This is a genomic window from Agromyces humatus (genome assembly GCF_021228295.1).
In the GTDB taxonomy this organism is placed as follows: Bacteria; Actinomycetota; Actinomycetes; order Actinomycetales; family Microbacteriaceae; genus Agromyces; species Agromyces humatus.
The window spans coordinates 225,821-282,472 of record NZ_JAJQPD010000001.1 but is presented as its reverse complement, the minus strand read 5'-3'; the positions used below and the strand labels follow the sequence as shown (position 1 = coordinate 282,472).

The 56,652-nt window shown below is 71.0% G+C and carries 55 protein-coding genes and 1 tRNA gene (2 of these 56 only partly in view); 34 read left to right on the top strand and 22 right to left on the bottom strand.

The genetic code is table 11. The features are described 5' to 3' along the window. On the bottom strand, window positions 1–669 hold the 5' portion of the coding sequence (locus LSF15_RS01335; RefSeq protein WP_269756068.1) for an NADH:flavin oxidoreductase/NADH oxidase. The gene continues 498 nt to the left of window position 1, outside the view; only the first 669 of its 1,167 coding nucleotides appear in the window; it begins with the start codon at window positions 667–669; its stop codon lies beyond the left edge, outside the window. Next, a complete protein-coding gene (locus LSF15_RS01330) occupies window positions 666–1,298 on the bottom strand; it encodes an HAD family hydrolase (protein ID WP_232496722.1) in 633 nt (210 codons plus the stop codon). Before LSF15_RS01330 ends, LSF15_RS01335 begins: the two co-directional genes overlap by 4 nt. 23 nt (window positions 1,299–1,321) lie before the next feature. Between LSF15_RS01330 and LSF15_RS01325 the strand changes: the two genes are divergently transcribed. The 4 genes from LSF15_RS01325 (at window position 1,322) to LSF15_RS01310 (ending at window position 5,204) form a co-directional block, all read left to right on the top strand. Continuing rightward, window positions 1,322–2,170 carry an ADP-dependent NAD(P)H-hydrate dehydratase gene (locus tag LSF15_RS01325; RefSeq protein WP_232496721.1) on the top strand — a complete coding sequence of 283 codons (849 nt, stop codon included), beginning with the start codon at window positions 1,322–1,324 and terminating at the stop codon, window positions 2,168–2,170. A gap of 62 nt (window positions 2,171–2,232) precedes the next feature. Continuing rightward, window positions 2,233–3,495, top strand: coding sequence for a glycosyltransferase 87 family protein (locus tag LSF15_RS01320; RefSeq protein WP_232496720.1), 1,263 nt, complete (start codon window positions 2,233–2,235; stop codon window positions 3,493–3,495). 5 nt (window positions 3,496–3,500) lie between these two features. Next, window positions 3,501–3,821 carry a thiamine-binding protein gene (locus LSF15_RS01315; protein WP_232496719.1) on the top strand — a complete coding sequence of 107 codons (321 nt, stop codon included), beginning with the start codon at window positions 3,501–3,503 and terminating at the stop codon, window positions 3,819–3,821. A gap of 105 nt (window positions 3,822–3,926) precedes the next feature. Then, the gene (locus LSF15_RS01310) at window positions 3,927–5,204 is read left to right on the top strand and encodes an MFS transporter (protein WP_232496718.1); all 1,278 of its coding nucleotides are present in this window, start codon (window positions 3,927–3,929) and stop codon (window positions 5,202–5,204) included. A 12-nt stretch (window positions 5,205–5,216) separates the two neighbouring features. Here the strand turns inward: LSF15_RS01310 and LSF15_RS01305 are convergent, their stop codons facing one another. From LSF15_RS01305 to LSF15_RS01280, 6 genes are all read right to left on the bottom strand, one after another. Next, the gene (locus LSF15_RS01305; protein ID WP_232496717.1) at window positions 5,217–5,867 is read right to left on the bottom strand and encodes a response regulator transcription factor; all 651 of its coding nucleotides are present in this window, start codon (window positions 5,865–5,867) and stop codon (window positions 5,217–5,219) included. Beyond that, window positions 5,868–7,124 carry a hypothetical protein gene (locus LSF15_RS01300; RefSeq protein ID WP_232496716.1) on the bottom strand — a complete coding sequence of 419 codons (1,257 nt, stop codon included), beginning with the start codon at window positions 7,122–7,124 and terminating at the stop codon, window positions 5,868–5,870. Beyond that, entirely contained in the window at window positions 7,121–8,281 is a 1,161-nt protein-coding gene (locus LSF15_RS01295) for a sensor histidine kinase (protein ID WP_232496715.1), read from the bottom strand. The genes LSF15_RS01300 and LSF15_RS01295 overlap by 4 nt, the downstream gene beginning before the upstream one ends. 70 nt (window positions 8,282–8,351) lie before the next feature. Then, window positions 8,352–9,560 carry a homoserine O-acetyltransferase MetX gene (metX, locus tag LSF15_RS01290; protein WP_232496714.1) on the bottom strand — a complete coding sequence of 403 codons (1,209 nt, stop codon included), beginning with the start codon at window positions 9,558–9,560 and terminating at the stop codon, window positions 8,352–8,354. 116 nt (window positions 9,561–9,676) lie between these two features. Next, window positions 9,677–10,999 (bottom strand): bifunctional o-acetylhomoserine/o-acetylserine sulfhydrylase, encoded by a 1,323-nt coding sequence (locus LSF15_RS01285; protein WP_232496713.1) that lies wholly within the window; start codon window positions 10,997–10,999, stop codon window positions 9,677–9,679. 157 nt (window positions 11,000–11,156) lie between these two features. Then, a complete protein-coding gene (locus tag LSF15_RS01280) occupies window positions 11,157–12,260 on the bottom strand; it encodes an acyltransferase family protein (RefSeq protein WP_232496712.1) in 1,104 nt (367 codons plus the stop codon). A gap of 135 nt (window positions 12,261–12,395) precedes the next feature. Here LSF15_RS01280 and LSF15_RS01275 point away from each other — a divergent pair, with 135 nt between their 5' ends. From LSF15_RS01275 to LSF15_RS01250, 6 genes are read left to right on the top strand one after another with little or no spacing between them, the layout of a single operon-like run. Beyond that, on the top strand, window positions 12,396–13,184 hold the full coding sequence (locus LSF15_RS01275) for an SDR family NAD(P)-dependent oxidoreductase (protein WP_232496711.1): 789 nt from the start codon (window positions 12,396–12,398) through the stop codon (window positions 13,182–13,184). Then, window positions 13,181–13,996 carry a potassium channel family protein gene (locus tag LSF15_RS01270; RefSeq protein WP_232496710.1) on the top strand — a complete coding sequence of 272 codons (816 nt, stop codon included), beginning with the start codon at window positions 13,181–13,183 and terminating at the stop codon, window positions 13,994–13,996. Before LSF15_RS01275 ends, LSF15_RS01270 begins: the two co-directional genes overlap by 4 nt. A gap of 9 nt (window positions 13,997–14,005) precedes the next feature. Next, window positions 14,006–14,530, top strand: coding sequence for a phosphoribosyltransferase (locus LSF15_RS01265; RefSeq protein WP_232496709.1), 525 nt, complete (start codon window positions 14,006–14,008; stop codon window positions 14,528–14,530). Beyond that, entirely contained in the window at window positions 14,527–15,246 is a 720-nt protein-coding gene (locus LSF15_RS01260; protein WP_232496708.1) for a Type 1 glutamine amidotransferase-like domain-containing protein, read from the top strand. The genes LSF15_RS01265 and LSF15_RS01260 overlap by 4 nt, the downstream gene beginning before the upstream one ends. Then, a complete protein-coding gene (locus LSF15_RS01255) occupies window positions 15,247–15,945 on the top strand; it encodes a uracil-DNA glycosylase (RefSeq protein WP_232496707.1) in 699 nt (232 codons plus the stop codon). Between the two features lie 48 nt (window positions 15,946–15,993). Continuing rightward, window positions 15,994–16,572: a GNAT family N-acetyltransferase gene (locus LSF15_RS01250; protein ID WP_232496706.1), complete on the top strand. Its 579-nt coding sequence runs from the start codon at window positions 15,994–15,996 to the stop codon at window positions 16,570–16,572. 23 nt (window positions 16,573–16,595) lie between these two features. Here LSF15_RS01250 and LSF15_RS01245 read toward each other — a convergent pair whose 3' ends face one another. Further along, a complete protein-coding gene (locus LSF15_RS01245; RefSeq protein ID WP_232496705.1) occupies window positions 16,596–17,228 on the bottom strand; it encodes a hypothetical protein in 633 nt (210 codons plus the stop codon). 49 nt (window positions 17,229–17,277) lie between these two features. Here LSF15_RS01245 and LSF15_RS01240 point away from each other — a divergent pair, with 49 nt between their 5' ends. The 5 genes from LSF15_RS01240 (at window position 17,278) to LSF15_RS01220 (ending at window position 23,683) form a co-directional block, all read left to right on the top strand. After that, complete coding sequence (locus LSF15_RS01240) at window positions 17,278–18,699, top strand: amidase (RefSeq protein ID WP_232496704.1); 1,422 nt, start codon at window positions 17,278–17,280, stop codon at window positions 18,697–18,699. Between the two features lie 46 nt (window positions 18,700–18,745). Then, on the top strand, window positions 18,746–19,621 hold the full coding sequence (locus tag LSF15_RS01235) for an ABC transporter ATP-binding protein (protein ID WP_232496703.1): 876 nt from the start codon (window positions 18,746–18,748) through the stop codon (window positions 19,619–19,621). Between the two features lie 84 nt (window positions 19,622–19,705). Then, complete coding sequence (locus tag LSF15_RS01230) at window positions 19,706–20,671, top strand: ABC transporter substrate-binding protein (protein ID WP_232496702.1); 966 nt, start codon at window positions 19,706–19,708, stop codon at window positions 20,669–20,671. Continuing rightward, window positions 20,643–22,733 (top strand): iron ABC transporter permease, encoded by a 2,091-nt coding sequence (locus LSF15_RS01225; protein ID WP_269756067.1) that lies wholly within the window; start codon window positions 20,643–20,645, stop codon window positions 22,731–22,733. The genes LSF15_RS01230 and LSF15_RS01225 overlap by 29 nt, the downstream gene beginning before the upstream one ends. A gap of 38 nt (window positions 22,734–22,771) precedes the next feature. Further along, a complete protein-coding gene (locus tag LSF15_RS01220) occupies window positions 22,772–23,683 on the top strand; it encodes a siderophore-interacting protein (RefSeq protein ID WP_232496700.1) in 912 nt (303 codons plus the stop codon). Here the strand turns inward: LSF15_RS01220 and LSF15_RS01215 are convergent. Beyond that, complete coding sequence (locus LSF15_RS01215; protein WP_232496962.1) at window positions 23,646–24,038, bottom strand: Fe-S oxidoreductase; 393 nt, start codon at window positions 24,036–24,038, stop codon at window positions 23,646–23,648. The genes LSF15_RS01220 and LSF15_RS01215 overlap by 38 nt on opposite strands. A gap of 47 nt (window positions 24,039–24,085) precedes the next feature. After that, on the bottom strand, window positions 24,086–25,618 hold the full coding sequence (locus tag LSF15_RS01210) for a dihydrolipoyl dehydrogenase family protein (protein WP_232496699.1): 1,533 nt from the start codon (window positions 25,616–25,618) through the stop codon (window positions 24,086–24,088). 193 nt (window positions 25,619–25,811) lie between these two features. Here LSF15_RS01210 and LSF15_RS01205 point away from each other — a divergent pair, with 193 nt between their 5' ends. Together LSF15_RS01205 and lepB are read left to right on the top strand one after the other, a co-directional pair. Then, complete coding sequence (locus LSF15_RS01205) at window positions 25,812–27,494, top strand: multicopper oxidase family protein (RefSeq protein ID WP_232496698.1); 1,683 nt, start codon at window positions 25,812–25,814, stop codon at window positions 27,492–27,494. Next, window positions 27,472–28,059 (top strand): signal peptidase I, encoded by a 588-nt coding sequence (gene lepB / locus LSF15_RS01200; RefSeq protein WP_232496697.1) that lies wholly within the window; start codon window positions 27,472–27,474, stop codon window positions 28,057–28,059. The genes LSF15_RS01205 and lepB overlap by 23 nt, the downstream gene beginning before the upstream one ends. A gap of 19 nt (window positions 28,060–28,078) precedes the next feature. On the opposite strand, the gene LSF15_RS01195 is transcribed toward lepB, so the two are convergent. The 8 genes from LSF15_RS01195 to LSF15_RS01160 all read right to left on the bottom strand — a co-directional run bounded on the left by LSF15_RS01195 (window position 28,079) and on the right by LSF15_RS01160 (window position 35,337). Further along, a complete protein-coding gene (locus tag LSF15_RS01195; protein WP_232496696.1) occupies window positions 28,079–28,936 on the bottom strand; it encodes an arginase family protein in 858 nt (285 codons plus the stop codon). A gap of 88 nt (window positions 28,937–29,024) precedes the next feature. Continuing rightward, window positions 29,025–29,759, bottom strand: coding sequence for a PspA/IM30 family protein (locus LSF15_RS01190; RefSeq protein WP_232496695.1), 735 nt, complete (start codon window positions 29,757–29,759; stop codon window positions 29,025–29,027). Window positions 29,760–29,819: 60 nt separating this feature from the next. Then, complete coding sequence (locus tag LSF15_RS01185; RefSeq protein WP_232496694.1) at window positions 29,820–31,805, bottom strand: TPM domain-containing protein; 1,986 nt, start codon at window positions 31,803–31,805, stop codon at window positions 29,820–29,822. A 94-nt stretch (window positions 31,806–31,899) separates the two neighbouring features. Continuing rightward, window positions 31,900–32,691 carry a hypothetical protein gene (locus tag LSF15_RS01180; protein ID WP_232496693.1) on the bottom strand — a complete coding sequence of 264 codons (792 nt, stop codon included), beginning with the start codon at window positions 32,689–32,691 and terminating at the stop codon, window positions 31,900–31,902. Beyond that, window positions 32,678–33,211 (bottom strand): sigma-70 family RNA polymerase sigma factor, encoded by a 534-nt coding sequence (locus tag LSF15_RS01175; protein ID WP_232496692.1) that lies wholly within the window; start codon window positions 33,209–33,211, stop codon window positions 32,678–32,680. Before LSF15_RS01175 ends, LSF15_RS01180 begins: the two co-directional genes overlap by 14 nt. 168 nt (window positions 33,212–33,379) lie before the next feature. Continuing rightward, window positions 33,380–33,452 (bottom strand) — tRNA-Arg (locus LSF15_RS01170). A 77-nt stretch (window positions 33,453–33,529) separates the two neighbouring features. Then, a complete protein-coding gene (locus LSF15_RS01165) occupies window positions 33,530–34,708 on the bottom strand; it encodes an ROK family transcriptional regulator (RefSeq protein WP_232496691.1) in 1,179 nt (392 codons plus the stop codon). A gap of 14 nt (window positions 34,709–34,722) precedes the next feature. Beyond that, window positions 34,723–35,337, bottom strand: coding sequence for an iron ABC transporter ATP-binding protein (locus tag LSF15_RS01160; protein ID WP_232496690.1), 615 nt, complete (start codon window positions 35,335–35,337; stop codon window positions 34,723–34,725). A 39-nt stretch (window positions 35,338–35,376) separates the two neighbouring features. On the opposite strand from LSF15_RS01160, the gene LSF15_RS01155 reads away from it, so the two are divergent. The 9 genes from LSF15_RS01155 to LSF15_RS01115 all read left to right on the top strand — a co-directional run bounded on the left by LSF15_RS01155 (window position 35,377) and on the right by LSF15_RS01115 (window position 47,421). Beyond that, window positions 35,377–37,050: an arginine--tRNA ligase gene (locus LSF15_RS01155; protein ID WP_232496689.1), complete on the top strand. Its 1,674-nt coding sequence runs from the start codon at window positions 35,377–35,379 to the stop codon at window positions 37,048–37,050. A gap of 21 nt (window positions 37,051–37,071) precedes the next feature. Continuing rightward, on the top strand, window positions 37,072–37,911 hold the full coding sequence (locus LSF15_RS01150; RefSeq protein WP_232496688.1) for an LmeA family phospholipid-binding protein: 840 nt from the start codon (window positions 37,072–37,074) through the stop codon (window positions 37,909–37,911). 172 nt (window positions 37,912–38,083) lie between these two features. Beyond that, entirely contained in the window at window positions 38,084–39,487 is a 1,404-nt protein-coding gene (lysA, locus tag LSF15_RS01145; RefSeq protein WP_232496687.1) for a diaminopimelate decarboxylase, read from the top strand. Further along, window positions 39,484–40,794 (top strand): homoserine dehydrogenase, encoded by a 1,311-nt coding sequence (locus LSF15_RS01140; RefSeq protein WP_232496686.1) that lies wholly within the window; start codon window positions 39,484–39,486, stop codon window positions 40,792–40,794. Before lysA ends, LSF15_RS01140 begins: the two co-directional genes overlap by 4 nt. Continuing rightward, window positions 40,791–41,891: a threonine synthase gene (gene thrC / locus LSF15_RS01135; protein ID WP_232496685.1), complete on the top strand. Its 1,101-nt coding sequence runs from the start codon at window positions 40,791–40,793 to the stop codon at window positions 41,889–41,891. The genes LSF15_RS01140 and thrC overlap by 4 nt, the downstream gene beginning before the upstream one ends. Further along, the gene (gene thrB / locus LSF15_RS01130) at window positions 41,888–42,835 is read left to right on the top strand and encodes a homoserine kinase (RefSeq protein ID WP_232496684.1); all 948 of its coding nucleotides are present in this window, start codon (window positions 41,888–41,890) and stop codon (window positions 42,833–42,835) included. Before thrC ends, thrB begins: the two co-directional genes overlap by 4 nt. Before the next feature lie 265 nt (window positions 42,836–43,100). Then, window positions 43,101–45,296: a transcription termination factor Rho gene (gene rho / locus LSF15_RS01125; protein WP_232496683.1), complete on the top strand. Its 2,196-nt coding sequence runs from the start codon at window positions 43,101–43,103 to the stop codon at window positions 45,294–45,296. Window positions 45,297–45,303: 7 nt separating this feature from the next. Next, window positions 45,304–46,380: a peptide chain release factor 1 gene (prfA, locus tag LSF15_RS01120; RefSeq protein WP_232496961.1), complete on the top strand. Its 1,077-nt coding sequence runs from the start codon at window positions 45,304–45,306 to the stop codon at window positions 46,378–46,380. A gap of 288 nt (window positions 46,381–46,668) precedes the next feature. Then, complete coding sequence (locus tag LSF15_RS01115; RefSeq protein ID WP_232496682.1) at window positions 46,669–47,421, top strand: hypothetical protein; 753 nt, start codon at window positions 46,669–46,671, stop codon at window positions 47,419–47,421. 204 nt (window positions 47,422–47,625) lie between these two features. Here the strand turns inward: LSF15_RS01115 and epsC are convergent, their stop codons facing one another. After that, on the bottom strand, window positions 47,626–48,204 hold the full coding sequence (gene epsC, locus LSF15_RS01110) for a serine O-acetyltransferase EpsC (protein ID WP_232496681.1): 579 nt from the start codon (window positions 48,202–48,204) through the stop codon (window positions 47,626–47,628). A 42-nt stretch (window positions 48,205–48,246) separates the two neighbouring features. Further along, window positions 48,247–49,182 (bottom strand): cysteine synthase A, encoded by a 936-nt coding sequence (gene cysK / locus LSF15_RS01105; protein WP_232496680.1) that lies wholly within the window; start codon window positions 49,180–49,182, stop codon window positions 48,247–48,249. Between the two features lie 95 nt (window positions 49,183–49,277). Here cysK and prmC point away from each other — a divergent pair, with 95 nt between their 5' ends. Beyond that, a complete protein-coding gene (gene prmC / locus LSF15_RS01100; protein WP_232496960.1) occupies window positions 49,278–50,156 on the top strand; it encodes a peptide chain release factor N(5)-glutamine methyltransferase in 879 nt (292 codons plus the stop codon). Window positions 50,157–50,250: 94 nt separating this feature from the next. Here prmC and LSF15_RS01095 read toward each other — a convergent pair whose 3' ends face one another. Further along, complete coding sequence (locus LSF15_RS01095; RefSeq protein WP_232496679.1) at window positions 50,251–51,201, bottom strand: TetR/AcrR family transcriptional regulator; 951 nt, start codon at window positions 51,199–51,201, stop codon at window positions 50,251–50,253. 116 nt (window positions 51,202–51,317) lie between these two features. On the opposite strand from LSF15_RS01095, the gene LSF15_RS01090 reads away from it, so the two are divergent. The 7 genes from LSF15_RS01090 to atpE all read left to right on the top strand — a co-directional run. Beyond that, on the top strand, window positions 51,318–52,232 hold the full coding sequence (locus LSF15_RS01090; protein ID WP_232496678.1) for an ATP-binding cassette domain-containing protein: 915 nt from the start codon (window positions 51,318–51,320) through the stop codon (window positions 52,230–52,232). Window positions 52,233–52,237: 5 nt separating this feature from the next. Then, on the top strand, window positions 52,238–53,026 hold the full coding sequence (locus tag LSF15_RS01085) for an ABC transporter permease (RefSeq protein WP_232496677.1): 789 nt from the start codon (window positions 52,238–52,240) through the stop codon (window positions 53,024–53,026). Between the two features lie 106 nt (window positions 53,027–53,132). Then, window positions 53,133–53,960 (top strand): L-threonylcarbamoyladenylate synthase, encoded by an 828-nt coding sequence (locus LSF15_RS01080; protein WP_232496676.1) that lies wholly within the window; start codon window positions 53,133–53,135, stop codon window positions 53,958–53,960. Continuing rightward, window positions 53,957–55,159 carry an MraY family glycosyltransferase gene (locus LSF15_RS01075; protein ID WP_232496675.1) on the top strand — a complete coding sequence of 401 codons (1,203 nt, stop codon included), beginning with the start codon at window positions 53,957–53,959 and terminating at the stop codon, window positions 55,157–55,159. The genes LSF15_RS01080 and LSF15_RS01075 overlap by 4 nt, the downstream gene beginning before the upstream one ends. Further along, entirely contained in the window at window positions 55,156–55,665 is a 510-nt protein-coding gene (locus tag LSF15_RS01070) for a Cg1360 family ATP-synthase-associated protein (RefSeq protein ID WP_232496674.1), read from the top strand. The genes LSF15_RS01075 and LSF15_RS01070 overlap by 4 nt, the downstream gene beginning before the upstream one ends. A gap of 114 nt (window positions 55,666–55,779) precedes the next feature. Further along, window positions 55,780–56,580 (top strand): F0F1 ATP synthase subunit A, encoded by an 801-nt coding sequence (atpB, locus tag LSF15_RS01065; protein ID WP_232496673.1) that lies wholly within the window; start codon window positions 55,780–55,782, stop codon window positions 56,578–56,580. 42 nt (window positions 56,581–56,622) lie between these two features. Then, window positions 56,623–56,652: the 5' end (the start) of an ATP synthase F0 subunit C gene (gene atpE, locus LSF15_RS01060; RefSeq protein WP_231048411.1), read on the top strand. Its footprint extends 207 nt past the window's final position; 30 of the gene's 237 nt are visible here — the first part of the coding sequence; its start codon is at window positions 56,623–56,625; its stop codon lies off the right edge, out of view.

Sequence of the window (56,652 nt, the reverse complement as noted above, 5' to 3'; positions counted from 1 at the left end):
GTCGTCGGCGCGCAGGTTCGACAGTGGCGAGAGGAACTGATGCACGAGGTAGCCGTGGGCGGCGTGGACCTCGACGAGGTCGAAACCCGCGTCGGCAGCGCGCCGGGCGGCGGTGCGGAAGTCGTCGATCACCGCGGCGATGCCCGCCTCGTCGAGCGCGGCCGGCTCGCGCAGCCCGTCGAAGGCGACCGCCGAGGCCGATACCGTCGGCCAACCTCCCAGGTCGAGCGGCTGCGAGCCACGGCGCCGCGTCGGTTCGGGCCAGATCGACGCCTTACGACCGGCGTGCGCGAGCTGCACGCCCGCCGCGGCACCCTGCGACCGGATGAATCGCACGATCCGTGCCCAGGCCTCGGCCTGCGCATCGTTCCAGAGCCCCGTGTCGTGGTCGGAGATGCGCCCTTCGGGGTTCACCGCCGTGGCCTCGGCCATGATGAGGCCGGCGCCTCCGGCCGCCATCGCGCCGAGATGCACCAGGTGCCAGTCGTTCGGCACGCCGTCGCGGGCGTCGACCGAGTACTGGCACAGCGGCGGCACCCAGACCCGGTTGCGCATCGTGAGGCCACGGATCGTGATGGGGGTGAAGAGCCCCGCTGCGGCAACAGTCGACCCGCTCGTCTCGTCGAGCGACAGGGCAGCCGTCGTCTCGACGGCGTCGGTCGCGCTCATGCGAGACCCCGAAGCCAGGCCTCGAGCTCGCTGGCATCGGCGAAGACGTGTCCGTCGCCGCCGACGGCGCGCGCACCCGCGACGTTCTCGGCCCGGTTGTCGACGAAGAGCAGATCGGCGGGCTCGATGCCGAGCTCGGCCATCGCGTGCCGGTAGATCTCGGGCTCGGGCTTGACGAGGCCCAGCTCGCCGCTGACGAACACGCGCTCGAAGAGCGGTGCGAACGAACCGTGGCGGAGCCACCCCGCGAAGTCTGCGCCGGCGTTCGAGAGCAGCGCGAGGCGCGTGCCGCCCGCGACGAGCGCGTCCAGGACGCGCAGCGTGCCGGGGTCGACCGACAGCCAGCTGCGATGATCGATGGCCCACAGCTCATGCACGTCGATCGGGTTCCACGCGGCGCCGACATCGCGCGCGACGGCCTGCCAGTAGGCGTCGATCGAGGTGGTGCCCCGGTCGAGGCCCTCGCGGTGCGACCAGTACGCCGTCCAGAACGGGTCGGCCTCGACGCCGGCCCGTGCGAGCAGCTCCGCCTGTTCGGCGGCGCCCGGAGCGCGCGAGATGACCTCGCCGTAGTCGAAGACGACGACGCGGGGTGTGAGGCTGATCGGAGCGAGGGCTGACGTGGACATCCCCCTCAACCTATCGTTGGAGTATGAGCGTGTCGTGGCGGGAGTGGACAGCAGCCGATTGCATCGAGTGGATCGCGCCGCCGACGACCGACGATGACAAGTACTCCCGCGGCGTGCTCGGGGTGATCACCGGGTCGCCCGACTATCCCGGCGCAGCCGTGCTCGGAGTCGAGGCCGCGTGGCGCGCAGGCGCCGGCATGGTCCGCTACAGCGGACCCCGCCCGGTGCGCACCGCAGTGCTGGCGCAGCGACCCGAGACCGTGACGGTGTCCGGGCGCGTGCAGGGCTGGCTCGTCGGGTCGGGCATCGACCCGCGCCGGCGTTCGTTCGTGCTGCAGGGCGACCTGCAGCGCGCGCTCGCCTCGCGCGTGCCCGTCGTGCTCGACGCCGGCGGGCTCGACCTCGTCGGCACGCACACGGCCCCCACCGTGATCACACCGCACGCGCGTGAACTCGCGAACCTGCTCACCGCTCGCGAGCTCGATGCGAGCGTCGTCGACGTGCGGGCCGACCCGGCTGCCTGGGCCGAGCGGGCCGCGCGCGAACTCGGCGTCGCAGTGCTGCTGAAGGGTGCGGTCACCCGCATCGTCGATCCCGACCGCGACGCCTACGTCGTGACGGCGCCGACGCACCGGCTCGCGACCGCCGGCAGCGGCGACATCCTCGGTGGCATCCTCGGTGCGCTCGTCGCGACGAACCACGACGCACTCGCCGTCGACGCCGAGGTGCTCGCGAAGCTCGCCGCGACGGCGGCGTGGGTGCACGGCGAGGCGGCCAGGCGCGCGAGCGGCGTCGTCGGCGGCGGCCCGATCGTCGCGCTCGACATCGCCGCGGCGTTGCCCGGCGTGATCGGCTCGCTGCTCACGCGCTGAACACGGCACGCGTCGTCGTGGCGCACCGTGGCGGAATGCGGCGCTCCGTTAGGCTCGTCGTCGTGACTCTGGGAGGCGAGCGCGAGGCGACCGTACGTACGGCCGGTGCGGTCCGGCGCTTCCTCGGGGGGCGTGCCGCGCTGTGGACCGGGTTCGCCGTCGTGCACGTCGCGCTCATCGCGCTCAACCTGTACGGCCAGGGCCAACCGCTCGGCGATGTCACCTCGGTGTACCGCGTCTGGGCCGAGAACGCCGTCGACGGGCTCGTGCGCATGGGCATCGACGTGCCGTGGGTCTACCCTATCCTCGCCTTCGCGCCGATGACGGCGGCGCTCGCCCTCGGCAGCGAATGGTATGCCCAGACCTGGCTGGCAATCGTCAGCGTGCTCGACGCCATCGCGTTCTCGATCCTGCTCGGCAGCGCGCGGCTCTCCCGCACGAGGCGCATCGCCGCCTGGTGGTGGGTGGGATTCCTCGCCGTGCTGGGCCCGATCGCGCTCGGTCGGATCGATGCGATCACCGTGCCGATCGCGATCACGGGGCTGCTCTTCGCCGCCTCGCGACCGCGGGTCGCCGCCGTGCTGCTCACCGTCGGCGCCTGGGTGAAGGTGTGGCCCGCCGCGCTCGTCGCCGCACTGGTCATCGCGGCGCGCCGTCGCGTCGAGGTCGTCACCGTCGCGGCCGCGCTCAGCGTCGGCATCCTCGCGGTGAGCATCGTCGCCGGGGCGGGGGCGAATGCCATCGGCTTCATCGTCGAGCAGGCGGGCCGCGGCCTGCAGATCGAGGCGCCGCTCGCGACGGCCTGGCTCTGGCAGATCGTGGCGGGAGCGAAGGACGTCACGATCGTGTACGACCGCGACATCCTGACATTCCAGATCGAAGGCCCGGGCGCGGATGTCGCCGCCGCCCTCACGACCCCCCTCATGATCGTCGGGGTGGCGGTGATCGTGCTGTTCGGCGTGCGCGCCGCGCTGCGGCGCGCGCACCTCGGCGAACTGCTCGCCCCCCTCTCGCTCGGGTTCGTCGTCGTGCTCATGGTGGCCAACAAGGTGGGATCGCCGCAGTTCGCGACGTGGCTCGCGGCGCCGGTCATCCTGGGCCTGGTGTACCGGCCCGCGCGGTTCGCGGTGCCCGCCGCGCTCGCCGGCGCCGTGGCGCTGGTGACCCACATCATCTACCCGTATTGGTACGGTTGGCTGCTCATCGCGAATCCGGCGTTCGTGTTCCTGCTCACAGTGAAGTCGGGCCTGCTGATCGCGATGCTCGTGTGGTCGCTGCGCGCCGTGTGGCAGGCTGGGAGACCGAAACAGGTGAGTGAGGGGTAGGGCCGATGCTTGTCGCATTCTCAGTCGCGCCGAGCGGCACGGGCAGCGCCGACGGATCCGTTCACGACGCTGTCGCGGCGGCCGTGAGGATCGTTCGCGAGTCGGGGCTCCCGAACCGGACGACGTCGATGTTCACCGAGCTCGAGGGCGAATGGGACGAAGTCTTCGACGTCGTCCGCCGTGCGACGGAGGCGGTCGGCGAATACGGATCGAGGGTGTCGCTCGTGCTGAAAGCCGATATCCGACCGGGCTACTCCGGTGAGCTCGACGCAAAGATCCAGCGGCTCGAAACCGCGATCGACGGTGCGAGCGAGGGCGTCGCCTGACTCGGCTCGCACCGGTATCAGGTGCGGCTGCAGCGCGGTTCGTGGAGATCCGGCCGTGGAGCCGCACGGCTGTCGAATCGATTCGATCTGTGCGAGAATCGGCGGGTGACCCTCCCAATCGACGGGCCGACGACGTTGTCGCCGGCCCGTGTTCGTTTCGCGCTCCTCGCGCTCGCACTCGGCGGCTTCGGCATCGGATCGACCGAGTTCGTCGTCATGGGGCTGCTTCCCGACATCGCGCAGGACCTGTTCCCGGCGCTCTACACCGCCTCGCCCGCCGACGCCAACGCCAACGCCGGGTGGATGATCTCGGCCTATGCACTGGGCGTCGTCGTCGGTGCCCCGACGATCGCCGCCGCCGCGGCGCGCTGGCCGCGCAAGCGACTGCTGCTCGTGCTGCTGACCGCGTTCACCCTGGGCACCGTCGCATCGGCCGTGCTGCCCACCTTCGAACTCGTGCTCATCGCGCGATTCGTCGCGGCGCTGCCGCACGGCGCGTACTTCGGCATCGCCTCGCTCGTCGCGGCGAGCCTCATGGGACCGGGCCGGCGCGCCCGAGGCGTGGCGCTCGTGCTCTCGGGCCTGACCATCGCCAACGTGATCGGGGTGCCGGCCATCACCTGGCTCGGCCAGAACGCCGGATGGCGCACCGCATACCTCGCGGTCGCCGCGATCTTCGCGCTCACGTTCCTCGCCGTGCTCGTCGCCGTGCCATGGCAGGCCGGCGACCCCGGCGCCACGATCGCACGTGAGTTGCGGGCGTTCACGCGCGCCCAGGTGTGGTTCGCCCTCGGCATCGGGGCGATCGGGTTCGGCGGGCTCTTCGCCGTCTACACGTACGTCGCACCGCTCGCGACCGACGTCACCGGACTCCCGCCCGAGTTCGTGCCGATCGTGCTGATCGTCATCGGGCTCGGCATGACCGTCGGCAACATCGTCGGCGGCAGGCTGGCCGACTGGAGCGTGCGTCGGTCGATGTACCTCTTCTTCGCGATCCTCGCGGGGGCCCTCGTGCTGCTCGGCTTCACCGCCACCACAGTCGTGGGACTCCTCGTCGGCGTGTTCCTCGTCGGCGGGGCATCCGCTGCGCTCTCCCCGACGATCCAGGCACGCCTCATGGACGTCGCGCGCGACAGCCAGTCGATCGCCGCGGCGCTCAATCACTCGGCCCTCAACATCGGCAACAGCCTCGGTGCGCTCTTCGGCGGTCTCGCCATCGCAGCCGGGCTCGGGTACGTCGCTCCGGTGTGGATCGGGCTCGTACTCACGCTCGTCGGCGTCGCCCTCTCGCTCGGCTCGTTCGCGCTCGACCGCGCGAGGGGTCGCAACGGCGTGGTCGTGCCCTATGCGACGACTGGCGCGATGGAGGCGGTGGACGCCTGAACCGCGGGCGGCTCAGTCGGACTGCAGCAGGATTCCGTCGAGGATGGCGCGCTTGCGCAGCGCGACCTTCGTGCCCACGTCGTAGCCCGAGGCCCGGTACTTCTCTCGGATGCGCTTGAGATAGCTCTTGGCGGTCTCTTCGGAGATGCCGAGCTGGAACGCCACGGCCTTCACCGGCTGGCCGGCCCCGTAGAGCGCCATGACCCGGCGTTCCTGCGCCGAGAGCTTGGGCACCGTGCCGTCGTCGAGCAGCGCCTGCTCGAGTTCGGGGGTGAGGTACGAATCGCCGAGACCCGCGGCCCGGATCGCCTCGATGATGGACTCGACCGGCTCGGACTTCACGAGGTAGCCGAGCGCGCCGGCGCTGAGCGCCTCGCGCACGACGGCGGCCTCGGAGTAGTTGCTCATGAGCATGGTCTTCACGCCGGCCGATTTCAGCATCGACAGCTTCAGCGAGATGGGGATGTTGTCGCGCAGGTCGAGGTCGAGCAGTACGACGTCGACCGGGAAATCGGGGTGGGCGAGCAACTCGGACCACGACGGCACCGCCGCGACGAGATCGATCTCGGAGGATGCTCCGCGGAGCCATTCGGAGAGCGCGCCGAGCAGCATGCGGTGATCGTCGACGATCGCGAGTCTGATCGGATCTGCGGTGTCGGCCATTCAGCTCCCCCTCGGATTGGCCGCGCTTCGTGCGGCCGTTGCACTTGCCGATGACGTGAAGTTCACCTGGCATTCGAGCTCGATGCGGAAGGATTCGCCTCCCGCGACGAGATCGTGTCTTCCGACACTATCCACAGCCTCCCACGTCGCCGGGTCGAGACGCCGCAGGACGACACCGAACACTTCGATGTCGATCTCGACGACGGAAGGTGACGCGTGGTCGTCGTCGGTCGCCGGGGACCGCAGTTCGACCGAGATCGGTTCCGCCGGGCCCTTGCGACGCTCGCCGACCAGCAGCCAGAGCGCGAGCAGCAGGCCGTCGCGCTGCTGCTGCGAGAGCAGGCCCGCAGCACCCTCGGGATCGTCGAGCACGACACGGTTGCTGAGATACGCCGATTCGAGCACCGCATGCTTCAACCAGGTGTCGGTGCGCCCCTCGATGAGGCGGGCCCGGAGCCTGGCCGCGACGGCTGCCGCCCGCTCGGCAGCGGCTGTCGGGAGCGGGATCGCGATGCGCCCGGAGCCGACGTCGTCGAGCAGTGTCTCGGCATCGAAGTCGAGCTTCGCGAGTTCCTCGGACGCCTGCATGCCGACGGCGGACGGTGCGGTCGACACGGTGCTCTGCACGAGCGAGAGGTCGAGCTCGCGGCCGACGAGTGAGCGGAATCCGCTGATCGCGAAGACCGCCAGCAGCGTCGGCAGCACCGCTGACACGGCGACGGCGAGCCCCACGACCGTGTATTCGCCGGCGACTCCCGCCTGCAGGAGCGTCGACGTCGCGATGACGACGCCGATCGCGCACGCGACCGCGAGCGGTACACGCGTGCCGCGGATCGCCGCGACCGGGATGAGCACGGCCCCGGCGGCCGCCGCGGCGGTGGGAGTCACACCGCGGTCGAGATACCCCCATGTCGCGGCCACGTCGAGCCACACCGGTACCGCGAGCGCGACCAGCAGGATGACGTAGAGCCAATCGGGGAGCGGGTTCGAGCGCGAGACCAGGCGGGAGGCGACGCCGACGGCGAGGATCGCGGCAAGCGAGAGCCACGCCGCCCACGGCCCGATTCCGATGGGGTAGAACGGTGCCAGCAACACGGCTCGCAGCAGATCGGCGAGGATGACGATGGCGGCGGTGATGGTGACGCCGGTGGCGAGGCGGCGCCCCCCATGACGCTCGCGGACATCGCCCGCCGCGAGGGCGGAGCGATTCGGCCGGCGGAACGGCTGCGAGTCGGCGCGGGTCGATGCGGCGTTCACGGCTTCGGCACCTCGAGCATCACGGTGGTTCCCGAACCCGGCGACGAGAAGACTCGCGCCCGCCCGCCGACGGTGCTCAGCCGACCGACCACCGACTCCGCGTAGCCGAGCCGGCCACTGCTCACGGTCTCGGGTTCGAACCCGTTGCCCGCGTCGGTGACCATCGCCCGCACCGTGCGCTCGTCATCGGTGACGGTGACGTCGGCCTCGTTGACTCCCGAATGCCGGCGTACGTTCTCGAGGCACTCGCCGAGCGCGCCGAGGAGTGCGTCGAGGGTCTCGCGCGGCAGTGCGAGCTGGCCGGCGCCGTGCCAGTTGACGTCGAGGCCCATGCGGGCGAAGCGCTGCCGCACCGACTCGAAGGTCGTTCCGAGGATGTCCTCATCGGAGTCGGGGGAGAAGATCGCGTCGGACGCCGTGTCGAGTGACGCGCCGAGCCGGAGCTGCTTGAGCAGCCGCGCGTCGTCGCCGGCCTGCTGTCGGAGTGCGCCGACGCCGACGCCGACGCCCGAGTGGGCGAGCAGGCTGAGCGTCGCGAGGACGGTGTCGTGCAGCACCCGGGCGTCCTGACGCTGGCGAGCCTCGAGCTCGCTCGCGAGCCGCTCGGCCTGATGGGCGCGCCCGACCTCCTCGATCCGCGCAGCGGCGCGGGAGATGGCCGCGTTTAGCGCGAGTGCGAGCGACGCGGCCGCAGCCCAGCCCGCGATCGTCGAGATGAGCACGACGGGTATGGGGTGCCCGCCGACGCCGAAGAAGACGAGGAGGGTCGCGACGATGACGGCGGCGAGCGCGAACACGAGCGAGGGCCCGCGGCGACGGACGACCAGGGTGATCGCGACCGACGGCGCGGTGACCGACGCGGTGACGGACACCGCGGTCAACGCGACCGGGTCGAGCACGGGCGACGTCGCGAGCACGGCGATCAGGGCAGCCGACGCGCCGACGACGCCCAGCGCCGTCGGCGCCCCGCCGTGTTCGGTGTGCAGGAACACGAGCGCGCCAGCGGCGACGCAGAGCAGCGCGGCCGCGGCGAACTGGATCCCGGTGGCAGTGCCGGGCACGAGCACGCACAACAGGCCGCCGACGGCGCCCGTCATGCCGCAGATGCGAGCGAGCCTGCGCAGCAGTCGATCGCGTTCCTTCTGGATGCGCTTCATGGACACCCCCTTGCGTGACGGCGCAGGCCGGGCCATCCGCCTCTTTCGAACCTTAGCCCAGTCGCGCGGATCACGCCGTCAGCAGGCGGGCGAGTGCCGCGCCGACCGCGTCGTCCTCGATGAGGAAGGCGTCGTGCCCGTACTCGGAGGTGACGACGACCGGCGAATCGCCGTGCACGCTATGCCGAAGCTGTGCCGCGATCTCACGCTGCCCGCTGAGGGGGAAGTAGCGATCGCTGTCGATGCCGAGCACGAGGCTGCGCGCCTCGATGCGGGCGAGGGCGGCCCCGATGCCGCCGCGCCCCCTGCCGATGTCGTGCGAGTTCATCGCCTCGGTGAGCACGATGTAGCTGTTCGCGTCGAACCGGCGCGTGAACTTGTTGCCGTGGAAGTCGAGGTAGGACTCGACCGCGAACCGCCCGTCGCCGCCGAGCGGGTCGAGGTCGGACTGCCAGGCGCGCTCGAAGCGGTCGTTGAGCTCCGCGGCCGTGCGGTAGTTGAGCATCGCCATGCGGCGGGCGAGCGAAAGCCCGCGCGTGGGACCTTCGCCGTCGGGGGCGTCGTAGTAGGCCCCGCCACGGAACGCGGGGTCGGAGCGGATCGCCTCGATCTGCACGGAGTTCAGGGCGATCTGGTCGGCCGTGGTCGACGGGGGCCCGGCGAGCACCGCGATGCGCTCGACCGCGTCGGGTGCCTCGATCGCCAACTCGAGCACGTGCATGGCGCCCATCGAACCGCCCACGACCGCCGCGAACCGCTCGATGCCGAGGCTCCCGGCGAACGCGAGCTGAGCGCGCACCTGGTCGCGGATCGTGAGGAACGGGAACCTCGCCCCCCACTCGGCGCGATCGGGTGCGAGCGACGCGGGGCCGGTCGAGCCCTGGCAACCGCCGATGACGTTCGGCGCGAGCACGAACCAGCGGTCGGTGTCGATCGCGAGGCCCGGGCCGACGATGCCCGGCCACCAGCCCGAGCTCGGATGCGCCGGCCCGGCGGCACCCGCGACATGGCTGTCGCCGGTGAGCGCGTGCAGCACGAGGATCGCGTTGTCGCGCGCGTCCGCGAGCGTGCCCCACTGCTCGTAGGCGATCTGCACGCCGGGAAGCACGCGGCCCGATTCGAGCTCGAGATCGCCGATTCCGATGAACCGGCGGTCGCCGACGGGATCGCCCTCGCGCCAGGCGCCGGTCGCAGGCGCTCGCCGCCCGAGCATCGCGAGCGCACGCGCCTCGGGCACGATGCTCGCGGGCACGGTGTTCGCCTGCGTCTGCCAGTCCATGCTTCGATTCTCCCGAACCGGGCGGCGCCGCGGGACATTGTTACAGCGGTTGGGACGAGAAACGCGGATGCCGCGAGCCGGTGCGGCCCGCGGCATCCGCGTGTCGGTGCGATCGGTCAGACGCGCGCAGCCTCGGTGGCGGCGCGAGCGGCGGCGAGGCCCACCTCGAGGTCGGCCTTGAGGTCGTCGATGTTCTCGATGCCGACCGAGAGGCGCACGAGTCCGGGCGTGACACCGGCCGTGAGCTGCTGCTCGGGGGTCAGCTGCGAGTGCGTCGTCGAGGCCGGGTGGATGACCAGCGAGCGCACGTCGCCGATGTTCGCGAGGTGGCTGAACAGGGCGAGGTTGTCGACGAAGGCGCGGCCCGAGTCGACGCCGCCCTTGAGCTCGAACGACAGCACCGCGCCGACGCCCTTGGGCGCATACGTGTTGGCGGCGGCATACCACGGGCTCGAGGGCAGGCCCGAGTAGTTGACGCTCGCGACGTCGGGGTGGCTGTCGAGCCACTCGGCGATCTCCTGCGCGTTCTGGACATGCCGTTCGATGCGCAGCGACAGGGTCTCGATGCCCTGGATGAGCAGCCACGCGCTGTTCGGCGAGATGGCCGCGCCGAGGTCGCGCAGCAACTGCACGCGTGCCTTGATGATGTAGGCGAGACCGTCGCCGACCGCCGCCGTGTAGCTCGCGCCGTGATACGACGGGTCGGGCTCGGTCAGGCCGGGGAACTTCTCGACGTTCTTCGACCATTCGAACGTTCCGCCGTCGACGATGACGCCGCCGATGGTCGTGCCGTGGCCGCCGAGGAACTTCGTCGCCGAGTGCAGGACGATGTCGGCGCCGTGCTCGAACGGACGGATGAGGTAGGGCGTCGCGATCGTGTTGTCGACGATGAGGGGCACGCCGGCCTCGTGCGCGGCGTCGGCGACCGAGCGGATGTCGAGCACGTTGATCTTGGGGTTGCCGATGGTCTCGGCGAAGAACAGCTTCGTGTTCGGCCGCACCGCGCGGCGCCACTCGTCGATGTCGTCCTGGTGCTCGACGAACGTGGTCTCGATGCCGAGCTTCGCGAGCGTGTACTTGAAGAGGTTGTACGTGCCGCCGTAGATCGACGAGGACGAGACGATGTGGTCGCCCGCCTGCGCGATGTTCAGCACGGCGAACGTCTCGGCCGCCTGGCCCGACGCGACGAGCAGCGCTCCGGTGCCGCCCTCGAGCGCCGCGACGCGCTCTTCGACGACCGCCTGGGTCGGGTTCTGGATGCGCGTGTAGATGTTGCCGAACTCGGCGAGCGCGAAGAGGTTCTTCGCGTGCTCGGAACTGTCGAACACGTACGACGTGGTCTGGTAGATCGGGGTGGCCCGGGCGTGCGTCGTCGGGTCGGGCGCGGCGCCGGAGTGCACCTGCCTGGTCTCGAAGCGCCAGTCGGCGGTGTTGCTCATCGAAGTCTCCTCAGTGGTCGGGTGTGCGGGCCCGCCGCAGCTTTCGAGCCACGTTAGGGGTGCACGCGAGCACCGGCAACGGATGCCGCAACACGGCGTCACGCTCAGCGCTGGTGCCGCGGGTTGAGGAGCGAGGAACGAGCGTCTCGAAACCGCGTCAGCGACGCCCGGACTCGGGCGGCAGCACGAGGGTGCCGGTCGCCGTCGACGGCTCGGGGCGGAAGAGCCACCTCGCGCGCGGTTCGACGAGTGGGCGGAAGATGCGCCGCACCGGCTTCAGCGAGAGCACGATCGAGATGCCGATGCAGAACACGATCATGGCGGGGAGCACCCAGAACGGCTGCTGCCCGGCGAGCAGGCCGGTCTCACGGAACGGGAACAGCACGAACGTGTGCAGCAGGTAGATGTACATCGTGGCCCGGCCGAACGGGGTGAACCAATGCGCACCGCGCGGCATGAGCGTGAGGAACGCCACTGCGAGCGTCATCGCGCCCAGCAGCAGCACGAGACGGATCGCGCCCGACCAGGGTTCGTCGTAACCGATCGCCTCGTACGACTCGTCGTACAGCATGAACCGGCGCAGCCGGAGGTCGCGCAGGGTCTCGATCGTGACCGGCATGAGCACGAGCACCGCCGCGAAGAGCGCGATCGCGCCCGCACGCCACCGCCAGACGACCGCCGAACGCAGCTCGAGCCAGGGACCCGTGAGCTGCCACTGCCGCAGCTTCCAGCCGAACACGAAGAACGGCAGCATGCCGAACGTGCGCGTCAGGGCGAACGTCGAGTCGATCGTCTCGGTGTAGCCGGCGCCGATCGAGATCACGATCGCGATGATGAGCGGGTAGCGCAGCAGCACGAGGTAGGGCAGCACGACGCGCCAGATCGCGAGCGCGATGAGGAACCACAGCGTCCACGACGCCGTTGTGTAGTCGATGTCGAACCCGCCGCTGAGCACCCACCTGATGACTGTCCAGATCGTCTCGAAGATGAAGAACGGGAACACGATGTCGGTGAGGATCTGCTTGAGCGCCCGCGCGTTGGGCGGACCGGACTTCGCGAAGTAGCCGGCGACGGTGACGAACACGGCGACGTGGAACGAGTAGATGAACAGGTAGACGCTGTAGGCGGCGTTGTCTTCGCCGATGAGCGGCAGGATTCCGTGCCCGATCACGACGAGCGCGATCGCGATCCAGCGGGCGTTGTCCCAGAGCGGAACCCGCTTTCGCGTCGGCGTCGGAGGGTGGTGGGGCCTCGTGTGCATCACTCCAGTCTCTCGCATCCGTGGGTGGGTTGAGGAGCGACGGACGAGCGTCTCGAAACCCTGCGATGCGGGCGGCCGGGTTTCGAGACGGTCGCTGCGCTCCCTCCTCAACCCGCGAGCGTGCAGAATGGGCGCATGAGTGTGCTGCGAGCCGTCGTGACGGGTGCGAGTTCGGGGATCGGCGCGGCGACCGTGCGCGCCCTGCGAGCGGCCGGTTGGGACGTCGTCGGCGTCGCCCGGCGCGAGGATCGCCTTCGCGAGCTCGAGGCCGAGACCGGGGCATCCGTCTTCGTCGCCGACCTCACGAAGCAGGTCGACGTCGACCGCCTGCGAGATCACCTCGCGGCGACCGGGGGAGTGCACGCGCTCGTCAACAACGCCGGCGGCGCGAAGGGGCTCGACACCGTCGAGGCGTCGGAGATCGACGACTGGGCATGGATGTTCGAGGTCAACGTGCTCGCGCTCAAGCGGGTCACGAGCGCGCTGCTGCCACTGCTTCGGCGCGGCGCCGTCGAGCGCGGCGTCGCCGACATCGTCAACATCACGTCGATCGCCGGCCACACCGCCTACGCCGGCGGCGGGGGATACAACGCGGCGAAGTTCGCCGCGCACGCACTCACCGAGGTGCTGCGACTCGAGCTCAACGGCGAACCGCTGCGGGTCATCGAGGTGGCGCCGGGCATGGTGCGCACCGACGAGTTCGCCCTCGTGCGCTTCGGCGGCGATCGCGCCCGCGCCGACGCGGTCTACGAGGGCGTCCCCGATCCGCTCGTCGCCGAGGACATCGCCGGCGTCGTCGTCGACGCCGTGCTCAAGCCCCGTCACGTCGACCTCGACCTCATCGTCGTCAAGCCCGTCGCGCAGGCGGCGCCCTACCGAGTCGCGAAGGGCGACCTGATGGTGCGCTCGGAGACCACGCGATGAACCTCCGGGGGAAGTCGGAGGGCGACCCGGCGACGCATCGACGCACGCGCTACGTCGACGCGACCGGGCGCACCCTCGCGTTGCTCGGCGTGGTGTTCGTCGTGGCCTACACGGTCTTCGTGCTGTGGCCCGATCGACCACGGGGTGTCACCTCGATCATGATCTTCGTGCTGGTCGCCACGTGGGTGATCTTCGTCGTCGATGTCGTCATCCGCATCGCGCTCACGCCGCGCGGTCGACGATGGCACTACGCCTGGCACCATCCGCTCGAGGTGCTCTCGGCGATCCTGCCGGTGTTCCGCGCGCTCCGCGTCGTCGGCCTCCTGCAGGAGCTCCCGGTGCTGAAACGCCACACGCCGACCGCGGTGCGGGCGCAGTTCATCATCCTCGCGCTCGCGTACGCGTGCGCGTGGGTGTTCTTCCTCGCACTCGCGACGCTGCAGGCCGAGCGAGGCGCCCCGGGCGCGAACATCGAGACCTTCGGCGACGCGATCTGGTGGGCGATCGTCACGATCGCGACGGTCGGGTACGGGGACCTGTACCCCGTGACGTCGGCGGGCAGGTTCTACGCGGTGCTGCTCATGGCCGGGGGCATCGCGATCGTGGGCACGGCCTCGGCGACGATCATCTCGTACCTCAACGAGAAGGTGGCCGGGCTGCGGCACCAGGGCGAGGGCGAGGCGGCCGGCACCCTCGCGGCCCCGCCGTCGCTCTCGACGGGCGAGCAGCCCGACGCGTCGGCCACGGCCATTCTGCCGCCCGTCGCCGTTCCCGAAGCCGAGCCGAAGCGACCGGCCGGGGGCGCCGGGTAGCCTGTCGGGATGACCTTCGATGCGAATGACGCCGCTTCGGGCGTCGACGGGATCCGCCGCGAGATCCTCAGCTGGAACGAGTTCGGCGAGGCGGCCCGAACGCTCGCGAGCGATGTGCTCGCCGCCGGATTCCGCCCCGACGTCGTGATCGCGATCGCGCGCGGCGGGCTGCTGCTCGCCGGAGCGATCTCGTACGCGCTCGGCACGAAGGCCTGCGGGTCGATCAACGTCGAGTTCTACTCGGGCATCGACGAGCGCCTGCCCGAGCCCGTGCTGCACCCGCCGATGCTCGACGCGCCCGCACTCAGCGGCAAGCGCGTGCTGCTCGTCGACGACGTGTCCGACTCGGGCCGAACCCTCGCGAAGGTGCTGCGCCTGCTCACCGACGAGGGCGCCGAGGTGCGCACGGCGACGCTCTACACGAAGTCGCACACCGTGCTGGTGCCCGATTTCGACTACCGCAAGACCGACGACTGGATCATCTTCCCGTGGTCGTCGCTGCCGCCCGTCACGAACAGCGAGGGCGCCGCGTGAGCGTGCACCTCGTCGGCGGCGGATGGGCCGACCGGCCCGATGGCGCGGTGTTCGGCAGCTTCCTGTCGGAAGCATCGGCGCGGGGGTCGGCGGCGGGCAGGGCGACGCCCCGCATCGCCGTCATCGCGGTGCGCGACGCAGACGGTGATGAACACGCCGCGAACCTCGTGGCCGCCGCGACCGCCGCTGGCGAGTTCGAGGCGCACATCACCGCGGTCGGGCCCGACGCGCCGATCCCGCCGACGGCGTTCGCCGACGTCGACGGGATCCTCATCGGCGGCGGCCTCACGCCGGCATATCGCGAATCGCTCGAGCCGCACTTCGGCGAACTGCGGCGGCAGGTCGCCTCAGGGGTGCCGTTCCTCGGGTTCTCGGCCGGCGCGGCGATCGCCGCCGAGCGTGCGATCGTCGGCGGCTGGCGCATCGGCGGGGTGCCGGTCTCGCCCGAACCCGCCTCCGAGGGGCTCGACGAGGTGACCGTCGCCCCCGGCATCGGCCTCGTCGACGTCTCGATCGACGTGCACCTCGCCCAATGGGGAACACTGTCGCGCCTCGTCGCGGCGGTCGAGGCGGGCCTTGTCGAGGGCGGGCTCGGCATCGACGAGCACACCGCGCTCATCGTCGGCGACGGCGGCCTGCGGGTCGTCGGACCAGGCAGTGTGTGGCGGGTGCTGCCCGGCGAGCAGGGCGTCGTCGTCGGCACGATCGGCGCCTGAATGCCGCCCGCCAAGACGCTCGACGAACTCGCTGCCGTCGGCCTCTTCGACCCCGGGTGGGCGCGAGCCCTCGCGCCCGTCGCGCCGCGCATCGCCGCACTGGGCGACTTCCTCCGTGCCGAGATCGCGGCCGGTCGCGGCTATCTCCCGGCGGGCGACAAGGTGCTGCGGGCCTTCGACGCGCCGCTCGACGACGTGCGGGTGCTCATCGTCGGGCAGGACCCCTACCCGACGCCGGGACATCCGATCGGCCTGTCGTTCGCCGTCGACCCGCACGTGCGACCGGTGCCTCGCAGCCTGGCGAACATCTATCGCGAACTCCACGACGACCTGGGCGTCGCGGCGCCCGCGCACGGCGACCTCACGCACTGGAGCCGCAGCGGCGTCATGCTGCTGAACCGCGTGCTCACCGTGCAGCCCGGCACCGCGGCCTCGCATCGCGGAAAGGGCTGGGAGGAGGTCACCGACCATGCCATCCGCACACTCGTCGCGCGCGACACCCCGCTCGTCGTGATCCTCTGGGGCCGCGACGCGCAGGGCCTGAAGCCGCTGCTCGGCGACACGCCGCTGATCGAGTCCGCGCACCCGAGCCCGCTGTCGGCGTCGCGCGGGTTCTTCGGTTCGAGGCCGTTCAGCCGGGCGAACGAGATGCTCGCGGCCCAGGGCGCCGAACCCGTCGACTGGAGCCTGCCGGCCTGACGCGGCATCCGAAACCCGAACGAAATCTCGCGCGCGTAGGCTTGTCGCATGCTCGAAGAGGAATACCAGCAGCGTCGCGAACTGCCGCGGCACCTGCGCGCGGCGGCCCCGGTCGAGGCGCCGTTCGAGTACTCGATCCGCGAAGCGCGTGCCGCAGACCTGCCGGCCGTGCGCGAGATCTACAACTACTACGTGGCGAACTCCACGGTGACGTTCGACGAAGACGCGATGACGCTCAAGGAGTGGAAGTCGAAGTTCGCGTACCTCACGAAGCTCGGCATGCCGTTCATCGTCGCCGAGTCGCCGTCGGGGCAACTGCTCGGCTATGCGCTCGTGTCGCCGTGGAAGCAGAAGCGCGCCTACCGGTTCACCGTCGAGAACTCGATCTACCTCGGCCCGGCGGCATCCGGCAAGGGGCTCGGCCGCGTGCTGCTGCGTGAACTCATCGAACGATCGAGGGCGGCCGGCCTCAAGGAGATGATCGCGGTCATCGCCGACCAGGGGGCCGAAGCGTCGATCGCCCTGCACGAGAAGTTCGGCTTCGTCGAGATCGGGCGCATGGGCCGCGTCGGCTTCAAGTTCGAGCGGTGGCTCGGCACGGTGCTGATGCAGAAGGCGCTGAAGTAGCCACGCGATGCCGCGTCGGGGCGTCAGAGCGTGACGGTGAGGTCGCCCACCGCGAACGGCACGGCGATCGCGACGGCGAGGCCCGTGACCGCGAACAGGGCCGGGTGCGCCAGGCCGACGACCGCCCGACGCAGCGCCGGGCGCCCCGAGAGGAGCCCGTCGGGGATGCGGTCGCGCTCGGGCACCTCGGCCCAGCCCCGCGCCTTCGCCAGGAACCAGGCGCACCGCAGCACGAACGCCGCCCACAGCACGGCGATCACGAGGGGCACGATGACCGACATGACGTCGAAGCCGATGCCGACGATCTCCTCTTCGCGGCCCTCGGCGGCGAGCTGGATCGTCTGCGAGATCGCGGCGCCGACGACGACCGAGGCGCTCCACGCTCCCACGGCGATGACGAGCGCCAGGTAGCGCACGAAGAAGTGCGAGAACACCGAGCTCATCTCGTCGAAGTGACGACGAGGAGTGCCGCTCAGCACGACGACGGTCGCGACGAGCGAGGGCAGCACGAGCGCGGCGAGCACGATCCAGTCGAGCCATCCGGGCCAGTCGGCGGCGACTGCGGCGGCGAGGACGATGGCGAATGCGGCGCTCCAGGCCGCGCCCCAGACGAGCGGATGCCGCCCGACGAGCGTCACGACCCGGTTCTCGGTCACGCGCGCCATGCTAGCGGGGCGTGGGCTCCACCGGTCGTAGGCTCGACGGATGGAGCTGCACGAGCGCACGGCCCTTGACCTGCACCAGATGCTGCAGCGGCGCGAGATGTCGCCCGTCGAACTGGCCGAGCACTACCTCGCTCGCATCGAGCGGCTGAACCCGCAGGTCGGCGCGCTCACCACGGTGACGCCCGAGGCGGCGCTCGAGCGGGCCGCGCACGTCGAGCGCGACGTGCCGACGGCCCGACCGCTGTGGGGGATGCCGATCGCCGACAAAGACCTGCTCCGACGCGCGGGCGTGCCGTCGCGGTTCGGTTCGCGCGCCTTCACCGATTTCATTCCGGATGACTCGGACGAACTCGTCCGCGATGTCGACGCCGCGGGCGCGGTCAGCCTCGGCAAGTCGTCGACGCCCGAGTTCGGGCTGCCCTCGTACACCGAGGGCCTCGCGGGGCCGCCCGCACGCAACCCCTGGGACCTCTCGCTCGGCGCGGGCGGGTCGAGCGGGGGAGCAGCCGCGGCGGTCGCCGCGGGCATGCTGCCGTTCGCCCCGGGTTCCGACGGCGGCGGCTCGATCCGCATCCCCGCGGCCGCGTGCGGGCTCGTCGGGGTCAAGCCGTCGCGTGGTCGGGTGCCCTCGGGGTCGGGTCTCGGGGGCCTCGCCGGGCTCGGCGTGGCCGGGCCGATCGCCCGCACCGTGGCCGATGCGGCACTGCTGCTCGACGGGCTCGTGGCGCCGCTCGGCTACCCCGCCGCGCACCGCTTCGCGGTGCGGGCACCGGGCGGCGACGGCCCGTTCCTGGCAGCCGCCGTCCGGGGTGAGGGGCGGTTCCAGCTCGGCGTGATGACCGACTCTCCGTGGGATGAGGCCTACGAGATCGCGATCGACGCCGATGCGCGCGCCGCACTCGACCGGGCTGTCGCGGAGTTCGACGCGATGGGTCACGGCGTCGAGCAGCTGGCGCCGTCGCCCGAACCCGGGTACGCGCCGGCGTTCCGCACGATCTGGCAGTCGGGGGCGGCGACGATCCCGGTCGACGGCGACGATGAGGAGCTGCTGGAGCCGCTCACACGGTGGCTGCTCGAACGAGGTCGTCAGGTGCCCGCGCGCGAACTCGCCGAGGCCCTCGGGTGGCTCGCCGGCTTCGAGGAACGTGTCATCCGACGGTTCTCGTCGTTCGATGCGGTGCTGACGCCCGCGCTCGCGCTGACCCCGCGGCCGGTCGGGTGGTACGACCCCGAAGACGGGGAGCGGAACTTCGCGCAGCAGGTGCAGTTCACGCCGTTCACCTCGTTCGTGAACGTGTCGGGACTGCCGGCGATCACCGTGCCGGTCACCGAGACGGCCGACGGAGTGCCGATGGGCGTGCAGCTCATCGGACGGCCCGGCGGCGAGGCCGCGCTGTTGGCCCTCGGGGCGCAACTCGAGCGGCGCGTGCGGCGCTGGCAGCGTCATCCGCCGATCTGGTGACCACTCGAGTTGACGAAGTTAGGTTAGCCTCACCTATAGTGGAACAATGCTCGGTCTCGACCTCACGATCTCCTACAACGGCACGCCCGTCGTGCACGGCGCGGAGCTCCACCTCGAACCGGGCAAGGTGACCGCGCTCGTCGGACCGAACGGCAGCGGCAAGTCGACCCTGCTCCGGGCGCTCGCCCGGCTGCACCAGCCCGACTCGGGTCGCGTGCTGCTGACCGCCGGCGGAGACGCGCACACCGTGTCCGCGGGCACCGCCGCCGGCGAACCCGACGACCTCATCGCGCACGGCATCGACGCTGCGAGCCTCAGTGCGCGCGACTTCGCGCGTCGCGTCACGCTGCTCGCACAGAGCCGGCCCACGCCCGGCGGACTCACCGTGCGCGAGCTCGTCGAGTTCGGCCGGCACCCCCACCGCGGCCGGTTCATCGCGGGCGATGCGCACGGCGCCGCGATCGTCGACCGGGCGATGGCACTCACGGGCGTCGATGACCTCGCCGGCAACCCCGTCGACCAGCTCTCGGGCGGCCAGCTGCAGCGCGTCTGGCTCGCCGCCTGCCTCGCCCAAGACACCGCCGTGCTGCTGCTCGACGAGCCGACGACCTACCTCGACATGCGCTACCAGGTCGAACTGCTCGACCTCATCCGCGAACTCGCCGACGATCACGGCGTCACGATCGGGGTCGTGCTGCACGACCTCGACCAGGCCGCGGCGATCGCCGACCGCATCGTGCTGCTCGAGTCCGGCCGGGTACGAGCCGTCGGCACGCCCGCGGAGGTGCTGGTGAGCGATGTGCTCAGCAGTGCGTACGGCATTCGCGTCGATGTCGACATCGACGAACGCGGCTGCATCACCACGTGCCCCATCGGGCGCTACAACACGCGGCAACGCGTCGAACAACTCGCCGTCGCCTAGCGGCGGCTCACCCCCACCACCCCCCCCGCACGGGACACCCATGCCCGCGCGCCGATCCGTGAGGACACCATGAGAAGCACCACCATGAACCGGGCTGCCATCGCTGGGACCGCCGTTGCTGCGGCATCCGTGCTGCTGCTCACCGGCTGCGGCGCGACTGAAGAGCCGGCCGCCGCCGGCGGCGACGCGGCCATCTCGATCGTCGACGACCGCGGCGAGACGATCGAGCTCGGCGCCCCCGCCGAGCAGGTCGTGGCGCTCGAGTGGAACACGGCCGAGAACCTCGTGACGCTCGGCGTGATGCCGGTCGGCGTCGCCGATGTCGAGGGGTACAGCGCCTGGGTGCAGTCCGAGTCGCTCGACGACAGCGTCACTGATGTCGGCATGCGCGGTGAGCCGTCGGTCGACGCGATCGCCGGCCTCGCGCCCGACCTCGTGCTCACCACGACCGACCTGCCCGAGACGGTGATCGCGCAGATCGAGGAGTTCGCGCCCGTGCTCGTCGTGCGCGGCGCCGACGCGTCGAACCCGATCGGCCAGATGGAGTCGAACCTCGAGCGCATCGCGACCGCCACGGGCACCGATGACGAGGCCGACGCCGTGCTGGCCGAGTTCGACGCCAAGGTCGCCGAGGGCAAGGCGGCACTCGAGGAGGCCGGGCTCGCCGGGACCGCGTTCATGATGAGCGACTCGTGGGCCAGTGGCGGGCAGGTCTCGATCCGTCCGTTCGCCGAGGGTGCGCTGCTCACGGCGGTCACCGAGGAACTCGGCCTCGAGAACGCGTGGACGGGCGAGGGCGACGCCGACTACGGTCTCGGAACGACCGACGTCGAAGGGCTCACGAGCCTCGGCGATGTCGAATTCCTCTACATCACCAACGGCGCGGCCGACGCGTATGCCGTGGACCTCGCCGACAATGCCGTATGGACCTCGCTGCCGTTCGTGCAGAGCGGCAACGTGCACCGGCTGCCCGACGGCATCTGGATGTTCGGCGGCCCCTCGTCGATGAACGACTACATCGATGCGGTCGTCGACACGCTCGCAGTCTGAGCCGGTGACGGCGCCGGGAGGGGCGACACGTCCCCGCCTCGGCGCCGTACTGCTCATCGGGCTCGGAGTGGTCGTCGCGACGCTGCTCGCGGGGGTCCACGTCACCCAGGGCTCGGCGAACGTCGGACTGCCCGAACTGCTCGGCCTCGCGACCGGCGCCTCCGACGACCAGGCCGCTGCCGTGCTCGTCGCGTCGCGCATGCCGCGTCTGCTCGCCGGGGTGCTCGTGGGCGTCGCCCTCGGCGTCGCCGGACTCGTCATGCAGTCGGTGTCGCGAAACCTGCTCGCCTCACCCGACACGCTCGCGGTCAATGCGGGCTCGTATCTCGCGGTGGTCGGCGTCGCCGCATTCGGGGTCGTGCTGCCGGCACTGGGCGGCGGGCTCGTCGCTTTCATCGGGGGTCTCGCCGCAGCCGGCCTCGTGCTCGCGCTGTCGGCAGGCGGCGGAGGCGGCGGCACCGTGCGGCTCGTGCTCGCCGGCTCGGCGATCGCGCTCGCACTCCAGGCGATCACGATCATGCTGCTGCTGCTCTACCCCGAGGCCACCACCGGCCTCTATGCCTGGAACCAGGGCACCCTCGCGCAGACCGGCCTCGGTCCGGTGTCGCAACTCGCTCCAGTGGTGCTCGTCGCCGTCGCGGTGCTCCTCGGGTTCTCGCGCCAGTTCGACCTCGTCGCCCTCGGTGACGACACCGCCACCGTGCTCGGCGTGCGGGTGCGGCGCACCCGGCTCGTCGGCATCGTGGTCGCCGTGCTGCTCTCGGCGGCCGCGGTCACCGTCGCGGGGCCGATCGGATTCGTCGGCCTCGCCGCACCCGCGATCGTGCGGCTGATCGCCGTGCGCGTGCCGGGCATGCAACGGCACGTGCTCCTGATTCCCGCTGCTGCGGTCATGGGCGTCATCGTCGTCCTCGGCGCCGACGTGCTCCTGCGCCTCGCCTTCGGCAAGGCCGCCGTCGAGGTGCCGACGGGCGTGGTGACGACCGTCTTCGGCGCGGTGTTCCTCATCGCGCTGGCGATGCGGGCGAAGGCGTCGTCCGAGACATCCACCGGATTCGTGATCGGCGCCGGACTCTCGCCGCGTGGCCGGTTCCTCGTGATGGCCGGATCGGGTGTGCTCCTCGTCGTGCTCGCGTTCGTCTCGCTGCTCCTCGGCGACGCGAAGCTGCTCGGCGGAGACGTGCTCAACTGGGTGACCGGCAGGGCCGGCCCGCTCGTCGAGTTCGTCATGAACACGCGTGCGCCGCGAGTCGCCGCCGCCGTGCTCGCGGGCGCCGCACTCGCCCTTGCGGGAACCGTCGTGCAGGCGGTCTCGCGCAATCCGCTCGCGGAACCCGCGATCCTCGGCGTCACCGGTGGGGCCGGAGTCGGGGCGATCCTGGTCATCACGTTCTGGCCGCTCGCCACCTTCCTCGGCGTCGCCACCGGCGGGGTCGTCGGCGCCGCGATCGCCGCGGTGATCGTGTTCGGGCTCGCGCTGCGCGGGGGACTGGCCTCGACCCGACTCATCCTGATCGGTCTCGGGGTCTCGGCCGCGGCCGGGGCGATCACCTCGATGCTGATCATCGCGACCGACCCCTACAACGCCGCGAAGGCGCTCACCTGGCTGTCGGGTTCGACGTACGGGCGCACGTTCCCGCAGCTCATTCCGCTGCTGATCGTGCTGCTCATCGCAGTGCCGTTGCTCGTCGGCGCCCGCCGAGAGCTCGACCTGCTCGCGTTCGACGACGACACCCCACGGGTGCTCGGCATCCGGCTCGGGCGCGCGCGGCTCGGCCTGCTCGCCCTAGCCGTGGCCCTCAGCGCCACGGCTGTCGCGGCCGTCGGCGTGATCGGCTTCGTGGGGCTCGTCGCGCCGCATGCGGCGCGTGCACTCGTCGGTGCCCGTCACGCCCTCGTGCTGCCGCTGGCGGCGCTGCTCGGCGCCCTGCTCGTCACCGTCGCCGACACCCTCGGCCGCACGATGATCGCGCCCGGCCAGCTGCCGGCCGGCCTGCTCACGGCCGTCGTGGGCGCCCCGTACTTCGTGTGGTTGCTGTGGCGCTCGCGCCGCGCCGCCTGACCCTCACTCCCCGTATCTCTCGACCAAGGAGCCTGCACATGGCCAAGCCCGGTTACCGCGTCTTCGACACGATCGTCGGTGCGATCGAACAGCTGTCACCGCATTTCGTGCGGGTGACCTTCCGCGGCGATGATCTGCGCGACGTGGGCTGGGACGGGCCCGACCAGCGCATCAAGGTGATTCTGCCGCTCTCGACGACCGGCTTCGCCGACGTCCCGAGCGAGGGCGACTGGTTCACGGCCTGGCGGGCGCTTCCCGACGAGCGTCGCAATCCGATCCGCACCTACACGATTCGCGACGCACGGCCCGAACGCGGTGAGCTCGACGTCGACTTCGTCGCGCACGGCGACGGTGGGCCGGCGTCGCGATGGATCGGCTCGGCCGAGGTCGGCGATCGGATGCTGCTCATCGCGCCCGATGCGACCAGCGAAGCGCCCTCAGGCGGCTGGGAGTGGAACCCCGGTGCCGCCCGGACCCTGCTCATCGCGGGCGACGAGACCGCGGTGCCGGCCGTATCGGCCATTCTCGAGCAGCTGCCCGGCGATGCCCGGGGCGTGGCATTCCTCGAGGTGCCCGACTCCCGCGATGCGCTCGATGTGCGGGCGCCTGAAGGCGTCGACGTGCGCTGGCTCGCGCGCGGCGAATCGTCCGACAAGGCCGACGAGTACGGTGCGCGCCTCATCGAGGCCGTGCGGGCGTGGGCCGACGAGTGGGCCGCTGCGGATGCATCCGGGGCGGGCATGGCGGCAGCCGAGCTTCCGCCGATCGACGACGAGGAGATCCTCTGGGAGGTGCCCGAGCCCCGCGACGACGCCGACTTCTACGCGTGGCTCGCGGGCGAGGCATCCGCCATCACGACGCTGCGCCGCCATCTCGTCAAGGAACTCGGCGTCGACCGTCGCCGGGTCGCCTTCATGGGGTACTGGAAGCTCGGCCGCGCCGAGGGGTAGGCAGGTAGCCTCCGGCCTCGAGCCCGGCCTCGATCTCGAATCGGTTCTTCAGGGGATTGCGCCCGGCGAAGAGGTACAGCAGCGGGAAGAGCATGCCGTACTTCTGCCACTGCGCCTTGTGCACCGTCTCGTGCTCGAGCACCCGCTCGCGGGTGTTGGAGCCGGTGAGGTAGCACGCGCCGACGCACGAGCCGCCGCGGCCGTAGGTCCACTTCGGCATGCCGGTGAAGACGATGAGCCCGCGCCGGAGTTCGATGGGCCCCGTGCTCCAGAGGAAGCCCCAGGTGAAGCCGACGAGGGTCGCCCACCAGTATCCGGCGCGGCTGATGGGGGAGTCGGTCAGGCGGATGCGCACGGTGCGGCTGTCGCGCCCGACGCCCGGGCGGTCACCGAGCCGGTCGCTCACGCGGCGGCCTCGCCGTCGCCCGCCGTCACGCCCGGGCCATCGGTCGCCAGATCGTCGCGTCGGTCGCCCGATGCGACCTGGGTCGCCGGCGATCCGGGCCTGCCGAGCGCCTCGAGCAGGCGCAACCACGCCTCGCTGACGGTCGGGAAGGCGGGCACGGCATGCCAGAGCCGGTCGACGGGCACCTCGCCGACGATCGCGATCGTCGCGGCCTGCAGCAGTTCGGCGACGTCCTGACCCACGAACGTCGCGCCGATCACGGTGCCGGCGTGCGCATCGACGACGAGCCGCGCCCGTCCCTCGTAGTCGTCGGCGAGGATTCCCGCGCCGCTCACCGCGCCCAGCTCGACATCGGCGACACGCACGGAGCGACCGGCACGCTCGGCGGCCGCCGCCGTGAACCCGACCGAGACGCACTCGGGCTCGGCGAAGACGACCTCGGGAACGGCGGAATGGTCGGCGGTCGCCACGTGCGCACCCCACGGAGCCGTGTCGACCGGGCGGCCCAGCGCGCGTGCGGCGATGAGATCGCCCGTCGCCCGCGCCTGGTACTTGCCCTGATGGGTGAGCAGGGCGCGGTGGTTCACGTCGCCGACCGCATACAGCCAGGGCCGTTCGGCGTTGCCGGTCGCTCCGGTCACGAGCATCGTGTCATCGACGTCGATCCACGTGCCGGGTTCGAGGCCGACGGACTCGACACCGAGTGCCGTCGTGCGGGGGCGGCGGCCGGTGGCGACGAGCACCTCGTCGGCGATCACGGTCGACCCGTCGTCGAGGGTGACGATCACCTCGTCGGCATCGTTTCGGCCGACGCCCGTCACCGACGCGCCGACGCGAACGGATGCCCCGAGCCCACGCAGCCCCGCGACCACCGCGTCGCCGGCGAACGGCTCCATGTTGCGCAGCAGGCTGCTGCGGGCGAGCACCGTGACCTCGATGCCGAAGCCCGCGTAGGCGGTCGCCATCTCGGCGGCGACCACACCGCCGCCGATGATCGCGAGCCGCCGAGGCGGATGCCGCACGCTCGTCGCATCGCGACTCGTCCATGGCCGCGCGCCGGCGAGGCCGGGGATCGGCGGGATGACGGGGTCGGAGCCCGGCGATACCGCCACTGCGTGCCGGGCGACCAGCGTGAGCGGCTCGGTGCCGTCGCGCCCGACGATGACCCGGCGCTCGCCGGCGAGTCGACCGTGACCCCGCTCGAGCTCGATGCCGACGCTCTCGAGCCAGCCGACGGCGCCGGTGTCGCTCCAGTCGGAGACCCAGTAGTCGCGCCGTTTCAGCACCGCCGCGACGTCGAGGGTGCCGGTGACCGCCTCGGCCGAGCCGGCGACGCGTTTCGCGGCGCGCAGCGCTGCGGCGCTGCGCAGCAGCGTCTTCGACGGCACGCATGCCCAGTAGGAGCACTCGCCGCCGACGAGTTGGTGCTCGACGAGCACCACCTCGAGGCCGGCGGCACGCGCCCGGTCGGCGACGTTCTCGCCTACCGGTCCACCGCCGACGACGACCACATCGACCTCGCGTTCCATCGCCACTCCAGTCTGCGACCGTGTGCGGCCGTCGCGTCCAGCCTAGGCAGTCGACGCCGCCCCCGGTTCGAGCGGTTCGGTTCGAGCGCTGATTCCCCCCCCCCCGAACCGGGGATTGGGGGATCGAGCCGACCGGACGAACATGGAAGACAGGTGGGAGGGGGTCCCACCCGGCAGTTGGCAGGCGAGCATCATGAGTGTCACTCGACGTCAGGTTCTTCGGTACGGAGCAGTCGGCGCAGCAGGCGCCGCGGCAACGGTCCTCGGCGGTGCGGCCCTGGCCTCCGCGTTCTCATCGCGCAGCGATCTGGCGGTCGTGAACCACCACGAGGCGCTCGCGGCATCGGTGAGCCAGGTGGCTCCCGAGCTGATCCCGCGACGCTACGCCCGGACGCTGCCCACCGTGCCGCGGCTCGTCCCGTTCGCGACCGGAGTCGACGGCGAAGGACCGTTCGAGAAGTTCCAGGTCCGCGCGCAGACGTTCAACACGAGAATCCTCGGCGGAGGACTGCTCACGCCGCAGATCGGCTACAACGGCCTCGCCCCCGGACCGACCATCGAGATCGAACGCGGCACCCGCGTCGAGCTGACGGTGCGCAACCATCTGCCGGCCACGCACCCGACGTTCGGCCACCCGATGGACATAGCGACCCATCTGCACGGCTCGGCCTCGCTGCCGCAGTTCGACGGCTACGCGGCCGACCTGACGGTGCCGGGATTCATGAAGACCTATCACTACCCCGATCACCAGACCGCGCGCACCATCTGGTACCACGATCACGCCCAGCACGTCACCGCCGAGAACGTCTACTCGGGGCTGAACGCGCACTACCACATCCACGACGAGGAGGAGCGCGCCCTCCTGCCGCAGGGCGAGTTCGACGTCGCACTCACCGTCGACGACGCCCAGTTCGCGGCCGACGGGCGGCTGATGTTCGACCACCGCGAAGACTCGGGTGTGTGGGGCGATGTCATCCTCATGAACGGCGCGCCGTGGCCCGTGATGCGGGTCGAGCCGCGCATCTACCGGTTCCGCCTGCTCAACACCTGCGTCTCGCGGTCGTTCCGCTTCCGGCTGAGCAACGGCATGCCCGTCACGTTCGTCGCGACCGACGGCGGCCTGATGCCGCGCTCGCGGCAGGCCCTCTCGTGGCGGCACTCACCGGCCGAGAGATACGAGTTCCTCATCGACTTCCGTGGGTTCGCCGGCAGGCGCATCGAGCTGCTGAACAGCTCGAACGACAACAACCGCGACTTCGACTTCACCGACAAGGTGATGGCGTTCGACGTGCTTCCGGTGCCGCCCACGACGACGAGGCCCGACGGCTCGCCCGACCCGACCTGGAACACGATCCCCGGCGACCTCTCGACCGGCAACGCGGTGATGGCGCTCGACCCGGCCGACGCCGTGAGGGAGCGACGGTTCCGCGTGAAGCGCGACGACGCCACGAACGTCTGGGAGCTGGGCGAGCTGTCGTGGTTCGACATCGTCGACAGCGGCTACCAGCGGGTCATGGCCGACCCAGGACTCGGCGACACCGAGATCTGGGAGTTCGAGGGCGGCGACGGCTGGTTCCATCCGATACACATCCACCTCGTCGACTTCAAGGTGCTCACGCGCAACGGGGTTCCGGTGTTCGATTACGAGCAGGGGCCGAAGGACACGGTCTATGTCGGCGAGAACGAGACGGTGCGCCTGCTCATGAACTTCGGTCCGCACCGCGGGCGCTACATGGTGCACTGTCACAACCTGTCGCACGAGGACCACGCGATGATGACGCAGTACTCGGTCGGCTTGCAGCCCGGCGACCCCGACCCGAACGACCCCATCAACGCGGCGAGGCCCGTGCCTGATGCGGACCCGTCGCTGGCCTGAACTCCTCGTCGCCGGAGTGATCGCCGGAGTCGCGGTCGCGACGCCTGCGCCGGGAACGGATCGGATTCGCGTCGCGTCCGACAGCATGGTTCCGACCGTGCTCGACGGCGACTGGCTCACCGTCGGCGCCGTCGGGGCGCGGGGCGTGCAACGGCGCGACCTCGTGCTGCTCGCGTCACCCGACGACGGCACCTTGCTGCTCAAGCGTGTGGTCGCCATCGGTGGTGACGAGGTCGGAATCGACGACGGGGTGCTCGTCGTGAACCGCGCGGAGGTCGACGAGCCCTTCGTCGACTATGCGAGGGTCAATGGCGAGTACTTCGGCCCGGTGCGCGTGGCGGCGGGGCATGTCTTCGTGCTCGGCGACAACCGCGGCAGTTCGGTCGACTCGCGTGCATTCGGCGCCGTGCCGCTCGCCTCGGTCGCGGGCACGGTCGTGGGGGTCGACGTCGTTCGGACGCTTCCGCCGGAAGCGTCCGACGGCACGTCGGGAGCGGTCGACCTGGGCTTCTCGACGGACGATCGTGGATTCCTCCCCGTGCTGCGCGCACCGAGCGACCCCTGACCGAGACCGCGGGCCCGGGTCAGGCCGCGCCGGCTGCCGCAGCGCCCGAGGTCAGCGCCGCCACCAGTCGCAGGATCGTCGGCAGGTCGTCGGATGCCGCTTCGGGGGAGCGGGGTGCGAACCCGGCGATCGACGCCCCCGCCAACGGGAAGCGCGCGGCGACCGCTCGAAGCAGGGTCGCGAGCTCGGGCGCCCCGATGCCGAACGGCATGGGATACGACAACCCGGCGAGCGCCGACGGGTCGAGCACGTCGAGGTCGATGTGCACGAACACCCGGCCGGCACCCGTCGACTCGAGCGCTTCGACGACCCCGGCGGGCTCGGCGAGGTCTTCGACGGTGAGCATCGAGACGTCGTGCTCGTCGATGAAGCGCCGCTCCTCGTCGTCGACCGCCCGAACTCCGCCGAGCACGAGCCTGCCGGGCGCGACGCGGGTCGACTCATCGAGGGCGAGGCCGTCAGGCCCGTCTCCGACGATCGCGCGAAGGGCCATGCCGCCGAAGCCCCCCGACGGCGAGGACTCGGGCGTGTTCAGGTCGGGGTGCGCGTCAAGCCACAGCACGGCGACGTCGCCGGCCGACCGCGCCTGCGCGTGTGCGACGCCGGCGACGGCCGCCCCGCAGTCGCCGCCGATGGTGATCGCCCAGTCGGGCACCCGGTCGAGCGCCGTGTCGGTCGACTCGCGGACGCGACGGATGGTCGAGTAGCGCTGCACCCCGGTGCCGAGCGATTCACCGGCCTCGGTGGGGACGTCGACGACGATGGTGGTCGAGGCAGGCAGGTCGCCCTGGATGGCGGTGGCTCCATCGGCATGGCTCATCGCACGAGCCGAGACCGAACCCTGCCACTGCGGCACGACGACGAATGTTGCTGGCATGCGTCCCAGTATTCCGCTCCGACGGCCTCGGCGCACGGCGGATGTCGCACGCTCCGCCACGGCCGCGGAGCAGCAGCCGATCTCGGACTCAGCCCGAGATCGCGCTCTGCGAGCCGCCCGCCTTCAGCGCGGCGAGCCGGGCGTCGACCTCGGTGAGCTCGCCGAGGTCGTCGAGCTCGTTGAACTGGGCGTCGAGGCTCGACGCGGCGAGCTCGGCCTGGCCGCGCACGACGGCCTCTTCGCGCCGGATCTTCTCCTCGAAGCGGCCGATGTCGCTGGTCGGGTCGAGGATGTCGATCGACTTGACCGCGTCCTGCACCTGCTTCTGCGCCTGGGCGGTCTTCGCCCGCGCCACGAGCTCGGAGCGCTTGTTCTGCAGCTGGACGAGCTTCTCCTTCATGCCGTTGAGGCCGGCCTTCAGCTTGTCGACGACCTCGGTCTGCGCGGCGATCTGCGGCTCGGCCGACCTCGCTTCGCTCTCGGCCGAGATCTGGCGGCTGAGCGCGACCTTGGCGAGGTTGTCGAACTTGTCGGCCCCGGCGGCGTCACCCGTGCCCCGCAGTTCGTCGCCCTTGCGGCTCGCGGCGAGTGCCTTCTCGCCCCACTCTCGAGCGGCGTCGACGTCTTCGCGGTGGTCGTCCTCGAGCAGGCGAAGGTTGCCGATGGTCTCGGCGATCGCCGCCTCGGCGTCGGCGATGGAGTTGGTGTAATCGCGAACCATCTGGTCCAGCATGAGCTGGGGATCTTCAGCCTGGTCGATGAGCGCGTTGATGTTGGCCCGCACGAGCTGCGAGATCCGGCCGAAGATGGACTGCTTGGACATGGTGTTCCTTTCGTGGTGAGAACAGAGGTCGGTCGAGGTTCGGTCAGGGGTGGTGGCGGGTCAGAAACGACCTCCGCTTCCGCGGCGTGAGCGCGTGCCCGATCCGCCGAAACTGCCAGGGGAGCGACGACCGCCGCCCCCGAAACCCCCGCTGCCGCCGCCGAAGCCGCCCCCTCCGACGCCGCCACCGCCGCCGCCGAGGACCGAGTTGATGAGGATGCCGCCGAGCACGGCGCCGAAGATGTCTCCGCCTCCGCCGCCTCCGCTGCCGCCGAAACCGCCGCCCATGCTGCCGCCGAAGCCCCCGACGTCCTGCTGCGCGAGCGACATCGCCGAGCGCGCGAGCTGGTCGGCCCGCTGCGCGGTCGACAGCGCACCGGCCGGGTCGGTCGGGGCGACCGCCTCTGCCTGCACGAGCAGTCGGCCGGCCTCGGCGAGACGCGTGCGCGCTTCGGCTCCGACGGCCCCGCGGCGAGTCACGAGGTAGTCCTCGGCCGCGTTCACCTGAGCGCGTGCCGAGGCGAGGCTGCGGTCGAGCTGGGCCCGCGCGCGTGCCGCCTGCTCGGCGGCGTCGCGCGCGCCCTGGATTGCGCTGTCGATCTCGGCGTCGACCTGTTCGAGCCGTGCCTGCAGCGCGAGCGGGTCGCGCCCCGGTCGGCCGATCGACGAGCGGATGTCGGAGGCCTCGGCCGCGACGCGATCGGCGAGCGAGCTCGTGGCCTCGGTGTTCAGCGAGCGCGCCGCCTGCACGTCACGCTCGAGTTCGGCGACGCCCGCGATGATGGCCTGGTCGGCGGCGGCGAGGTCTGCGGCGAGGCGCTCGACGGCGACCGACAGGAGCTTCGCCTGGTCGACCGCCTCTTCGGCCGCGCGGATCGAGACGGCGGCCTGGCCGCCCTCACCTGCGTCGACCGCGGTCTTCGCCGCGGCCAGCGACTCGCGCGCGAACCGCATGCGAATCTGCGCCTGCTCGGGGTTGTCGGCGATGGGGGCGAGCGCGCTCGCGCCGTACTGCCCGGTGAGGGCGCTGAGTCGCTGGGCGGCGGGTGCGATCTCGCGCTCGGCGTTCACGGCGGCGGATTCGATCCGCGCGAGCGCTTCGGGAGCGTTGCGCTCGAGGTCGCGCAGGGCGTCGAACCGTTCGGCCTGTTCGTCGAGCAGGGTGTCGGCCTCGCCGGTGAGCTGGATGATGCCGCCGTACCAGGCGCGCTTCTCGTCGTCGGTGTCGGGCTCGGCGTCGTCGAGCCGCTGCTGCAGCGTGAACGCCTCGGCGACCTTCGCCTTCGCCGCCTCGAGCGCGCTGCGGAACTCGGCGGTGGCCTCGTCGCCGTACGAGGCGACTGCGAAGCCGAGTTCCTCGGCGCTCGTCCTCATCGCGTCGTCGGCCTGCACGAGCGCACTCCCGGCTTGGCGCCGAAGGTCGTCGATGGGTGGCAGGGGCACCCCGCCGGGGCCTGCTTCGACCGAGTCGCGCTTCTTCCTGCGGCGGGCCAGCACGATCGCCACGACGACGATGACGGCCGCGGCGATGACGAGGAACCAGATGAAGCCTGCGCCGATGCCGCCGCCCCCCGTGTCACCGGCGATGGCCTCGGCGGCCGCGGTCGCGGCGCCCGCCCAGTCCTCGTCGCTGAGCCTGGGCTCGATGACCTCGAGGCTGATGCGGTCGAGTTCGGCATCGGAGAGCGCTGCGTCGCTCGCGGCCGACAGGTAGTACGCACGGCCGTCGACGGCGACCGCGAGCAGGTAGTCCTCACTGCCCATGTTGTTGTCGATCGCGGTGCGTGTGGCCCACTCGTCGGCGGCCTCGGGGTTCGTGAAGGTGTCGACGTAGGCGACGAACAGCTGACGCCCGCTGCGCTCGGCCGACTCGTCGAGCACGGCGACGACCTGATCGACCTGGTCGCCGAGGACGCCCGCGGAGTCGACGATGGGGGAGGCGCCGAACGCGACGGGGTCTTCAGCCCGAGCGGCACCGGCCGCGCCCGCGACCACCATGCCCGCCACGATCGCCAGAATCACGGATCCCTTGCGTAGCAAGCGCATGCACCAGTGCCTTTCCCCCGTGCCAGCCGACGTGTCCGAGTCTATGGCGCACTCGCGCCGCTCGTCCACGACCCCGCCTCCATGGCCCGGGCCGTCACTCCACGATGAACGACGTCGTCGGCGACACGAGCATGACGCGCGAGCCCGAGTCGAATGCATCGAAGCCGACGACGGCTCGCGCCCCATAGGAGCCGGACGTGAGCGGCGGCAGGTCGGCCATCGCCGTCGGGTCGAGCGGCTCGTCGCCGAAGCGGCAGCGGCGGGTCTCCAGCGAGCCGGGGAGCCTGAGCGCCTCGCCAGGGGCGAGTTCGAGCGTCGTCGCCAGCCCGGCGGGGTCGCTCGAGTGCCAGACCAGCACGCGGTCGTCGTCGATCTCGATACCCGGCGCACCGCGTATCGTGCCCGACACCGTGGCGTCGCCGTCGTTCGTCACGATCACGTCGACATCGACGGATGTCCCGGGCTCGACGGTCTCGGGGAGCACGAGCCGCACCGAGAGCGGTGCGGTCGCGGCGTCCGTCGTCGAGTCCACCGGTGCCCCGCAGTATGGCATGTCGAGCGTGGACTGGGCGTCGACCGGGCCGCTCTCGTCCCCGTCGTCGGCGACGTCGGGCGCCGACTCGGCGACCGATCCCGACTCGGGCGTCGAGTCGGCGGTCGTCGCTCCGAGCATCCCGCCGCCCTGCATCCCGAACACCAGCCCGCCCACCGCGAGCACCGCCGCCAACGCCCCGGCACCGCCGATGACGGCGGTACGCCGGGCACGGCGCTTCGCGCGACTCGCCCCGAGCATCGCGTCGATGTCGATGGCACGCGGTGTCGGGGCATCCGCTGCCGCGTGCAGTTCGCCGGCGAGCGTCGCCTCGTTCCGGTCACGTTCCGACATGATCGCCTCCCGTTCGCGCCGGGCGCCGTCCCGCCGGATCGATCGCGGCGGACAGCGCCCGCAACCCGTCGCTCAGGTACCGCTTGACCGCGCCCGGACTGATGCCGAGCACCTCGGCGATGCCGGCGACGGTGAGGTCCTCGTAGTAGCGCAGGACGATGCACGCCGCCTGCCGCGGTGCGAGCGCTCGCACGCGCGCGGCGAGATCGAGTCGCTCGTCGGCCGCGTCCGCGGGCGACGCGGTCGACGCGGGGACGGCCGTGAGGTGGCGCACACGTCGCCACGTGCGGTCGCGTCGCGACCGGTCGATCACCGCATTCAGGATCGCCCGGCGCACGTACGCCTCGGCACGCGGCAGCGTGAGCCGCATGCGGGGCGTTCCGAACGTGCGCACGAGCGCGTCCTGCACGAGGTCGGCGGCGTCGTCGACGCTGCCGGTGAGCAGGTACGCGTAGCGGCTGAGCGCGTCGCCGCGTGCGACGACGAGCTCGGTCGCCACGGCATCCCACGTGCGGCTCACGACGCTCCTCACGACGGAGGCGGTTCCCCCGTCACTCCTCGAGACGAACGGTCGCCCGATTTCGTTGTGTCGGCGCCGCGTTGTGTCCGCTACGGAATCACCGTGGAAACACCTACGCGACCTGGACGGCGGGGAGGGCGAAGGCCCTCGACCCGCGAACGGGAAACGTGCCCCCGGAGGGATTCGAACCCCCGACCTACGGTACCGGAAACCGGCGCTCTATCCCCTGAGCTACGGAGGCGCACGACTAGAGACACTACCACCTGCGCGCGGTCGATCCGACCGCGCGCCCGGCCGGCGATCGCGCCGCGCGGGCCCTCACATCGTCAGTTGCGCCACGGTGCCGAGCAGCTCGTCGCGCACCTTCGCCGTCAGGAACGCGCGGGCGCCCGCCAGCACGGCGTCGCCTTCGACGTGCGTCGCGACGACATCGGGATACCAGCGGCTCAGGCGTCGGATGTCGCGCTCGACGGCCTCGGCGAGACGCGGGCCGCCGACGGCCGCGGTCGGCCCCGCGAGCACGAGCAGGCCCGGGTCGAGCGTCGCGAGCAGCGCGAGGCTGATGTGCGCGATGCGCTCGCCGAGCTCGTCGACGATCAGGTCGCGATCGGTGCTCGCGTCGATCGCGTCGAGCGCCCCCTGGTAGTCGTCGGCGCGCAGGCCCCGCGCGGCCGCGAGCCGCTTGACGGCGACGGCGCCGACGAGATCCTGGCTCGTGTGCGCGGCGGAATCGAGCGTGCGTGCCGCTGCCGACAGCGGGAGGAAGCCGATCTCGCCGGCACCGCCGAACGTGCCGCGGTGCAGGTCGCCGGCCACGTCGAACGACGCACCGACGCCGTTGCCGAGCCAGAGCAGGGCGAACACGTCGCGGTCGACGCCGGCCCCCGTCTCGCGCTCGGCGAGTGCGGCGAGGTTCACATCGTTCTCGATGAAGGCGACGACGCCGAGTTCGGCCTCGAGCGTTGCCCGCAGCCCCGTGGTGGGCCAGCCCGGCAGCGTCTCGCTGAACAGGGCGCCTTCGCCGCCCGGGTCCACGTAGCCGGCGGTGCCGATGCAGATCGTGTGCACCTGGTCGGGGTCGGTGCCGGCGGCGGCGCTCGCATCGCGGATCGCCGCGGCGACCTCGCCGACGGCGGAGCGGGCCGCCGCGTCGCCGGGCAGCGCGGTGCGCACGACCGGACGCTCGCCGCCGCCGGCGTCGACGACGCTCGCGCGCAGCTCGTACGCGTCGATGGCGATCGCCACCCCGAGCGGCCGGTCGGTGCGGGCGGCGTAGAGCGTGGCGTTGCGACCGGAGCCGCCGCTGACCTGCCCGCGCTCCTCGACGACACCGGCGGCGATGAGCCGGTTCATCATCATCGAGGCGGTCGGTTTCGAGACGCCGACGAGCTCGCAGATGCGGTTGCGCGTGAGGGGGCCGTGGTCGAGCAGCGCCGAGAGGCCGACGCGGTCGTTGACCGCGCCGAGCCACGAGGGTGTGCCGTGTGCGCTCCGCACGGTCGTCGGCGTCCTCATCCCGCGGGCAGGTTCGCGACGAGCGCCGCGACGAGCGCCTGCGCGTCGCCGGGCTCGATGAGCTCGGTGGAGTCGATGACCACCCAGTACGGTCCGGTGAACACCTGTGCTTCGCCGACGTCGCCCGCGCGGCTGAAGTAGCCCTCGAGGTCGGGCGGGGTGCCGTAGGTGGGCACGACATGGCTGCTCAGCGCCGCATCGCCCCGGCGCGTCTCGAGGGCGCCCGGCGGGGGAGTGGCCGCCCCGAACTCGATGACGGCACCGTTCGTCTGGTTGAGCAGGCCGCACGCGGTTCCGCCCTCGTCGACGATGCCCACGATGCCGTCGGCGCTCGGCTCGAAGCCGGGATCGGCGCCGTAGTTCGGGTTGAAGGCGTAGACGTCGTCGGCGCTCAGCAGCGCATCGCACGCGACCTCGAACGGGACCGGCTCCTCGGCGGGTTCGGCCGGGGCGGTCGCCGTGGCCGCAGGCGGCTCGGATGCCGGCGGAGCGGCGGGATCGGTCGCCCCGGGCATGGCCCCGGAGCATCCGGCGAGCAGCAGGACTGATGCCGCGGCGACGAGCACGGGGCCGAATGCAGGGGTGCGGACGAGGTGGAGCGGGCGCGGCATGTGACGAACCTTACCAACCGCGCCCGGTAGGATTTCGGAGTGACTCCAGCCGACCTCTCCCGCTCCCTGTACGACCTCGTGCTCGCCCTCGTCGAGCGACGTCGTGCGGCAGGCGCCGAGGTCGACCTCGGGCTCGCGGTCGGCGATGTCACGCTCGAACGCCCCAAGAACCGCGAGCACGGCGACTGGGCATCGAACATCGCGATGCGTGTCGCGAAGCCGCTCGGGCAGAGCCCGCGCGACATCGCCACCGAGCTCGCCGAGGGCCTCGCCGCGGTCGACGGCGTCGCGAGCGCCGAGGTCGCCGGGCCGGGCTTCATCAACATCCGACTCGACGCCGCCGCCGCCGGCGCGCTCGCGAAGGACATCGTGGACGCGGGCCTGCAGTACGGCCACGGCGACTCGCTCGCGGGCAGCGTCATCAACCTCGAATTCGTCTCGGCGAACCCCACGGGCCCCCTGCACATCGGCCACACGCGCTGGGCTGCGCTCGGCGACTCGATCGGCCGGGTGCTGCGTGCCGCGGGCGCCGATGTGGCGAACGAGTACTACATCAACGATGCCGGCAGCCAGATGGACGCATTCGGGGCGTCGGTGCTCGCCGCGGCGAAGGGCGAGCCGACCCCCGAGGGCGGCTACCCGGGCAGCTACATCTCCGACCTCGCCGTGAGCGTGCTCGAACGCGAGCCCAAGCTGCTCGAGCTCGCCGACGACGTCGCGCTGCACACCGCGAAAGAGATCGCCTACGAGCTGCAGCTCGCCGAGATCCGCGAGTCCCTCGACCGCTTCAACGTGCACTTCGACGTCTGGACGAGCGAGCGCCGCATGCATTCGAAGGGCGACGACGGGCTCTCCGACGTCGACACCGCCGTCGAGCGGCTGCGCGCACAGGGTCACGTCTTCGACGAGGCCGATGCGGTCTGGGTGCGCACGACCGACTTCGGCGACGACAAAGACCGGGTGATCCGCCGCGCGAACGGGGTCTACACCTACTTCGCCGCCGACGCGGCGCTGTACCTCGACAAGGGCGACCGCGGGTTCAAGCATAAGATCTACCTGCTCGGCGCCGACCACCACGGCTACGTGCACCGGCTCAAGGCGCTCGCCGGTGCCGCCGGTGACGACCCCGAGCGCGACGTCGAGGTGCTGATCGGGCAGCTCGTGTCGATCAACGGCGCGAAGCTCTCGAAGCGCGCGGGCAACATCATCGAACTCGACGACCTGCAGGCCTGGCTCGGCACCGACGCGCTGCGCTACACGCTCGGCCGCTACCCGGCCGACTCGCCGCTCACGATCGACCCCGAGATCCTGCAGCGCCGCACGAACGACAATCCCGTGTTCTACGTGCAGTACGCGCATGCGCGCACGTCGGCGGTCGACCGCAACGCGGCATCCGTCGGGCTCGATCGCTCGACGTTCGCGCCCGAGCTGCTTGATCACGAGACCGAGTCGGCGCTGCTCGGTGCCCTGCAGGAGTTCCCGCGGATCGTGGCGCAGGCCGCCGATCTGCGCGAGCCGCACCGCGTGGCCCGCTACATCGAGGAGCTCGCCGGCCTCTACCACCGCTGGTACGACAACTGCCGTGTGCTGCCGCTCGGCGATGAGCCGATCGGCGACCTGCACCGCACGCGGCTGTGGCTGAACGACGCCACGGGCCAGGTGCTGCGCAACGGGCTGGGCCTGCTCGGCGTGTCCGCGCCCGAGCGCATGTAGCGATGCGAAGGAGGGGCTTCGATGACGGATTCCTCGCGCGATGACCGCCCCACCGAGGTGTATCCCACCGAGGCGCTCGCACCGATGCCGGCGACGGCGGAACCCCGGCGCCGACGTCGCGCAGCCCGCGCGTGGATCATCGTCGCGTCGATCGTCGTCGGCGTCGCGGTGCTCCTCGTGATCGCCGACGTCGTCGTCCGGGGCATCGCCGAGCAACGCGTGGCCGAGCAGATCGAGGCCGAGCTGCCCCCGGGTGTCGAGGGCGAGGTCGATGTCACGATCGGCGGGTTCTCGGTGCTCGCGCAATACCTCACGGGAACGATCGACCACGTCGAGCTGAGCGCGCCCGAACTCCTCGTCGAGGGCGCCCCGCTCGACGTCGACGTCACGCTGCAGGGCGTGCCGGTCGACTTCGCGTCGCCCATCGCGCAGGCCGACGCGACGGTCGTCGCCGACGAGGCCACGGTGAACCGCCTGATCGAGGTCGCGGGCATCGAGGGCGGGCTGACGCTCGGCGACGGCGCCGTCGGCTACGAGCGGTCGATCGAGGTCGAGGTCCTTTCGATCCCGATCCCCATCACCGTCGAGGTCACCGCAACGCCGGTCGCGGCCGGCGACACCGTGGTGCTCGAGTCGATCGGCGTCGACGTCTCGGCTGCGGGCGGCTCGGTCGACCTCTCGGGACTCGCCGAACGCATCATCGGCGACGACCCGATCGAGATCTGCGTGGCCGAGCGCCTGCCCGAGGGCGTCGAGGTGACCGCCATCGACGTCACCGAGGGCTCGGTGCGCGTCGACGCTCAGGCGACCGGCCTGCGCCTCGACGAGGAGAGCCTCGCCGACACCGGCACCTGCGCCTGAGCGTCATCGATTCGGAGCGGGTCGGGTCGGCTCGATAGACTCGGTGACGCCGACCCACAAGGCCGGCACGCATCAGGCTTCAGGAACCGATCCGGGTTCGCTCGCCGCGAGCGATCCGTCGATTCGCCCTCACGTGAGGTTTCCCGTGACATCCGTTGCATCAAGCGCACCCGTGCCCGGCTGGCTCCGCGTGCCCGAAGACGCCAACGCGCTCGCGCCGCTCGTGTGGCCCGAGCGGTCGCACCGCGACCGCGACGGACGCCTGGTCGTCGGCGGCGTCGACGCGGCGACGCTCGTCGCGCGGTTCGGCTCGCCGCTGTACGTGGTCGACGAGGCCGACGCGCGGGCACGTGCCCGGCGCATCCGTGCCGCGTTCGACGCCGCCGCGTCGACGGCCGGCACCGATGTGACGATCTATTACGCCGGCAAGGCGTTCCTCTCGGGGGCCGTCGTGCGCTGGGTCGGCGAAGAGGGGCTCTCGGTCGACGTGTGCACCGGCGGCGAGCTCGCCATCGCCCTCGCCGCCGGCGCCGACCCGGCGCGCATCGGCTTCCACGGCAACAACAAGTCGGTCGCCGAGATCGAGCGGGCGGTCGCCGCCGGCGTCGGCGCGATCGTGCTCGACAGCGAGATCGAGATCGAACGCGTCGCCGACGCAGCGGCCCGCGCCGGCCGCGTGCAGCGGGTGCGGCTGCGCGTGAACAGCGGCGTGCACGCGTCGACGCACGAGTTCCTCGCGACCGCGCACGAAGACCAGAAGTTCGGGGTCTCGCTCGAGCGGGCCGTCGAGCTCGGCACGCGCATCCGCTCGCACTCCTCCCTCGACCTGCTCGGCCTGCACTGCCACATCGGCTCGCAGATCTTCGATTCGGCGGGCTTCGCCGAATCGGCGTCGCGCCTGCTCGCCGCCCACGCCGAGCTCGCCGCCGTCGCACCCCTGCCCGAACTGAACCTCGGCGGCGGCTTCGGCATCGCCTACACGTCGGCCGACGAGCCCACGCCGATCGAAGAGATCGCGCTGGGCATCGTCGACGCGGTCGCCGACGGATGCCGCGAGCGGGGCGTTCCCGTGCCGAAGCTCGCGTTCGAACCCGGACGGTCGATCATCGGGCCGGGCGGGGTCACGCTGTACACCGTCGGCACGGTCAAGCCCGTGCCCATCGACGGCGGCATTCGCCACTACGTCTCGGTCGACGGCGGCATGAGCGACAACGCACGTCCTGCCCTCTACGGCGCCGACTACAGTGCCCGCATCGCTTCGCGAGTCTCGACGGCGGCACCCGTGCTCGTGCGCGTCGCCGGCAAGCACTGCGAATCGGGCGACATCGTCGTCGACGCCGAGTACCTCCCGGGCGACATCGCCCCCGGAGACCTGCTCGCCGTGCCGGCCACCGGCGCCTATTGCTGGTCGCTCGCGTCGAACTACAACCACGTGCCGCGACCGCCCGTGGTCGCGGTGCGCGACGGCGAGGCGCGGGTGATCGTGCGCGGCGAGAGCGAGGCCGACCTGCTCGCCCGCGATGCCGGACTCGAGCCCGACCCCGATGACCGATCCACCGAAGGGATCCCTGCATGATCGAGTACCGCTCCATCCGAGTCGGGCTCCTCGGCGCCGGTTCCGTCGGCTCGCAGGTCGCCCGCCTGCTGCTCGAGCACAGCGACGAACTCGCCCAGCGCGTCGGCGCGCGCATCGAGCTCGTGGGCATCGCGGTGCGCGACACGAACGCGAAGCGCGACGCCGACCTGCCGCCTGAGCTGCTCACGACCGACGTCGAGTCGCTCATCCACGGCTCCGACATCGTCATCGAGCTCATGGGCGGGCTCGAGCCCGCCCGCACCCTCGTGCTCGCGGCGATCGCCTCGGGCGCCGACGTCGTCACCGGCAACAAGGCCCTGCTCGCCACGCACGGGCCCGAGCTGTTCGCGGCGGCGCAGCAGGTGGGGGCCCAGCTCTCCTACGAGGCGGCCGTCGGCGGGGCCATCCCCATCATCCGGCCCCTCCGCGACAGCCTCGCGGGCGACCGCATCGACCGAATCCTCGGCATCGTCAACGGCACCACGAACTTCATCCTCGACCGCATGGACCAGACCGGTGCGTCCCTCGAGGCAGCGCTCGCCACCGCGACCGAGCTCGGCTACGCCGAGGCCGACCCCACGGCCGACATCGGAGGATACGACGCCGCGCAGAAGGCGGCCATCCTCGCAAGCCTCGCCTTCCACACGAGCGTGCCGGTCGACGCCGTGCACCGTGAGGGCATCACGGGCGTCTCGGCCGAGCAGGTCGAGTCGGCCAAGCGTGCCGGGTACGTCGTCAAGCTGCTCGCGATCTGCGAGCGGCTCATCGACGACGAGACCGGCGACGAGGGCGTCTCGGCCCGCGTCTACCCGGCACTCGTGCCTCGCGAGCACCCGCTCGCCGCCGTGCACGGCGCCAACAACGCCGTCTTCGTCGAGGCCGCCGCCGCCGGGCCGCTCATGTTCTACGGCGCGGGCGCCGGGGGAGTGCAGACCGCCTCGGCGGTGCTCGGCGACCTCGTCGCGATCGCCCGCCGTCACGTCATCGGCGGCCCCGGCACCGCCGAATCCACGCACGCCGAGCTGCCCGTGCTCGACATCGGGCGCATCACCACCCGCTACGCCATCACGCTCGAGGTCACCGACGAACCGGGCGTGCTCGAGCAGATCGCGCACGTCTTCGCCGAGCACGGCGTGTCGGTCGAGCAGCTGGCGCAGACCGTCGCCCAGGGGTCCGAGCGGGCTACGCTGGTCATCGGGACGCACGAGGCGAAGGAGTCCGCGCTCGCCGAGACCGTCGCCGCCCTCAGCCAGAGCCCTGTCGTCGCATCCGTCGCGTCCGTCCTCCGAGTTGAAGGAGCAGTGTGAACAACCCCATCACCCCCAAGGCGAACTCGCGTCAGTGGCGCGGGGTCATCCGCGAGTACGCCGACCGCCTCGACGTCACCGACGCCACGCCCGTCGTCACGCTCGGCGAGGGCGGCACGCCCCTGCTTCCCGCTCCCGCGCTCTCGGCCCGCACCGGAGCCGACGTCTGGGTGAAGTTCGAGGGCATGAACCCCACCGGGTCGTTCAAGGACCGCGGCATGACGATGGCCGTCACCAAGGCCGTCGAGCGCGGCGCGAAGGTCGTCATCTGCGCGTCGACCGGCAACACGTCCGCCTCGGCCGCCGCCTACGCGACGCATGCGGGCATCAAGGCCGCCGTGCTCGTGCCCGAGGGCAAGATCGCCATGGGCAAGCTCTCCCAGGCCATCGCCCACAACGCCGAGCTCCTGCAGGTGCAGGGCAACTTCGACGACTGCCTCGACATCGCCCGCGACCTCGCGGCGAACTACCCGGTGCACCTCGTGAACTCGGTCAACAACGACCGCATCGAGGGGCAGAAGACGGCGGCCTTCGAGGTCGTCGAGGTGCTCGGCGACGCCCCCGAATTCCACTTCATCCCGGTCGGCAACGCCGGCAACTACACGGCGTACACCCGCGGCTACCGTGAAGACATCGCGGCGGGCAACGCCACCCGCATGCCGCGCATGTTCGGCTTCCAGGCGTCGGGATCCGCCCCCATCGTGCGGGGTGAGCCGGTGAAAGACCCCGACACCATCGCGAGCGCGATCCGCATCGGCAACCCCGCGTCGTGGGATCTGGCCCTGCAGGCGCGCGACGAGACCGACGGCTACTTCGGCGCAATCGACGACGACAAGATCCTCGAGGCGCAGCGCATCCTCTCGGCCGAGGTCGGCATCTTCGTCGAGCCCGCGTCGGCGATCTCGGTCGCCGGGCTGCTCGAGCGGTCCGCAGCCGGCGCCGTGCCCGCGGGCGCGCGTGTCGTGCTCACGGTGACCGGCCACGGCCTGAAGGATCCGCAGTGGGCGCTGCGCACCGCCGACGGCTCCGACGTGCAGCCCACCATCGTCCCGGTCGACGCCGCGGCGATCGCCGGGGTGCTCGGGCTCGCCTCATGACCGGAACCCTCGTCGCCGACCCGTCGTCGTCGCTCGCCGGCCGCCGAGTGCATGTGAAGGTCCCGGCGACCTCCGCGAACCTCGGCCCCGGCTTCGACACGCTCGGCCTCGCGCTCGCTCAGTACGACGAACTCGACGTGGCGGTCGCCGACACTGCCGGCGTGCAGGTCGAGGTGCACGGCGTCGGCGCTGGCGAGGTGCCGCTCGACGAATCGCATCTCGTCGTGCGCTCGATCGCCCACGCCTTCGCGCGAGCCGGCGTGCCGCTGCCGGGACTCTCGCTCGTCGCGCACAACACGATCCCGCACGGGCGCGGCCTCGGCTCGTCGGGTGCCGCGATCGTCGCCGGTGTCGTGGCGGCCAAGGGACTACTCGACGGCATCGTGGAGTTCACCTCCGACGAGCTGCTCGAGCTCGCCACCGAGCTCGAGGGCCACCCCGACAACGTCGCGCCCGCGCTGTTCGGCGGGCTCACGATCGCGTGGGTCACGCCCGACGGCCCGCGGCACAAGAAGCTCATCGTGCACCGTGGGGTCTCGCCCCTCGTGCTCGTGCCCGAACACGAGATGTCGACCGCGCTCGCACGCTCGCTGCAGCCCGAATCGGTGCCGCACGAAGACGCCGTGTTCAACGTCTCGCGGTCGGCGTTGCTCATCGCGGCGCTCATCCAGAGTCCCGAACTGCTCTTCCAGGCCACCGAAGACAAACTGCACCAGCACTACCGTGCCGGGGCCATGCCCGAGACCGACCGGCTCCTGCGCGAATTGCGTTCGGCGGGTCATCCGGCCGTCGTCTCGGGCGCAGGCCCGTCGATCCTCGTGCTCGCGAGCGACCCGAGCGAGCGCGCCGATGCGGTCGCGCGCGCCGAGGCCGCCGCCGACACGGCGTGGCAGGCGCTGCCGCTCGCGGTCGACTTCCTCGGCGCCACGGTGCAGCCCGCCTGACCGTTCGATGAGCGGATGTCGCAACCGGGCAACCGCTCTCCACAGGGCGTGGCGCGTGTCAGGACCACCGTTTCCGGGTGTTAGACTGATTCTGCACCTGGCCGGTGACGCACAGTTCGCGTCTCACGGCCGCATCGTGCACTTCCCGGCAATCTCTTGCTTTCGCTTTCGCGCATGTCTGCGCCACCGCGCACCGACATGGTCGATGTGCGATCAGCTCTCCTGGGTTCGCAATTCCTGCGCCAGGGGAAAGGAACATACCCCAGTGACCAACGCATCCGATCACGCCGCCGGCGTGACGAACAGCGCCCGACTCTCATCCCTCAAGGTCGCCGAGCTCCAGGAGCTGGCCTCCTCGCTCGGTATCCCGGGCGGTTCGAAGCTCCGCAAGGGCGAGCTCATCGAGGCCATCTCGGCGCGCCAGGCCGCCGACGCGGGCGCGCCCGTCACGCTCGACGTCGACGTGGCCTCAACTGACGCGCCCGTGGCCGACGCGCCCGTGGCCGACGCGCCCGTGGCGACCGAGCCTGCTGCGCCCGCCGACACGAGTGCTGCCGACACGGCGCCCGAGGCATCCGCTGATGCGGCCGTCGAGCCCGAGGCATCCGTCGTGGCCGACCCGATCGTCTCCGACGCCGCCCTTGAGACCGCGGCCCCCGCGCGTCGAGGACGCCAGCCCCGTCGCGCGACGAGCGCGACCACCGCGGCACTCACGCACGTCAACGCCGGTGGTGCCGGCGTCGGGCTCGTGCCCGAGGCCGAGTCCGACGAGGCTCGCGAGGCAGCCCGCGCCGCCGTGCGCGAAGAGCTGGCCGCGGCCACCGGCGAGGGCGCCCGTGGCGCACAGCCGGCCGAGGGCGCCGGCGCCGAGGGCGAGCAGCCCGCCGCCGACGAGCCCCGCCAGGGCCGCAGCCGCAACCGCGGCCGCCGTGGTGGCGAGCGCGGTGACCGTGGTGAGCGCGGCGACCGCGGAGACGACGGTCAGAAGCAGGGCGAGCGCCGCCAGAACGGCGACCGCCAGGCCCAGCAGGGCGGCGATCAGCGCAAGGGCGACGACGCGAAGGCCGCTCCGGCCGACGAGTCCGCCAAGCAGCAGGCCGACGGCAGCCGCGGCCAGGGCCAGGGCGCCGGTCAGGGCCAGCAGGGCCGCGACCAGCAGGGCCGCGACCAGCAGGGCCGCGACCAGGGTGATGGCGAGGGCGGCCGTCGCAGCCGCTACCGCGACCGCAAGCGCCGCGGCCAGGGCGGCGGCGACGAGGTCGAGCCCGAGATCCTCGACGACGACGTGCTGATCCCGATCGCCGGAATCCTCGACGTGCTCGACAACTACGCCTTCGTGCGCACCACCGGGTACCTCCCCGGTCCGAGCGACGTCTACGTCTCGCTCGGCCAGGTGAAGAAGTACCACCTGCGCAAGGGCGACGCGGTCGTCGGGTCGATCAAGCAGCCGCGCGACGGCGAGTCGAACAGCCGCCAGAAGTACAACGCACTCGTCAAGGTCGACTCGGTGAACGGCCAGACCATCGACGAGGCCGGCGCTCGCGTCGACTTCCAGAAGCTCACGCCCTTGTACCCGCAGGAGCGCCTGCGCATGGAGACGGAACCGACCAAGCTCAGCCAGCGCATCATCGACCTCGTCGCACCGCTCGGCAAGGGCCAGCGCGGCCTCATCGTCTCGCCGCCGAAGGCCGGCAAGACCATCGTGCTGCAGCAGATCGCGAACGCCATCTCGATCAACAACCCCGAGGTGCACCTCATGGTCGTGCTCGTCGACGAGCGCCCCGAAGAGGTCACCGACATGCAGCGCACGGTGAAGGGCGAGGTCATCGCCTCGACCTTCGACCGCCCGGCCGAAGACCACACGACGGTCGCCGAGCTCGCCATCGAGCGTGCCAAGCGCCTCGTCGAGCTCGGCCACGACGTCGTCGTGCTGCTCGACTCGATCACCCGTCTCGGCCGTGCGTACAACCTGGCTGCGCCGGCGTCCGGCCGCATCCTGTCGGGCGGAGTCGACGCCTCGGCGCTCTACCCGCCCAAGCGCTTCTTCGGCGCGGCTCGCAACATCGAGAACGGCGGCTCGCTCACCATCCTCGCGACCGCGCTCGTCGAGACCGGCTCGAAGATGGACGAGGTGATCTTCGAGGAGTTCAAGGGCACCGGCAACTCCGAGCTGCGGCTCTCACGCCAGCTCGCCGACAAGCGCATCTTCCCCGCGGTCGACGTCAACGCGTCGTCGACCCGTCGCGAAGAGATGCTGCTCTCGCCCGACGAGGTCAAGATCACCTGGAAGCTGCGCCGTGCCCTCGCCGGGCTCGACCAGCAGCCGGCCCTCGAGGCCGTGCTCGGTCGTCTGAAAGAGACGCAGTCCAACGTCGAGTTCCTCATGCTCATGCAGAAGTCGATGCCGGCGGTCACGGCCGGCCATGGCAACTCGCACGGGCACGAGACCGATCACCGCTGAGGCATCCGTGTTCGAATCCGTCCAGCCGCTGCTCGACGAGCACGCGCAGCTGCAAGAGGAGCTCGCCGACCCGGCGCTCCACGCCGACGCGGCCCGCGCGAAGAAGGTCAATCGGCGCTACGCCGAGCTGAGTCGGATCGTCGCGGCCAACGCCGCATGGCAGCAGGCGGGCGATGACGTCGAGGCAGCGCGTGAGCTCGCCAAGGAAGACGAGGCGTTCGCTGAAGAGGTCCCGGCGCTCGAAGAGGGATTCGCGCAGGCTGAAGAGAAGCTGCGGCGACTCCTGATCCCGCGCGACCCCGATGACGGACGCGACGTGATCATGGAGATCAAGGGCGGCGAAGGCGGTGCCGAGAGCGCCCTCTTCGCGTCCGACCTGCTTCGCATGTACCTGCAGTACGCGCAGTCGAAGGGGTGGAAGGTCGAGCTGCTCGACCAGAACGAGTCCGACCTCGGTGGCTACAAAGACGTGCAGGTCGCGATCAAGTCGAACGCGACCGACCCGTCGCAGGGTGTCTGGGCGCACCTGAAGTACGAGGGCGGCGTGCACCGCGTGCAGCGTGTGCCCGTCACCGAGACGCAGGGCCGCATCCACACCTCCACCACCGGCGTGCTCGTCTTCCCCGAGGTCGACGAGCCCGAAGAGGTCGACATCAACCAGAACGACCTGAAGATCGACGTCTACCGCTCGTCGGGCCCCGGCGGCCAGTCGGTGAACACCACCGACTCCGCGGTGCGCATCACGCACCTGCCGACGGGCATCGTCGTGTCGATGCAGAACGAGAAGTCGCAGCTGCAGAACCGCGAGGCGGCGATGCGCGTGCTGCGCGCGCGCCTCCTCGCGCGTCAGCAGGAGGAACTCGCCGCCGCGGCATCCGATGCCCGCAAGACGCAGATCCGCTCGATGGATCGCTCCGAGCGCATCCGCACGTACAACTTCCCCGAGAACCGCATCGCCGATCACCGCACCGGGTACAAGGCCTACAACCTCGACCAGGTCATGAACGGCGCGCTCGATCCCATCATCGACTCGGCGATCCAGGCCGACGAAGAGGCGCAGCTCGCGGGTCTCGGCGACGCGTAGCACACTCAGCCCGCGCTCACCCGACCGCGCCACCGCGCCGCGCATCGTTCGCCGGCTGCGCCACGTCAGCGGCCCCTGCGCCAGCATGAGTGGCGCAGCGGGAGTCGAGGTGGCGCAGCACGTGAGCGGCCGAGCAATCGACGCGTCCTCAACAGCCCGACCATGGCTCGCACACTGCCGCATCCACGGATGTCGCGACCCATCGGTCCCGATGCGGGTGATGCTGTCCGCATGAACCTCGAGTCGTTGCCGCGTGGCCACGGCGGCGTGATCCCTTGACCGGGCGTCGTGTTCGCGGGCTTCACGGCGGCCGTGCTCTCGGGCATGCCGCTCGTTGGCCCGGTACCCGCTGAGATCACCGTGCTCGCGACCGGCGCATCCGGCAGACGACGCAATGGTGTCGTCGAGATCGTTCGGCGAACGAGCGCGCCGATCACCACCGACGACGGAATCGCGGTGACCTCGGTGATCGACACCCTGATCGAGGTGGCGCGCACGCGACCCCTCCTCACGGCACTCACGATGATGGATTCCGCGTTGTGGGTTCCCCGATTCGGCAAAGGAACTCCGTCGACCACCATCGAGGCACTCCGCGCGGCATACGACGCGCTCGTTCCGTTCCCGGGCAGTCGCCGGGTCGCCGTCGTTCTCGAACGGGCGACGCACCTCGCCGAGACACCGCTCGAGACGCTCAGTCGCGTGCGGATCGAGGAGCTCGGCTTTCCTCGACCCGAATTGCAGGTACCCGTCCAGCGCACACGAGGTGGCGGGACGGCGTTCCTTGACTTCGCATGGCCCGCTTACGGCGGATGGGGCGAAGCCGACGGGGCGGGCAAGTACCTCGGCAACCCGAAGGCCGACGGCGACATGCGAACGCCTGCTGAGATCGTCCGTAACGAGAAGGTGCGCGAGAACGATGTCCGGGCGGTGACCACGTGGGTGTGCGCGCGATGGGAATGGGATGACGCTTGGAAGGCAGGCCCGCTCCGGCGCATCTTGCTCGGCGCCGGCGTGCCTCTGGTGCGTGGGCCTCGTCGCTGAGACCCACGGCTGCACTTGCCCTACCGCACGGGCTGTGCGCGGCCGCGCGACGTGCAGCGCAAAGCGGCGCCTGCGACGAGTTCGGCGTGCCCGCCGCGCCACTTCGGCGCCGGCCGCGCCACATGTACTGGCGCGGAGGGCCCCGAAGTGGCGCAGCGGCGCGCCCGGCGCCGGGTCTCGTCGCCTCGAGGGCGCTCGAGCTGCCTAGATGTGCCAGTCGTGGATGCCACGCGCCGCGTCGGCGGTCGCATTCGACAGCGGCTTGAAGGTCGCGGGGATGCCCACCACGAGCGAGTGGGGCGGGGCGTCCTTCGTGACGACGGCGTTCGCGCCGACCGCGCTCCACGCGCCGATCGTGACGTCGCCGAGCACCTTCGCGCCGGCACCGATGGTCACGCCGTCTTCGAGGGTCGGATGCCGCTTGGCCCCGCGCCCGACGCCGCGCGCGGCCTTTCCGCCGAGGGTGACACCGTGGTACAGCATCACGTCATCGCCGAGCACCGCGGTCTCGCCGATGACGACGCCCATGCCGTGGTCGATGAAGAACCGTCGGCCGATCGTGGCCCCGGGGTGGATCTCGACGCCGGTGAGGAACCGCACGAACTGCGAGATCACGCGCGCGGGCAGCCGCAGCCCGGCCGCCCAGATCATATGGGTGAGCCGGTATCCCCAGATCGCGTGCAGCCCCGAGTAGGCGAGGAACACCTCGAGCCCGCTGCGCGACGCGGGATCATGCGATCGCGCCGTGGCGATGTCTTCTCGGAGGGCTCGAACGAAGGTCACGGGAGCTAGTCAATCAGGCCCAGGGCCCCGATGCCGCCGGCCTCAGTCACGCAGGTCTTCGTAGAGCACGGTCGAGAGGTATCGCTCACCGAAGTCGGGCACGACGACGACGATCGTCTTGCCGTCGTTCTCTGGGCGCTTGGCGACCTCGAGCGCGGCCCACACGGCGGCGCCCGACGAGATTCCGCCGAGGATTCCCTCGTCGGAGGCGAGCCGGCGCGCGGTCGCGATGGCATCGGGCGTGGCGACGTCGACGACCTCGTCGTAGACGGCGCGGTCGAGCACGTCGGGCACGAAGTTCGCGCCGATGCCCTGGATCTTGTGCGGGCCGGGTGCACCGCCAGTGAGGATGGCGGAGTCGGCCGGCTCGACGGCGACGACCTTCACGTCGGGGTTCTGTTCCTTGAGGAACCCGCCCGCGCCGGTGATCGTGCCACCCGTGCCGATGCCCGAGACGAGGATATCGATCGCGCCGTCGGTGTCGGCCCAGATCTCGGGGCCGGTGGTGGCGCGGTGGATCGCGGGGTTGGCCTCGTTCTCGAACTGACGGGCGAGGATCGCCCCGGGGGTGTTCGCGACGATCTCGTCGGCGCGCGCGACGGCGCCCTTCATGCCCTCGGCGCCGGGGGTGAGCACGACCTCGGCGCCGAAGGCGCGCAGCACCACGCGGCGCTCGACGCTCGCGGTCTCGGGCATCGTCAGGACGACCTTGTACCCGCGGGCGGCACCGACGAGCGCGAGCGCGATGCCGGTGTTGCCGCTCGTGCCCTCGACGATGGTGCCGCCGGGCGCCAGTTCGCCCGACTTCTCGGCCGCGTCGATGATCGCGACGCCGATGCGGTCCTTCACGCTTGCGGCGGGGTTGTAGAACTCGAGCTTCGCCAGCACGGTCGCCCCGGCGCCGTCGGTGAGCCGGTTCAGGCGCACGAGCGGCGTGCGGCCGACGACTTCGGTGATGTTCTCGTAGATCTGCGCCATCGTGCGGCCTTCCTCGGGGACGTGTAGGGGTCAACGGCCCCAGCCTAGGGATCGGCGGCCGCACGGGCGAGTGGGTTACATTCCATTGCGTGGATATGACGAGCACGCCCCCCGGCCGACGATCGCTGCGCGCAGTGCGCGACGAGACGGCGGCACGGCTCGCCGCAGCCGGGGTGCCCGACCCCGAGGTCGATGCCGAGCTGCTCATCGGGCACGTGCTCGGGCTGTCGCGCGGCGGAGTCCAGGCGCGCCTGGTCGTCGGCGGGGAGCTCGACGAAGCGGATGCCTCGAAGCTGGCCGGTCTCGCCGAGCGCCGCGCCCGGCGTGAACCGCTGCAGCACCTCACCGGCCGCGCGGCGTTCCGTTCGCTCGAGCTCGCGGTCGGGCCCGGCGTCTTCGTGCCGCGGCCCGAGACCGAGGGCGTCGCCCAGCTCGCCATCGACGCGCTCCGTGCGAGCGCCGAGCCCGCGCCGATCGGCATCGACCTCGGCTCCGGCAGCGGGGCGCTCGCGCTCGCCCTGGCGACCGAGGTGCCGCATGCGAGGGTGTGGGCGGTCGAGAACTCGCCCGAGGCGTTCCCGTGGACCCGGCGCAACGTCGACGAGGTCGCCGCTCCCAACCTCGAGCTCGTCTTCGCCGATCTCGCGGTCGCGCTGCCCGAGCTCGACGGCAGGGTCGCGGTCGTGGTGTCCAACCCGCCGTACATCCCGCAGGATGCGATTCCCCGTGACCCCGAGGTGCGACTCCACGATCCCGAGCATGCGCTCTACGGCGGGCCCGACGGGCTCGACGTCGTGCGCGCACTCTCGAAGCGGGCACTCGCGCTGCTGCATGCGGGGGGAGTGCTCGTGATCGAGCACGGAGAACTCCAATCGGCCGAGATCGCCGCCCTGCTCTCGGCAGACGGGTGGCGGGCGATCGCCCACCATCGCGACCTCACGGGCCGCGACCGGGCGACGACCGCCCTGCGTTGAGGACTCTTTCGGCTGGTTGGGGAGCGACGAAGGAGCGTCTCGAAACCTGCCCCGAACGTGCGACGGGGTTTCGAGACGGCGCTGGCGCGCCTCCTCAACCCGCAGACTTCTGCTCGCGCTCGACCGCGCGCTTGATCGCCTCGCGTTCGCGCTTCTGCGCTTCGCGAAGCGCCTTCTCGGCCTCGCGCCGGGCCCTGGCGGCATCGCGCACCTTGGGGTCGCGGGGGAGCTCGACCTGTGGCGGGAGCGGGGCGGGACGCTCCGGAGGCGAAGCATCGGCGCCGACGCGGTCGACGTGGCGCTCGATGCCGTCGAGGATGCGCGCCAGGCCGAATGCGAAGTCGTCGTCGGACTCATCGGGTGCGGCGCCGGGCACGGCGACGTACCCGCCGGCGGCGAGCAGGGGGCTGAGGTAGGGGAACCGCTCGGGGGTGACGAGCTCGGCGAGCGCTTCGAAGAAGTTCGCGCCCGTGACATCCGCCGGATCTGCCGCCGCCGCCGCGGCCGCTCGCAGATCGCGTTCCTGCGCACTGGTCGCTCGCGCGTAGCTCGTGACGAGCAGCAGCGCCGACATCTTCTCGCCGTCGGTGAGGGGGAGATCGCGCACCTCGCGCAGGAACCAGTCGACCAGGAGCAGGTTGTTGGGCGTGATGGGGGCGCCCGAGATCGGGATGTCGACGAGCCACGGGTGAGCTCGGTAGGCGCCGCGCACGGCGAGCACCCAGGCCGTGATGCCGTCGCGCCAGGTGCGTTCGACCGCGTCGTCGGGAATCGGCGGTTCGAGCGTGCCCTCCTGCATGAGCAGGATGAGGTCGTCCTTGCTCGTCACGTAGCGGTACAGCGACATCGTCGTGAACCCGAGCGATGCTGCGACCCGACTCATCGAGACGGCTGCGAGCCCTTCGGCGTCGGCGATCTCCATCGCGGCGTCGACGATGCGCTCGATCGAGAGCTCGCGCTTCGGCCCGCGCTGCGGGTTCGCGGCGACGCCCCATGCCAGCGCGACGCCGCGGGGGAGTTCGGGGTCGGCCCGCGTGTCGCTCATTCGGCTCCCGTCGATCGATGGCTTGACGACAGTCTAGAACTGTGTATTACTTAAACAACAGTCGATGATATAAACAGTTTGCGGCATACGCAGACAACTTGGGGAAGGAACCTCTCATGGATCTCGCCATCCACGCGATCGGGCTGCGCAAGCGCTTCGGTCGCACCGACGTGCTCGACGGCCTCGACCTCGCGGTCGGCGCGGGCGTCGTCTTCGCTCTGCTGGGGCCGAACGGCGCCGGCAAGACGACGACCATCAACATCCTCACGACACTCGTGAAGCCCGACGAGGGCAGCGCCCGGGTCGCGGGCTTCGACGTCGTCGCCGAGGCCGACGAGGTCACGCAGCGCATCGCACTCACCGGCCAGTCCGCGGCCGTCGACGAAGTGCTCACGGGCACCGAGAACCTCGTCATGCTGGGCCGGCTCTCCGGGCTCTCGCGCCGTGATGCGTCGACGCGGGCCGCTGAGCTCGCCGAACGCTTCGGACTCTCGGATGCCGCGAACCGGCGTGTCAGCACCTACTCGGGCGGCATGCGTCGACGGCTCGACCTCGCGCTCAGCCTCGTCGTCGACGTGCCGGTGATCTTCCTCGACGAGCCGACGACCGGTCTCGACACGCGCAGTCGCCAGGAGCTCTGGAGGCTCATCCGATCGCTGGCCGATGCCGGCACCACGGTCTTCCTCACGACGCAGTACCTCGAGGAGGCCGACCGGCTGGCCGACCGCATCGCCGTGCTCGACGGTGGCCGCATCGCCGCCGAGGGCACCGCCGACGAGCTCAAGGCCCGCATCGGCGGCGACGTCGTCGAACTGCGGGGCCGCGATGGCGAGCTCCTGCGGGAGCTCCCGAGCGACGGGTCGGTGCACGGGCTGCGGGCTGCCATGGACGAGCTCGACCGCACCCCCGCCGCCGCGACCGAGGGCGTGAAGGTGACCATCCGCCGCCCGAGCCTCGACGACGTGTTCCTCGCGATCACCGCCGGCGGCGGGACATCCGATCGCTCCCGCGACCTCATCGAAACGAAGTGACCGCCATGACCACGCTCACCGCCACCCGGCCGCGACTTCGTGGCTTCACCGCCGAGTCGACGTTCATCACCCGCAGCCTGATCCACTCGATCCGCGATGTCGAGGCGCTCCTCATGGCGGTCGTGCTGCCCGTGATGCTCATGCTGATGTTCACCTTCATCTTCGGCAACGCGATCGACCCGTCGGGCGGCTACGTCGACTACGTCGTACCCGGCATCATCCTGCTCTGCGCGGGATTCGGCGCCGCATCCACCGCGGTCGCGGTGTCGCGCGACATGACCACTGGCATCATCGACCGGTTCCGCACCATGCCGTTGCGCAGCGGCGCCGTGCTCACCGGGCACGTCGTCGCGAGCCTCGCCCGCAACCTGCTCGCGACCGCCGTCGTGGTCGCGGCCGCGCTACTCGTCGGCTTCCGCCCGTCGGCGTCGTTCGTCGAATGGGTCGCGGTGTTCGGGGTGATCACGCTGTACATCCTCGCGATCACGTACCTGTTCTCGGCGATCGGCCTCGCCGCGTCGAGCCCCGACGCCGCGAGCGGCTACGGATTCATCCTGCTGTTCCTGCCCTACGTGTCGAGCGCATTCGTGCCCGTCGACACCATGCCCGAATGGCTGCAGTGGATCGCGGAGAACCAGCCCATCACCCCGGTGATCGAGACGATCCGCTCGCTCCTGCTCGGCACGCCGATGGGCGACTCGGCCTGGTGGGCGGTCGGCTGGTGCGTGGTCATCATCATCGTCGCGGCCGTCTGGGGCGCGTGGCTGTTCCGTCGCAAGGCGGGTCGTCGCTGAGCGATCCGCAAACGGTCGGATGCCTCGGGCTCGACGCCGCCCGAGGCATCCGCCGCCCTGCCGGGCTGGTTCCCGCCCTGCCGGGCTGGTCTAGAATCGGCAGGTCATGACTGCCATCTTCGACTGCTCGGTCGACTCCCAACTGCTCACCGGCATGCGACTCGCGAGAGGTGCCATCGGCCGGGGGCAGCTCGTCGTGATCCCGACCGACACGGTGTACGGCGTCGCCGCCGATGCGTTCAGCGCCCAGGCCGTCGCCGGACTCCTCGCCGCCAAGGGGCGTGAACGCACCGCGCCGCCGCCCGTGCTCATCCCCGGCATCCCGACCCTCGACGCGCTCGCGACCGAGATCCCCGAGGTCGTGCGGCAACTCGTGGCCGAGTTCTGGCCCGGCGGGCTCACGGTGATCCTGCGGGCGCAGCCGTCGCTGCAATGGGACCTCGGCGAGACGCGCGGCACCGTGGCGCTGCGCATGCCCGCCAACCCGATCGCGCTCGAACTGCTCGCCGAGACCGGCCCCCTCGCGGTATCGTCGGCGAACCTGTCGGGCATGCCGTCGGCGACCACGGCCGCCCAGGCCGAGCAGATGCTCGGCGAGCACGTCGCCGTGTACCTCGACGGCGGACCGGCCGGCGAGTCCTACGAGGCCATCGGCGAGCGGCCCGGCGACACCTCGTCGACGATCGTCGACGCCACCGGCATCCACGACGGCGAGGGGATGCTGCGCATCGTGCGCGCGGGCGTCATCTCGCGCGAACGCATCGTGGCGGTCGTGGGGGAACAGATGCTCGCGCCCGAGGGTGCTGCGCCGGGCACCGAGGCCGAGTCCGCGGCATCCGACACCGACCCCGCGGCATCCGACCCCGCGGCATCCGACCCCGCGGCATCCGACGCGGCGACCGCAGGCGACGAAGCAGGCTCCGCCGCCTCATGACCCTCTTCCTGCTGCTCGCGCTGCTCACCGCGCTCGTGACGTTCGGCGGATCGATCCTCGTCTGGAAGCTGAGCCTGAAATACCGGCTCTACCCGAAGATCCGCGAGCGCGACGTGCATACGCGCCCGACGCCCAGGCTCGGCGGCATCGCGATGTTCGTCGGCATCGTCGTGGCGATCGGCGCGGCCGCGTTCGTCTCGACGCTCGGATCGTCGCGGTTCTCGAACGTCGCGATCATCTTCCAGAATCCCGGCCAGATGCTCGCCATCCTGGGCGCCGCGCTGCTCATCGTGCTCATCGGCGTCGCCGACGACATCTGGGACCTCGACTGGACCACGAAGCTCGCCGGCCAGTTCCTCGCGGCCGGGCTCATCGCATGGCAGGGCGTGTCGATCGTGTCGCTGCCGATCGGCGGCATCACCCTCATCCCGTCGTGGGTGAGCGTGACGCTCACGGTCTTCACGATCGTGCTCGTCATGAACGCCATCAACTTCATCGACGGACTCGACGGGCTCGTCGCCGGCGTCGCGCTCATCGCCAACGGCGTGTTCTTCCTCTACACCTACCTGCTCGTGCAACAGACGTCGCCGCTCAACTACTTCAACCTCGCGTCGCTGCTCGCGATCGTGCTCGTCGGCGCCTGTGCCGGGTTCCTGCCGCTGAACTGGCATCCCGCGAAGCTCTTCATGGGCGACGCGGGCTCGATGCTCATCGGACTGCTCATGTCGACCGCGGCGATCGCGGTCACGGGGCAGCTCAACCCGACCGGCGTCGGGTTCGACCAGCTGTTCGCGGCGTTCATCCCGATCCTGCTGCCGTTCCTCGTGCTCATCATCCCGCTGCTCGACTTCGGCCTCGCCGTCGTGCGGCGCTTGCGCGCCGGCAAGTCGCCGTTCGCCGCCGACCGCAAGCACCTGCACCACCGGCTGCTCGACATGGGCCACTCGCACCTGAACGCCGTGCTCATCTTCTACGGCTGGACCGCCGTCGCCTCGATCGGGTGCCTGCTCACCTACGTGTTCCCCGTCTACTTCGGCATCGACTCGATGTGGGCGTTCGTCCTGATCGCCATCGGCTTCCTCGTGTGTGCCGCGATCACGCTGGCGCCGCTCGGTCGTCGCAAGCGGCTCACGGTGGCCGCAGAAGCCGCACATGCCGGGTCGGTAGAATCAGGCGAACCCGACTCAGGAGCACGATGACCGACGCACTTCCCGGCACACCCGCCGACGGCCGCCCCCAGGCTTCCACGACCCCGGCGGTCGCGCCGATCCTCCGGCGGGCCCTGGTCTACGGAGGCATCCTCGCCGTGGGGCTCGCCGTCGTGGGGTCGATCGTCGGCTACCTGGTCGCCGGCATTCCCGGGCTCACGAGCGCGCTCATCGCCGCGGTGCTCACGGTCGTGTTCTTCGGCCTCACCGCGGCCACGGTGCTCATCGCGTCGCACGTCGCAAAGGGGCAGATGTTCTCCACGGTCTTCTTCGGCATCGTGCTCGGGGGGTGGCTGGCGAAGCTGCTCGTCTTCTTCGTCGCGGTGCTCTTCGTGAGCCGCCAGGAATTCATCGACCCGTACGTGTTCTTCATCACGATCGTCGTCGCCGTCATCGGCAGCCTCGTGGTCGACGTCCTCGCGTTCCGCAACGCGCGCGTGCCCTATGTCAGCGACGTGGATCTGCCGGGCCCCCAGGCACCTGATTCCAACCCCTGACGATTCGGTGATCGACACATCTTCTTGCTAGAGTCGAACGCGATCCCCCCTTCTTGACGCGTCACGACACGCCCGAAACTGGAGACAGCGCTGCTAGGTAACGCTCTCGTTCACATGCTCCCGTTCGCGACCTCCGAAGAAGGTGGTTCGGGAGAGTTCCACGGTCCTTCGCTGGCCGACTTCTTCCCGCCGGTGATCTTCTTCGAAGGCACCCCGTTCGAGGTCAACCGCATCATCCTCATCCGGTTCCTCGTCGTCGCGGTCCTCATCCTGCTCTTCTGGCTCGCGACCCGACGCATGAAGCTCGTCCCGGGCCGCGGGCAGAGCCTCGCCGAGCTCGCGCTCGACTTCGTGCGCAACAACATGGTGTACGACACGCTGGGCACGCGCGACGGCAAGCGATTCCTGCCGCTGCTCACGACGCTGTTCTTCCTGATCCTCGCGATGAACCTGACCGGCATCATCCCCGGCCTCAATATCGCGGGCAGCTCGGTCATCGGCTTCCCGCTGTTCCTCGCCCTCATCTCCTACGTCGCGTTCATCTACGCGGGCGTCAAGAAGCACCCGGGTGCGTTCTTCAAGAACTCGCTGTTCCCGTCGGGCGTGCCGTGGTACCTCTACATCGTCGTCACGCCCATCGAGTTCGTCTCGACGTTCATCCTCCGGCCGATCACGCTCGCGCTGCGACTGCTGATGAACATGGTCGCCGGGCACATGCTGCTCGTGCTCTGCTTCTCGGCCACGCAGTTCTTCATCTTCACGGCCGGCGGCCTCTGGAGCCTGTTCAGCATCGGCACCTTCGCGTTCGGCCTGGCGTTCACGCTGTTCGAACTGCTCGTCGCAGTGCTGCAGGCCTACGTCTTCACCCTGCTCTCGGCCGTGTACATCCAGCTGGCGCTGGCCGAAGAACACTAAACGAACCGGATTCCCGGTTCGAAAACATGGAAGGAAACACACATGGACGCAACGACAATCCTCGCTGAGGTC

Bases quoted from the DNA above. Each gene is read 5' to 3' on its own strand.
- LSF15_RS01330 (WP_232496722.1), bottom strand. From the start codon at position 1,298: ATGTCCACGTCAGCCCTCGCTCCGATCAGCCTCACACCCCGCGTCGTC.
- LSF15_RS01325 (WP_232496721.1), top strand. From the start codon at position 1,322: ATGAGCGTGTCGTGGCGGGAGTGGACAGCAGCCGATTGCATCGAGTGG.
- LSF15_RS01315 (WP_232496719.1), top strand. From the start codon at position 3,501: ATGCTTGTCGCATTCTCAGTCGCGCCGAGCGGCACGGGCAGCGCCGAC.
- LSF15_RS01305 (WP_232496717.1), bottom strand. From the start codon at position 5,867: ATGGCCGACACCGCAGATCCGATCAGACTCGCGATCGTCGACGATCAC.
- LSF15_RS01295 (WP_232496715.1), bottom strand. From the start codon at position 8,281: ATGAAGCGCATCCAGAAGGAACGCGATCGACTGCTGCGCAGGCTCGCT.
- metX (WP_232496714.1), bottom strand. From the start codon at position 9,560: ATGGACTGGCAGACGCAGGCGAACACCGTGCCCGCGAGCATCGTGCCC.
- LSF15_RS01285 (WP_232496713.1), bottom strand. From the start codon at position 10,999: ATGAGCAACACCGCCGACTGGCGCTTCGAGACCAGGCAGGTGCACTCC.
- LSF15_RS01280 (WP_232496712.1), bottom strand. From the start codon at position 12,260: ATGCACACGAGGCCCCACCACCCTCCGACGCCGACGCGAAAGCGGGTT.
- LSF15_RS01275 (WP_232496711.1), top strand. From the start codon at position 12,396: ATGAGTGTGCTGCGAGCCGTCGTGACGGGTGCGAGTTCGGGGATCGGC.
- LSF15_RS01270 (WP_232496710.1), top strand. From the start codon at position 13,181: ATGAACCTCCGGGGGAAGTCGGAGGGCGACCCGGCGACGCATCGACGC.
- LSF15_RS01265 (WP_232496709.1), top strand. From the start codon at position 14,006: ATGACCTTCGATGCGAATGACGCCGCTTCGGGCGTCGACGGGATCCGC.
- LSF15_RS01255 (WP_232496707.1), top strand. From the start codon at position 15,247: ATGCCGCCCGCCAAGACGCTCGACGAACTCGCTGCCGTCGGCCTCTTC.
- LSF15_RS01250 (WP_232496706.1), top strand. From the start codon at position 15,994: ATGCTCGAAGAGGAATACCAGCAGCGTCGCGAACTGCCGCGGCACCTG.
- LSF15_RS01240 (WP_232496704.1), top strand. From the start codon at position 17,278: ATGGAGCTGCACGAGCGCACGGCCCTTGACCTGCACCAGATGCTGCAG.
- LSF15_RS01235 (WP_232496703.1), top strand. From the start codon at position 18,746: ATGCTCGGTCTCGACCTCACGATCTCCTACAACGGCACGCCCGTCGTG.
- LSF15_RS01230 (WP_232496702.1), top strand. From the start codon at position 19,706: ATGAACCGGGCTGCCATCGCTGGGACCGCCGTTGCTGCGGCATCCGTG.
- LSF15_RS01225 (WP_269756067.1), top strand. From the start codon at position 20,643: ATGCGGTCGTCGACACGCTCGCAGTCTGAGCCGGTGACGGCGCCGGGA.
- LSF15_RS01220 (WP_232496700.1), top strand. From the start codon at position 22,772: ATGGCCAAGCCCGGTTACCGCGTCTTCGACACGATCGTCGGTGCGATC.
- LSF15_RS01210 (WP_232496699.1), bottom strand. From the start codon at position 25,618: ATGGAACGCGAGGTCGATGTGGTCGTCGTCGGCGGTGGACCGGTAGGC.
- LSF15_RS01205 (WP_232496698.1), top strand. From the start codon at position 25,812: ATGAGTGTCACTCGACGTCAGGTTCTTCGGTACGGAGCAGTCGGCGCA.
- lepB (WP_232496697.1), top strand. From the start codon at position 27,472: ATGCGGACCCGTCGCTGGCCTGAACTCCTCGTCGCCGGAGTGATCGCC.
- LSF15_RS01195 (WP_232496696.1), bottom strand. From the start codon at position 28,936: ATGCCAGCAACATTCGTCGTCGTGCCGCAGTGGCAGGGTTCGGTCTCG.
- LSF15_RS01190 (WP_232496695.1), bottom strand. From the start codon at position 29,759: ATGTCCAAGCAGTCCATCTTCGGCCGGATCTCGCAGCTCGTGCGGGCC.
- LSF15_RS01185 (WP_232496694.1), bottom strand. From the start codon at position 31,805: ATGCGCTTGCTACGCAAGGGATCCGTGATTCTGGCGATCGTGGCGGGC.
- LSF15_RS01180 (WP_232496693.1), bottom strand. From the start codon at position 32,691: ATGTCGGAACGTGACCGGAACGAGGCGACGCTCGCCGGCGAACTGCAC.
- LSF15_RS01160 (WP_232496690.1), bottom strand. From the start codon at position 35,337: ATGCCGCGCCCGCTCCACCTCGTCCGCACCCCTGCATTCGGCCCCGTG.
- LSF15_RS01150 (WP_232496688.1), top strand. From the start codon at position 37,072: ATGACGGATTCCTCGCGCGATGACCGCCCCACCGAGGTGTATCCCACC.
- LSF15_RS01140 (WP_232496686.1), top strand. From the start codon at position 39,484: ATGATCGAGTACCGCTCCATCCGAGTCGGGCTCCTCGGCGCCGGTTCC.
- thrB (WP_232496684.1), top strand. From the start codon at position 41,888: ATGACCGGAACCCTCGTCGCCGACCCGTCGTCGTCGCTCGCCGGCCGC.
- cysK (WP_232496680.1), bottom strand. From the start codon at position 49,182: ATGGCGCAGATCTACGAGAACATCACCGAAGTCGTCGGCCGCACGCCG.
- prmC (WP_232496960.1), top strand. From the start codon at position 49,278: ATGACGAGCACGCCCCCCGGCCGACGATCGCTGCGCGCAGTGCGCGAC.
- LSF15_RS01095 (WP_232496679.1), bottom strand. From the start codon at position 51,201: ATGAGCGACACGCGGGCCGACCCCGAACTCCCCCGCGGCGTCGCGCTG.
- LSF15_RS01090 (WP_232496678.1), top strand. From the start codon at position 51,318: ATGGATCTCGCCATCCACGCGATCGGGCTGCGCAAGCGCTTCGGTCGC.
- LSF15_RS01085 (WP_232496677.1), top strand. From the start codon at position 52,238: ATGACCACGCTCACCGCCACCCGGCCGCGACTTCGTGGCTTCACCGCC.
- LSF15_RS01080 (WP_232496676.1), top strand. From the start codon at position 53,133: ATGACTGCCATCTTCGACTGCTCGGTCGACTCCCAACTGCTCACCGGC.
- LSF15_RS01075 (WP_232496675.1), top strand. From the start codon at position 53,957: ATGACCCTCTTCCTGCTGCTCGCGCTGCTCACCGCGCTCGTGACGTTC.
- LSF15_RS01070 (WP_232496674.1), top strand. From the start codon at position 55,156: ATGACCGACGCACTTCCCGGCACACCCGCCGACGGCCGCCCCCAGGCT.
- atpB (WP_232496673.1), top strand. From the start codon at position 55,780: ATGCTCCCGTTCGCGACCTCCGAAGAAGGTGGTTCGGGAGAGTTCCAC.